Origin of the sequence: Stenotrophomonas sp. TWI1149, from assembly GCF_039673155.1 — a bacterium.
GTDB classification, from domain to species: Bacteria; Pseudomonadota; Gammaproteobacteria; order Xanthomonadales; family Xanthomonadaceae; genus Stenotrophomonas; species Stenotrophomonas maltophilia_AA.
Map to the genome: position 1 here is coordinate 1 of NZ_JBDJLB010000005.1, position 56,174 is coordinate 56,174.

A 56,174-nucleotide genomic window follows, 5' to 3' on the forward strand; every position below is an offset into this window, starting at 1 on the left:
GGCCGGCTCCTCACGATGCCTGGATTTCATGAGGAGCCGGCCAGCGGCCGGCACTACCGGTGTGATGCGCCGCACGGCCACCGGTGCCTTCGTCACGCACCGCGCAGCCACCCATGGGGTGGCTCTACCGTGAAGCGGATCAGCGCTTCGCCATGTCTTCTTCGATCTCATCGGCACTGCGTGCCAACGCAGCGGTCAGCACCTGATGGCCGTCCTCGGTGATCAGCACGTCGTCTTCGGTGCGGATGCCGATGCCACGCCAGCGCGCTTCCACGCTGCGGTCGTCCGGTGAGACATAGAGGCCCGGCTCGATGGTGAACACCATGCCGGGCTCCAGCATCCGCGAATCCCCGGCCAGCCGGTAATCGCCGACGTCGTGCACGTCCAGGCCGAGCCAGTGCCCGGTCTTGTGCCGGTAGAACCGCTGGTAATGCGCTTCGGCGATGTTCTCTTCCAGCGTGCCCTTGAGCAGGCCCAGCCGCAGCAGGCCTTCGGTCAGGGTCTCCACCGCGGCCAGGTGGCCGGCTTCATAGGCGTTGCCCGGGCGGGCCTGGGCCAGCGCCGCCGCCTGCGCCGCACCGACCAGGTCATGCAGCGCGCGTTGCTCGGCGGTGAAGCGGCCGTTGACCGGGAAGGTACGGGTGATGTCACTGGCGTAGCCGCGGTACTCGGCACCGGCATCGATCAGGACCAGATCGCCATCGTGCGAGCGCGCATTGTTGTCGCGGTAATGCAGGATGCAGCCGTTGGCACCGGCACCGACGATGCTGCTGTAGGCCGCGCACGCATCATTGGCACGGAACACACGCTCCAGGTCGGCCTGCAGTTCGTACTCGTGGATGCCCGGCCGCGCCACATGCATCGCGGCACGGTGGGCCTGCACGCTGATGTCGGCGGCGCGCTGCATCACCGCGATTTCCGCGGTCGATTTGAACAGCCGCTGCTCGTGCAGCAGGTGGCCCAGCTCGAGGAATTCATGCGGCGGCTGCGCGCCATGGCGCACCTGCGAGCGCACCCGGTTGACCCAGCCGATCAGCTTGAGATCGAACTCGGCATCGCGACCGAAGTGGTAGTACACCCGCGAGCGCCCTTCCAGCAGGCCGGGCAGGATGTCGTCCAGATCGTCGATCGGGTAGGCGTCGTCCATGCCGTACTGCGACACCGCACCTTCCTGGCCGGCACGCGCGCCATCCCAGGCTTCGCGGTCGGCGTCGCGCTCGCGGCAGAACAGGATCACCTCGCCATGGCGGCGGCCCGGAATCAGGACCAGCACGGCCTCCGGTTCCGGGAAGCCGCTCAGGTACCAGAAGTCCGAGTCCTGGCGGAACGGATAATGCGTATCCAGGCTGCGCACCCGCTCGGACGCGGCCGGCAGCACCAGGATCGCGTCATCGCCGGCCATTTCCATCAACTGCTGGCGACGACGCGTGTATTCGGCGGCGGAGATGCCGGTCAGCTGCCGGATATCCATCTCAGTTCAGGCGCTGCCGATGGCGCGCGGCCATGACGCAGTCACCGTGCAGCAGCAGCACCGCCACGCGGATGAACTCCTCGATCTCGGCCAGTGCGTCTTCGTCATCGTCGTTGCCGCTTTCGAAGTCTTCGCTGGAGGCCTGGGCCAGCTTGGCCAGATCGGTCAGGGCCTCGTCGCCCTCTTCCGACAGCGCCGGGCGGTTCTGGCCCGAGCCGAGCCCGAAGCCCCCGAGGAACGCGCGCGCCCAGGTGAACAGCGCATCGGCCTGCGCCGCGGTGTCGCTGGCATCGCTCAGCAGCAGCTCGAACGCGAAGTCGCGGTCTTCCAGCTGCGCCACGCTGGCATCGAGCAGCCGCGACAGCGCGTCGCCTTCGGCCGGGGTCGGCAGGTTGTCATCGGCCAGCACGCGGGCCGGCCATTCACGCACCGGCGCACCGCCGGCGGACAGCCAGCCGCACAGGCCGCCGTGCAGTTCAGCGGCGCTGGCGCCCAGGCCCAGGGCCTGGCTGGCCTGGTTTACGTCGTCGACACTCGGGAGTTCGGTCATCTTGGGGCTACGGTTTGTGAGCGCCACAGTGTAGCAATCCACCCGTGTCCACCGGGTTGCGGTGGCTGCCACCGGGCCCTGCCCCGGTGCCCCGGAGCCGACCGCCCGCAGGCCCCGTCAATATTCGCTTGACCGCCCCATCCGCCCTTGCCTATCGTGCCGGACATGGAACCCGCCGATGCCATCGCCCAACTGCAGGCCTTCGCCGCCCGGGTGGAGGCGTTGCTGGAGCGCAACCAGCGCCTGGCCGACGAGAACCGCAGCCTGCGCCACCAGCAGGAACAGCTGGTCGCCGAACGCTCCCAGCTGCTGGCCAAGAACGAACAGGCCCGCTCCCGGGTCGAAGCGATGATCACCCGCCTCAAATCCCTGGAGCAGCACACATGAGCCAGACCGAACCGGTCAGTGTCCGCATCCTGGATCGTGAATACACAGTGGGCGTGGGCGCGGAGGAACGCGAGAGCCTGACCGCCGCCGCCCGACTGCTCGACGCCAAGATGCGCGAGATCCGCGGCAGCAACCGGATGGCCGCGGTCGACCGGGTCGCGGTGCTGGCCGCGCTGAACCTGGCCCACGAACTGCAGCAGCTGCGCGATGAGCACGCCCGCCAGGCGATCGCGCTGCAGCAGACCCTGGGCGATCTGAACCGCCGCCTGGATCGCGCCTTCGACGGCGCAGGGTGATCCACGATGGGTTCCACGCGATGGCCGATTGCACAAGTACATCGCGTGGCCTTCATCGATCTGAATTGACGTGCAATCCGACCGACGAACGGACTGGTCGAATCGCACAAGAGGGCTATAATCCTCGTCGCGTTCTCTGCTGTGAACGACGGCGTGTGCAAACATTCGCCTTGTCCCTTAATTACGACCACGGGTGCGCGACGGCGCCGGGAGTGCAAGTCCGCCTTGTAGCGGGAAGCCCGATGGAACCCCAGCGTACCCACTTGAACCCCGGGTTCAAGGTCGTTTCGCATGCATCGTCACGGCGGAGAATGCAATATTCCAGCAAGAGCGGCGTTCCCTTGGGACGTCGCTCTTGTTTTATCCGCTTCCCCCGCACGCTCCGGACCCAGGCATGACCGACCCGCGCTCCGCACTGCGCCAGCAGCTGCGCCAACGCCGCCGTGATCTCCCCGCCGCCGTGCGCCTGGCCGCCGCCGAACATCTGGCTGATGGCCTGCTCTCCCTTCCTTTCGCGCCCACGCAGGGCCACGTCGCCGGCTACTGGGCGATGGATGGCGAAATCGCACTGCACCGCTGGCAGATGCAGTTGCCCGCCGGGCTCACCTACTGCCTGCCGGTGCTGCATGAGAAAACGCTGCGCTTCGCGCCGTGGCGCCCGGGGCAGGCGCTGACTACCAACCGCTTCGGCATCCCCGAACCCGAGGTTGCGCTGGACGACACGCTCGCGCCGGAACAGATGGCCCTGGTCGTGGCGCCGCTGGTCGGTTTCGACGCACAGGGCCGCCGGCTCGGCATGGGAGGCGGCTGGTATGATCGCAGCTTCGCATTCCGCCACCAGCGCCCGGCGCCGCCGTGGCTGGTCGGGGTCGGCTTCTCGGTCCAGCAGGTCGATGACCTGCCGGTGCAACCGTGGGACGTCGCGGTGGATGCGATCTGCACCGACGTCTCCACCCTTGTCTGCGTACCGACCAATGGTCGGCACCTACAGTAATCAAAGACTCCGCATGACCGCACGCAAGCGCTACTGGCTGATGAAGTCCGAACCGGACGCCTTTTCCATCGATGATCTGCAGCGCGTAGGCCGCGAGCCCTGGAACGGCGTGCGCAACTACCAGGCGCGCAACTTCATGCGCGACGGCATGAAGGTCGGCGACGGGGTGATGTTCTACCACTCCAACACCAAGGTGCCGGGCATTGTCGGGCTGGCCACGGTGGCCAGCGAGGCCTACCCGGACGACACCCAGTTCGATCCCAAATCCGATTACTACGATCCCAAGGCGACCCGCGAAGAACCGCGCTGGATGCTGGTGGACGTCGCCTTCGAACGCAAACTGCGCGACACCATTTCGCTGGACGAGATCAAGCTGCACGCCGATGCGCTGGGCGAAGGGTTCCCGTTGACCGCGCGCGGCAACCGCCTCTCCATCCTCCCGGTGACCGCCGCGCAGTGGAAGCTGCTGCTGTCGCTGGAAAAGCACTGACCCCCTTTCCTCCAAGAGTTGCCCGCCATGTCCGAAGCCAAGCGCCTGGCCGCTGAAAAAGCCATTGAATACGTCGAAGACGGCATGATCGTCGGGGTCGGTACCGGCTCCACCGTCGCCTACTTCATCGACGCCCTGGCCAGGATCCAGCACCGCATCAAGGGCGCCGTGTCCAGCTCGGACCAGAGCACCGCACGCCTGAAGCAGCACGGCATCGAGGTGTTCGAGCTCAACCACACCGGCACCCTGTCGCTGTACGTGGATGGCGCCGACGAGTGCGACGGCAACAAGAACCTGATCAAGGGCGGCGGCGCCGCGCTGACCCGCGAGAAGATCATCGCCGAGGCCAGCGAGCGCTTCGTGTGCATCATCGATCCGAGCAAGCAGGTGAAGGTGCTGGGCAAGTTCCCGCTGCCGGTGGAAGTGATCCCGATGGCGCGCAGCCTGGTCGCCCGCCGCATCATGGACATGACCGGCGGCCAGCCGGCGTGGCGTGAGGGCGTGGTCACCGACAACGGCAACGTGATCCTGGACATCCACCATCTGGAAATCACCGATCCGGTGAAGCTGGAGCGCGAGCTCAACCAGCTGCCGGGCGTGGTCAGCGTCGGCCTGTTCGCACGCCGTCCGGCCGATGTGGTGATCGTGGGCGGTGAACCGCCGATCGTGATCTGATCCCGTGGCCGTCGCCCGCGACGGCCGCCCCAACGAGGCACTCCCATGTCCCTGCTGCGCCTGCTGCCCCTGCTCCTGTTGCTGACCCTCGCCGGCTGCGCCAGCACCAACGCCCGTCACTGGGTGGAACTGGACGGCAACCGTTACCACGTTGAACTGGCCACCAACGATGACACCCGCGCCCGCGGCCTCATGTTCCGCGACCAGATGCCGGACGACCACGGCATGCTGTTCATCCACGAACGCGAAGAGCTGCAGGCGTACTGGATGAAGAACACCAAGATCGCCCTGGACATCCTGTACTTCGATGCGCAGCGTCGCCTGGTCAGCCAGCAGCGCGACGTGCCGCCGTGCTCGGCCGGCGATCGTTGCCCGCCCTACCCCAGCAGCGAGCCGGCCCGTTACGTGCTGGAACTCAACGCCGGGCAGGCCGAGAAGATGGCGCTGAAAGACGGCACCGAACTGAAGTTCGGCCCCGGCATCGCCGACGACAAGTAAAACGGCCCCGATAAACGCGCCGCGCCCTTGAATCGCGGCGCGTTTGTCGCCAGTCTTGTCCCATGCAGGGGCAGATCACATTGCCGACGTGGGAATCACTGGCCGAGCTGGACGACGAGGCGCTGCCTCTGTTGCCGACCGCCCTGCTGATCGCCCGGGACGAATACCCGGACCTGGACCCTGCCGTCTACGACGCGGTCCTGCAGAGCCACGCCGACCACCTGCGCACCGAGATCGCCACGATCGACATGTGGCCGCTGAAGATCGCAGCGGTCAATCGCCACCTGTTTGACGAGCTGGGCTACAGCGGCGACCACGGCGAGTACTACGACCCGCGCAACAGCTATCTGAACCAGGTCTTCGAACGCCGCCTGGGCAACCCGATCTCGCTGGCACTGGTGCAGATGGAAGTCTCCCGACGGCTCGGCATCCCGCTGGACGGGGTGTCCTTCCCCGGCCACTTCCTGGTGCGCCTGCCGCTCAACGACGGCGTGCTGGTGATGGATCCGTTCAACGGCGGCCGCCCCCTGGGCGTGGAGGAACTGCGCGAACGCGCGCGCTCGCACCTGGGCGGTGAAGTGCCCGACGACGACGTGCTGGCGCAGATCCTGGACCCGGCCCCGGCACGCGCGATCCTGATGCGGATGCTGCGCAACCTGCATGGCGTGTACGTCGAACGGGGGGAATGGGACCGCGCCGCGCGCAGTGCCGACCGCCTGCTGAAGCTGGCGCCCGAGCAGGACGACGCCCTGCGCGATCGCGGCATGGCCTACCTGCAGCTGGACTACGAGGCCGGCGCGCGCAGCGACCTGGGGCTGTACCTCAAGCGCAATGCCAAGGCCAGCGACGCCCAGTTCGTGCGCGAGAAGCTGGTCGGGCTCGGTGGCGCGGTGCCGCGCCTGCACTGAGGGCGCCGTGATGCTCGCCGGGCGCCCGGTCGTGCTTTAGTCGACTTCGACCATCTCGAAATCATCCTTGGTCACGCCGCAGTCCGGGCAGGTCCAGGTATCGGGAATGTCCTCCCAGCGCGTGCCGGGGGCGATGCCCTCTTCCGGCAGCCCGTCTTCTTCCCGGTACAGGAAGCCGCAGACAACGCACATCCAGGTGCGGAAGGTGGTGGCGGTAGCGTCGGTCATCGGATAATCACGGCGGGACAGGAGCTGACAGTGGTCATTGTCCCACTCCCGTTGCGCTACCGGTAGCCATTGATGAATCACGCTTCAGCCCCCACGCCGCCCCGCGGCGTCTACCTCATCACCCCCGACGAGCCCGATACCGCGCGGCTGCTGGCGCGCACCGCGCCGCTGCTGGCGGCCGGCGCGACCTGGCTGCAGTACCGCAACAAGACCGCCGATGCCGCCCTGCGCCTGCAGCAGGCGACCGCGCTGCAGGCGCTGTGCGGGCAGCACGGCGTGCCATTGATCATCAATGACGACCCGGCGCTGGCCCATGCCGTGGGCGCCGCTGGCGTGCACCTGGGCGGCACCGACGGCGACATCGGCGCGGCGCGTGCCCTGCTGGGGTCCGACGCCATCATCGGCGCGTCCTGCTACGACCAGCTGGCCAATGCCGCGCGTGCCGTGGCCGAAGGCGCCAGTTATGTGGCCTTCGGCGCGTTCTTCCCCACCACCACCAAGGTCACCGCCAGCCGTGCCACGCCGGACCTGCTGCGGCAAAGCGCCGCACTGGGCGTGCCGCGGGTGGCGATCGGAGGGCTCAGCCCGGACAATGTGGGTCCCATCATCGCGGCCGGTGCCGACCTGGTGGCCGTGGTCAGCGGCATTTTCGCCGCCCCCGACCCGGTTGCCGCCCAGCGCGCCTTCCTCGCCCAGTTTCCGTAAGACCCAGGACACTCCATGAACCACGACCAGTCCCACGCCCTGTTCACCCGCGCCCAGAAGCTGCTGCCGGGTGGCGTCAACTCGCCGGTGCGCGCGTTCAAGTCGGTCGGCGGCGAGCCGTTCTTCGTCAAGCGCGCCGATGGCCCCTATCTGTATGACGTGGACGACAACCGCTACATCGATTACGTCGGCTCCTGGGGCCCGATGATCGTCGGCCACAACCACACCGCCGTGCGCCAGGCGGTCAAGCAGGCGATCGGCAACGGCCTGTCGTTCGGCGCGCCCTGCGAAGCCGAAGTGACCATGGCCGAGACCCTGACCCGGCTGGTACCGTCCTGCGAGATGGTGCGCATGGTCAACTCCGGGACCGAGGCCACGCTGTCGGCGATCCGTCTGGCGCGCGGCGCCACCGGCCGCAGCCGCATCGTCAAGTTCGAAGGCTGCTACCACGGCCACGGCGACTCGTTCCTGGTCAAGGCCGGCAGCGGCATGCTGACCCTGGGCGTGCCCACCTCGCCGGGCGTTCCCGCAGGCCTGAGCGAACTCACCCTGACCCTGCCGTACAACGATTTCGATGCGGCCACGGCGCTGTTCGCCGAACAGGGCGAGCACATCGCCGGCCTGATCATCGAACCGGTGGTCGGCAACGCCAACTGCATTCCGCCGCGCGAGGGCTACCTGCAGCACCTGCGCGCGCTGTGCACGCAGTACGGCACGGTGCTGATCTTCGATGAAGTGATGACCGGCTTCCGCGTGGCCCTCGGCGGTGCGCAGGCGCATTACGGCGTGACCCCGGACCTGACCACCTTCGGCAAGATCATCGGCGGCGGCATGCCGGTGGGCGCTTACGGCGGTCGCCGCGAGCTGATGTCGCAGATTTCCCCGGCGGGCCCGATCTATCAGGCCGGCACCCTGAGTGGCAATCCGGTGGCGATGGCCGCCGGCCTGGCGATGCTGGAGCTGGTGCAGGAACCGGGCTTCCATGACCGCCTGGGCGCCGCGGCGGCACGCCTGTGCACCGGGCTGGAAGCCGCCGCCGCCGAGGCCGGGGTTGCCGTGACCACGACCCAGGTCGGCGCGATGTTCGGCCTGTTCTTCACCGATCAGAAGGTGGAGACCTACGCCCAGGCGACCGCCTGCGACATCGCCGCGTTCAACACCTTCTTCCACGCGATGCTGGAGCGCGGCGTGTTCCTGGCGCCGTCGGCCTATGAGGCCGGGTTCCTGTCCAGCGCCCACGACGACGCGATCATCGATGCGACGCTCGAGGCAGCGCGCGAAGCCTTCAAGGTCGTGAAAGGCTGACAAAAACGGTGACAAAAACGGGGACGGAGGTAATTAATAACCACCTCCGTCCCTGTTATTCAACCGAACACGAAGCGGCCCTTCATCATCGCGAAGTGGCCCGGGAACGAGCAGAAGAACGTGTAGTCGCCGCCCTTGGTCAGCTTGGCGGTGGAGAAGGTGACGCTGGTGGTCTGCCCACCGCCGATCACCGCCGTATGCGCCAGCACGCGTGCATCGCCCTTGGGCAGGTAGCTGTCGGCCAACGTCGCGCGCATGCCGGCCATCGCCACCGGCTGATAATCGGCCGTGCGGGTCAGCACCCAGTTGTGGCCCATCGCGGTCGCGGCGAGCTTGCCGGTGTGGCGCAGCGTCAGCTTCACCTGGGTGCAGTCCGCCGCAACCTTGAGTTCCTTCTGGCTGAAGCTCATCTGGTCGGTGCTGTCGAGGGCGATCGCGCAGACACGCGCATGGGCGGCCGGGGCCAGCATCAGGCCGGCGAGCAACACGGGGGCAAGCAGTTTCAAGGCGATCTCCATCGAACAGTCCCCGCGATTCTAGTGACCGCCCGTGCAGGCGACGTGCGACGCGATGTCGCAGCGCAGCCCCCGGCTGGGTTACGGTCAGCCTTGGACCTGGACGAGACTTCTCCGATGCCCCCTGCGATCGAGTGCCTGCTGCTGGATTTCGATGGCGTGCTGGTGCGCTATGCCCGGCATCTGCGCGTGCGCCATCTCGCCGCGGGCATCGGCTGCAGTGCGGCGCAGGTGCAGGCGGCGCTGTTCGACAGTGGACTGGAGCGCGCCTACGACAGCGGCATGGCGACGGACGCGTACCTTGAGCAACTGGGTGAAGCGCTGCGGACCACGATCAGCATCGCGCAGTGGCAGGCGGCGCGCATCGCGGCGTGCGCACCGGAAGCAGGGGTCATCGAACGCGTGGCACGGATCGCCCGGACGTTGCCGATCGCGATCCTGACCAACAACGGCGAATTGATGGCACGGACGATTCCGCTGCTGCTGCCGACCCTGGCCGATGCCCTGCACGGCCGCATCCTGTGCAGCGGTGCACTGGGCGGGCGCAAGCCGGACCCGGCGATATTCACCCGCGCAGTGGAACGGCTGGGCGCGCGCGCCGAGCGCACGCTGTTCGTCGATGACCTGTTCGTCAACGTGCGCGGTGCGCGGCAGGCAGGCCTGCAGGCCGAGACCGCGACCGACAGCCGCGCGTTCGGCAAGGTCATGAAACGGTCGGCTCTACCGCCATTGGCTAGCGCGACGCGATGAACGAGGCGACCGCTGCGCGAAGCCGCTTCAGGCCTTCGGCGATTTCTTCATCGGTGATGTTCAGCGACGGCACGAAGCGCAGCACGTCCGGGCCGGCCTGCAGGGTCAGCAGGCCGTGGTCGGCGGCGTGGTCCAGGATGGGCCCGGCCTGGCCGGCGAAGTCCTTGTCCAGCACCGCGCCCAGCATCAGTCCGCGGCCGCGGACCTGGCTGAACACCTTGAACTCGTCGTTGATCCTGCCCAGGCCATCGCGCAGCGCCTGCGACTGGCGGCTGACGTTGTGCGCGATCTCGGGCGAGGACAGCTTGCGCAGTGCCACGCGGGCCACCGCAGCCGCCAGCGGGTTGCCGCCGAAGGTGGTGCCGTGCGCGCCGAACTGCATCACCTCGGCGACCTTCGGGCCGGCCAGCATCGCGCCGATCGGGAAGCCGCCGCCCAGCGCCTTGGCCAGGGTGACGATGTCGGGGGTGATGTTGTCCTGCCAGTGCGCGAACAGGGTGCCGGTGCGGCCCATGCCGACCTGGATCTCATCGAGCACGACAAGGGCATTGTGCTGGTCGCACAGCTCGCGCACGCGCTTCAGGAAGCCCGGCTTGGCCGGCATCACACCGCCCTCGCCCTGGATCGGCTCGAGCATCACCGCGGCGACATCGCCGGCGGCCATCGCGGTCTCCAGCTGCACCTCATCGTTGAAATCGACATAGCGGAAGCCACCGGGCAGCGGCTCGTAGCCCTCCTGGTACTTCGGCTGGGCGGTGGCGGTCACCGCGGCCAGGGTGCGCCCGTGGAAGCTGCCGCGGAAGGTCACGATCACGCGCTGGTGCGCCGGGCGGCCCAGCGAGGAGGCCCACTTGCGGACCAGCTTGATCGCCACTTCGTTCGCTTCGGCGCCGGAATTGCACAGGAACACGCGCTCGGCGAAGCGCGAGGCGGTGACCAGTTCTTCGGCCAGGCGCAGCGGCGGTTCGCTGTAGAACACGTTGCTGGTGTGCCAGAGCTTGCCGGCCTGCTCGATCAGGGCCGCGGTCAGGTCCGGATCGTGGTGGCCCAGGCCGCACACGGCGATGCCGGCGGCCAGGTCGATGAACTCGCGGCCCTGGGTGTCCCAGACGCGGGCGCCCTGGCCGCGCTCGAGCACCACCTGGCGCGGTTTGTAGACCGGCAGGTAGTAATGCGACAGGGACAACAGCGGATCGGTGGCAGCGGCGGTCATGGCGGTCGGGGGCTCGGGAAAGATCCCATTCTCGCGCTTTGGGCCGGTGGGGCACAATGCGGGCCATGCGACCGTTCACCGCCCCCCAGCTCAACCCCGCCACCGAGTCCGGCTGGCGCCGCCAGTGGTTCGACATCATCTACCGCCACGACACCCGGCCCTCGCGCAATTTCGACCTGCTGCTGGTCTACGCGATCATCGCCAGCGTGGTGGTGGTCATGTTCGACAGCGTGCAGCGCTTCCACGCGGCCTACGCGGACTGGCTGTATGTGCTCGAATGGGGCTTCACGCTCCTGTTCACTGCCGAATACCTGCTGCGGCTGGTGGTGGTCAAACGCCCGCTGCGCTACGCGTTCAGCATCTGGGGCATCATCGATCTGGCCTCGATCCTGCCGACCTACCTGTCGCTGTTCATCCCCGGCGCGCAGAGCCTGCTGGTGGTGCGCGCGCTGCGCATCCTGCGGGTGTTCCGGATCCTCAAGCTGACCCGCTACATCGAAGAAAGCGGCGTGCTGATGGAGTCGCTGTGGCGCAGCCGCCGCAAAGTGCTGCTGTTCCTGTTCACGGTGATCACCATCACCATCATCGCCGGGACGATGATGTACGTGATCGAAGGGCCCAACCACGGCTTCACCAGCATCCCCAGCAGCATGTACTGGGCGGTGGTGACGATGGCCACGGTGGGCTTCGGCGACATCGTGCCGCAGACCGTGCTCGGCCGCTTCGTGACCTCGGTGCTGATCCTGATCGGCTACAGCATCATCGCGGTGCCGACCGGCATCTACACCGCCGAACTGGCCAACACCATGCGCGATGCCGAGCATGCCGCGCGCCGGGATGCACGCGGCTGCCCGCACTGTGGCCTGGAAGGCCACGAACCCGACGCGCGCCATTGTCGCCGGTGCGGCAGTGCCCTGCCGGATACGTTCAATACGTAGATCCACGCCATGCGTGGGTGAGAACCTGCGCAGTGCGGACCAATGGTCCGCACCCCCCCCACCCGACCGTCAATGCATGCGGTTGCTGGTGGCCACCAGGTCGTTGTACGCGTCCAGGATGTCCGACTGCGCGCCTTCCGGGGCCGAGGTGAGCCAGCTGCCCGAAGCCTTGCGCTCCGCAGCCAGGCCTTCCGCGCTGATCGGTTTGCCCTGCTCAATGCGTTCGATGCCACGGCCGGCCTTGCGGATAAGCGTGTCGGCCGAGCGCTGCACAGGGCCCCACATCGGGTCGTCCTTGCCGATGCCGGCGGTCTGCATCTCCTTCACCAGTGCTTCGTAATCCGCCAGGCGCGTGCGCAGCGCGGCGACGTCCGGCTTTTCATCCTGGAAGGCCACCGCAAGCTGCTTGCCGTCACCGACCAGGCGCAGGTGGTAGTACGCCGGCGAACGGCCCTCGCTCTCTTCGATCTCCTTCAGCTGCGCGGCACGGCGGTCTTCCTCGTTCTTTTCCAGCGCCACGTCCAGTGCGTCGCTGGCCTTGAAGAAGGCCGCATAGGCCTGCATCAGCGGTGCGTGCTGGCTGCGCATGCCTTCGCCACCATCGCGGCGGAATTCCTCGCGGCTGAAGTAGCCATCGGCCTGCTCGATCTTCGCATACAAGGCCTGGAATGCCTGCTGGTAATCGCGCGCTGACGCATCCATCGGCGTCGCCGGCGTCATCGCCAGCGCGTCGGTCAGCGGCTGGCCGCAATATTCCACGCGGTGCGACAACACCGTGCCCGGCGAGCGCGGCTGCGCTTCCTTGCCGGTCGGGCCGGCCTCGACATCCTTGATCCAGCCGGTATAGGTCTCGAAGCCCTCGTGGATGGGCTGCTCGACGCCGTTGTAGCACTCGATATAGGCATTGACCTTGGCAAGGCTGGGATCGGCCGGCGACAGGCCGGTGGACTTGTTGCAGCCAGCCAGGCCGGCCACGGCGCCCAGCAACAGCACCGGCAGTACACGTATAGAAGCGTTCAATTCAGTTCCTTGCACACAAAAAACAGTAGGGCGCCTTACTGGCGGTTGCTCTGGAAGACCAGCGCGTTGTATTCCTGCATCAGCTTGGCCGGCGAGCCCTGCGGCGCCATCGACGGCGAATCGAGCATGCCGCGCTCGAACCTGCTGTACGCCCTTTTTTCGCTGACACGCTGCAGCCGTTCCTTGCCCTGGCGGCGGAAGTTCTCCGCTTCGCGTTCGAAACCCTCCCAATCGGACTTGCCGGGCTCCTGATCAGCCACCTTGGCATGTGCTTCGTCCGAAATGCGGTTGAATGCGTCCAGACGCTCCTGCGCCTTGGTCGTGTCGAACGCATCCTGCGTCATCAGCTCCACGATAGCCTTGGCTTCCAGCATCATCGCCAGGCGGTAGTACTCGCGAGTGCGGCCCTCGGCCTGCTCCAGCACCTTGAGCTGCTCACGCTGCGCCGCATCGTTCTGGCGTTCCAGTTCAGCATTGAACTGCTCGCTCGCTGCCACAAACTGCTTGAACGCGGCCATCAGCGGGCCATGCATCTGCTTGCCCTTGGCAAACTGGTCGTCTTCGTAATCCTGCCGCTCGTAGTAGTCGTGAGCCTCCTTGCTGACCGGCGCCAGCGCCTTCAGCGCCTGCTGATAGCGGCCGGCAGCGTCATCGAGCTCGGCCAGTGCGGGCTTGGCCGCGATCGCTTCCGTCACCGGTGCATCGCACTGCTTCATGTCGTAATCGCTGATCTCGAAGGGCCCGTAGATGCTCGACTCGCGGCCGGTCGGGCCTGCGTCGACATCCTTGATCCAACGCGTATACGACTGGATGCTGTCATGCGTTTTTGAATCAAGTGCGTTGAAACAGCCGATGTAGGCGTTGAGCTTGGCGGTCAGCTGCTGCTGCGCGTCGACGGCGGCGGTCGCACCGCGCTGCTCGGCCGAGCCCGTCGTGGCCGGGTCGCCAGCAGGTGTGTTGCCGCAGGCAGACAGGACAAGCGCAAGCGCAGCAGCCAGCGCGGTGGAAGAAAGAACACGGGGCATGCAGACCATCCTTGAAAACGATTACAGCCGCGCATTCTAGCCGAGCCCGCCGTGATGGTCGGCTCAATCCCGCTGCGTTTCCTGGCGCAGTCAGTCCAGAAACAGATCCGGCAGCAGCGGGCGCGACACGTCCATGGCGTACCCGGACAGATCGGTCACCCCGGCTTCGGCCAGCACCTCGTCGTCGATCAGGAAGCGGCCGTGGAAACCGGCAGCCTCGCGCACCAGCACCGCGTGCGCGGCATCGGCCAGGATCTGCGGCGTGCGGCAGCCGGCGGGATCGACGCCGGGAATCATGTTGATCGCGTCGGTAGCGATGATGGTGCGCGGCCACAGCGCATTGACCGCGACGCCCTGCGGACCGAACTCGGCGGCCAGCCCGAGGGTGACGAAGCTCATGCCCATCTTCGCCAGCGTGTAGCCGGTGTGCGGGGCCCACCACTTCGGGTCCAGGCTCGGCGGCGGCGCGAGGGTCAGAATGTGCGGGTTGGGCGCCTGCAGCAGGTGCGGCAGGCAGGCCTGTGCGCACAGGAAGCTGCCGCGCGCGTTGACCTGCTGCATCAGGTCGAAGCGTTTCATCGGCGTATCCAGCGTGCCGCGCAGCCAGATCGCACTGGCGTTGTTGACCAGGATGTCGATGCCGCCAAACGTATCCACCGTGGCAGCCACCGCCGCACGCACCTGGTCCTCTTCGCGGATGTCGCACTTCAGCGCCAGCCCCTGCCCGCCCGCGGCGGTCACCGCCTCTGCAGCGCTGTGGATGGTGCCCGGCAGCTTGGGATTGGGCACCGAGGACTTGGCCGCGATCGCGACGTTGGCGCCGTCGCGCGCCGCACGCAGCGCGATGGCCAGGCCGATGCCGCGCGAGCCGCCGGTGATGAACAGGGTTTTGCCTTGCAGACTGGCCATGTGCGGGTTCCTTCAGTGCGATTGCAATGGACCCGCATTATGCCGCCCCGGCGCACACGCCGGATTCATGCGCCACGTCGATACTGGGCGCTCACGTTCTGCATGGAATGAGCGACATGACGGCGATCCGCCTTCCCCTGACTGCGCTTGCGCTGGTGCTCGGCGTTGCCGCCTGCCAGCCGGCGGGCGCTCCGACAAGCACCGAGCCGCAGGCGGCCGCCACCGTTCCCGGCACCGCGGGCGGCGCGTCCCCCTTCAGCGAAGCCGCGATCTGGGACGGCGAGGTCGATGCCTGCCGTGGCCAGGCACCGGTCGCCGATGATTGCTTGGCCCGCGCGATGCAGGCCGCCAAGGCCAGCCCGCAGGCGATCGCCGCCGCCCATCAACTGGGCGCGCAGGGCAATCCCGGCTATGTGAGCGCATGGCGCGAACAGGACGGCGTGGGCATCGCCACCATCGAGTATCCGTTCCGCGCCAATACCAATGAAAGCACGCTGCTGGTCGACAGCGCCGGTCACACGGTGGATGTGGATGCGGACGTGCTGCCGGAAATGTCGCGCGCCGATGCCACGGTCAAGCCGTTCCTGGATGCGCACCCGGAGGCCACGCCCTTCGCACCGGCCGAGGCCAGCGGCAGTGAAGCGCGGCCCGACGGGGGCGTGCGCCTGATCTACAGCACGCCGATGCGTACCTGTCATGCCTGCGCGGATGTCGGGAAGCTGCGGGTCGCCTACGATTTCGATGCGCAACGCCGCTTCAGCGGCAAGCAGATCCTCGAGCTGCGCTGAGCACCATCGCCTGGTCCCGGTCAGCCGGGCGCGCGCCCGGTCACTGCGGCGCGTGCGTGCTTCGCCCGCTCAGGGCTTCGGCCCCTGCCCTTCGTTGTCTTCCCAGTGCAGGATCCTGCGGGTGACGAAGCGGTAGACCGGCTTGCCGGTGCGGAACCACAGATCGCGCACCCACGAGGTGCGCTTGAGCAGCCGCTTCTCCACCGGCGTCAGGTACTGCCGGCAGTACATGCGCTTGTGCTTGAGCAGATGGCGCAGGTCTTCGCGGGCCAGCAAGCGCATCCAGCGCGAGCGTGGGTTGCCGATCACCGCCAGCTGGAAATCGATCAGCGCCGGCGAACCATCGTCGCGTACCAGCCAGTTGGCTTCCTTGGCCAGATCGTTGTGCGCGATGCCATGGCGATGCACCTGCTGCAGCAATCGGCGGGCGGCACGGAAGTACGCCAGGTCGCCCTGCGGCGGACGCTGGTACATGGCATCACCGGCCATGAAGCTGCGGTCCAGCCAGCGCCCGTTCCAGGCCAGCAGGCGCGGGGTGTCGGGCATGCCATCCAGGTGCGCCAGCGCGCGTGCCTCGCGCCGGGCCAGCCACCATGCCGGCAGCCGCAGCCACCACGGGGTCGCTTCCAGATCGCGGCGCACGAAGCGCTGGCCGTCCTGCTCCATCAGCAGGATGCGGCCGAAGCTGTCGGCTTTGAGGGCGGTCGGGGCGGCGTCGGCGGGGCGTGTCATGCCGCCATTCTAGGCGGGTGATCGCGTTCATTCACTGCAGATGCCGCACTTCCCCGCCGCCGGCCGGCAGTCAGTCACTTTGCCCCCTCTATAATCCCCCGATGGACTCGTCATGGATCGATGCCACGCTTGCGTGGATCTCAGCTCACCCCGTGCTTGCCGGTGCGGTCATCTTCCTCATCGCGTTCTGCGATGCGGTCATCGTGCTGGGCGCGATCGTGCCCGCGTTGCCGCTGCTGTTCGCGGTCGGTGTGTTCATCGGCCTGGGCCAGATCTCCGGACCGTATGCGGTGGCCTGCGCAGCCCTCGGCGCGTTTGCCGGCGATGGCATCAGCTACTGGATCGGGCGGCGCTGGGGCGATCGCCTGCGGGGTTTCTGGCCCTTCAGCAAATACCCGCAGCTGCTCGACCGTGGCGAAACGATGTTCCGCCGCAATGCGTTCAAGAGCATCCTGGTGGCGCGCTATGTCGGCGCGATCCGGCCGTTCGTGCCCGCCATCGCCGGCATGATGAAGATGCCGCTGTCGCGCTACATCCAGGCCAGCGGCATCGCCAGCCTGTCGTGGGCGGTGCTGTTCCTCGCGCCCGGCTGGGTGCTCGGCGAGGCCTATGACGCAGTGGCTGCGGTCGCCGGTCGGCTGGTGATGGTGCTGGCCCTGCTCGGCGTGATCATGGGCCTGGTCTGGGCGATCGTGCTGTATGGCTACCGCTGGTCGGCCTCGCGCATGGACAGCTGGCTCGCCAGCCTGCTGGCCTGGTCGCAGCGGCACCCGACCCTGGGCCGCTATTCGGTGGCGGTGTTCGATCCGCAGCGACGGGAGTCGGTGCCGTTGGCGATGCTGGCGGTGATGCTGCTGCTGCTCGGCTGGGGCTGGTTCGCGTTGTTGATGGCCGTGGTCGCCCACGGCGAACCGCTGATGGTCGATCTGGCCGTGCACCACGCGATGCTGGCGCTGCGCAATCCGCTGGCCGATTACCCGATGGCCGCACTGGCTTCGCTGGGCGCGTGGCAGGTCCTGCTGCCCGCCACCGCCGCCGGCATGGGCTACCTGGTCTGGCGCCGGCGCTGGATGGCGGCGGCCCACTGGCTGGCCGCGCTCGCCTTCGGCCTTGCACTGTGCAAGCTGCTCGGCGCGACGGTGGACGTGGTCCGCCCGCCGGATGCAAGCAGCGGCTTCGGCTTCCCGTCGGTCTCGGTGACGATGGCCACGATCACCTTCGGCTTCTTCGCCGTGCTGATCGCGCGCGAGCTGCCGGGCCGCACGCGCGTCTGGCCTTACCTGCTCTCGGGCATCATCGTCAGCCTGATCGGCTTCGCGCGCATCTACCTCGGCGCGCATTGGCTGAGCGATGTGATCGGCGGCATGCTGTTCGGTCTGTTCTGGCTGCTGGTGCTGGGCATCGCCTACCGTCGCCGCTTCAACCGCTCGTTCTGGGTCAAGCCGGTGGCGTGGCTGTTCTACGGCACCTTCGCCATCGCGGCGCTCTGGTATGCCCCGCGCAACATACCGGTCAAGCTGGCCCGCTTCGAGCCGGCCCAGCCGACCCCGGCGCCGCTGGATGCCCAGGCCTGGTGGACAACCGAATGGCAGCACCTGCCCTCGCGCCGCAATGAGTTCGATGACGATCAGCGCTGGCCGCTGGATGTGCAGGTGGCCGGTCCGTTGGCGCCGCTGCAGCGGCGGCTGGAAAGCCAGGGCTGGCGCGTGCAGCCGCAGGCCGGTTGGGAGCAGGCGCTGTTGATGCTCGACAAGTCCGGCGACAAGGACACCGTGCCGGTGCTGCCGGCCACCCTGGACACCCAGGTCGAGTCGCTGCTGATGCTGCGCGCGGGCAATGCGCCCAACGAGATCTTCGCGCTGCGCCTGTGGCCGGCACCCGCACGTCTGTCGGCGCCGGACAACGAACCGCTGTGGCTGGGCAGTGCGCAGACCCTGCACTACCAGCAGCACTTCAAGCTGATCGGGATGTGGCGGCCGATGCGTGGCATCGACCCGTCGCTCAATGCGGTCCGCCAGGCCCTGGAGGGCCTGCCGCAGCAGGTCGATACCCATCCGGACACGGAGATGCCGGTACTGCGCGTGCGCATGCCCCCGGCGGAATGAGGCAGCGCCGGGGCATCCCCGGCCGATCGTGCAGCGGGGCCACGCCCCGCGTTACGGCATCCAGTCCAGCAGCGCCTGCAGGCGCTGGTGCGGATCATCGCGCTGCAGCAGTTGCAGGCGCTGAGCATCCTGGAGCGGCAGCAGTTCGGCCAGGCGCCAGCCGACCCAGCTGGCCTGCTCCATCTGCGCCGGGCTGACCGGGGCGAACGCGGCGCCCGCCTGCTCGATGATGTGCTCGAGCACGGTCGCCATGAGCGCGTGCTCGGGCTGCAGCTCGTCGTCGCTGTCGGGCGCGCACCAGGTCGCCTCGGCGATGATCAGGCCGTTGTCGCGCACCCGGGTCCGTTCGACATGGAAGCGGCGCTGGCCGCGCAGGCGCAGCACCAGCACGCCATCGGCACCCACGTCGAAATCCTCGATCCGCGCCTCGACCCCGTAGGCGGCGGGCAAGGCCGGCGCGCCGACCTCCTCGCCCTCCAGGATCAGGCAGACACCAAACGCGGTGCCCGCCCGGCTGCATTCGCGCAGCATGTCCAGATAGCGGCGCTCGAACACCCGCAGGCCCAGCGCCGCACCGGGCAGCAGCACGGTGTGCAGCGGGAACAGGGGCAGCGAAGCGGTCTCGGTCATGGCCAGCGGCACTCAGTGATCCTGAAGCTGCGCCAGGAAACGACGCGGGGCGCCGTCGAACCCGCCGTTGGACATGAACACCACATGGTCGCCCGGCGCGGCGATCGCGCCCAGTTGGGCCAGCAGCGCATCGGTGTCCGCCACCGCATGCGCCTCACCCCGCACGGCGGCGATCACGGCGGCGGCATCCCAGGCCAGCTCGGGGCGATGCAGGAACACCACTGCGTCGGCCCCGTCCAGCGACGGCGCCAGGGCCTGCGCGTGGGCGCCCAGCCGCATCGAATTGCTGCGCGGCTCCATCGCCACCACGATGCGGGCATTACCGACCCTGGCACGCAGGCCGTCCAGCGTGGTGCGGATCGCGGTCGGGTGGTGCGCGAAATCGTCGTAAAGGGTGATGTCGCGCGCCTGGCCGATCACTTCCAGCCGGCGCTTGACGCTGCGGAACGCGGCCAGCGCCGGGATCACCGTGGCCAGCTCGACGCCGACCGCATGCGCGGCGGCCAGGGCGGCCAGGCCGTTGAGGACATTGTGGCGGCCGAGCAGCGACCAGCGCACTTCACCGACCCGTGCGCCGCGATGGTGCACGACGAACACGCTGCCATCGGCCTCCACCAGTTCGGCGTGCCATTCCAGCGACGGATCGAATCCGAAGCGCTCCACCGGGGTCCAGCAGCCCATCGCCAGCACCTCGGCGAGATAGGCATCTTCGCCGTTGACGATCAGGCGCCCGCGCGCGGGCACGGTACGGATCAGGTGGTGGAACTGGCGCTGGATCGCGGCCACGTCGGGGAAGATGTCGGCGTGGTCGTATTCGAGATTGTTGAGGATCGCCACCAGCGGGCGGTAGTGCACGAACTTGCTGCGCTTGTCGAAGAACGCGGTGTCGTACTCGTCGGCCTCGACCACGAACTCGCGGCCGCTGCCCACGCGCGCGGACACGCCGAAATCCTCGGCCACGCCGCCGATCAGAAAGCCCGGTTCGCGCCCGGCGCTGTGCAGCAGCCAGGTCAGGATGGTGGTGGTGGTGGTCTTGCCGTGGGTGCCGGCCACGGCCAGCGTGTCGCGGCCCGGCAGCACCTGCTCGGACAGCCACTGGGCGCCGGAGATGTAGCGCTGACCAGCGTCCAGCACCGCTTCCACGGCGGGATTGCCACGCGACAGGGCATTGCCGATCACCACCTCGTCGCAGTCGGGCGCCACGCTGTCGGCGCGGTAGCCGGGATCCAGCGCGATGCCCAGGCGCTCGAGCTGGGTGGACATCGGCGGATAGATCGCCTGGTCGCTGCCGCGGACCGTATGGCCCTTCTCGCGTGCCAGCGCGGCGACGCCGCCCATGAAAGTGCCTGCAATGCCAAGAATATGGATCGTGCTCATGCGTACGATTGTCGCCGATCACCAGCGTCGATGGAGATCGCCGTCAGACAACTCCTAGTCGACTATCAGAAAAATCCAGCAGGGTGTCGGGGAATTCCCGATAGCGCCGTACTGTGAAGACGGACACAATTCGCGTGGCCAGCCGCAGTACCCCATTGGTCCTACTCCCCAAGAGGCCATCCCCAGGGGGGCTCATGCTGCGGGGCTCTGAGCAAGCCCGCTCGCTGGCACCTTCACACCACGCGCCTGGTCCCTTCGGGGGCCGGGCGCGTGTGTTTTACGGATCCTGCACACGCGGCGCGGGTGCGGTGCCGCCGCAGCGGCACCGACCGGCTCAGGCCTGGATCGCGGCGCGGATGCGCGCTTCCACATCGTTCAGTTCGCCCACGCCATCCACGCGTGCGAGCGTGCCGCGGCCGGCATAGAAATCCACCACCGGCGCGGTCTGGTCGTTGTAGACCTGCAGGCGCTGGCGCACGGATTCGGGGTTGTCATCGGCGCGGCCCTGTTCGGCGGCGCGGCCGGCGATGCGCTCGACCAGCAGTTCGGTCGGCACGTCCAGCTGCACGACGGCATCCAGCGGCTGGCCGATCTTGGCCAGCAGGGCGTCCAGCGCGTTGGCCTGGGCCACGTTGCGCGGGTAACCGTCGAGGATGAAGCCCTTGGCCACGTCGTCCTGGCCCAGGCGCGACTCGAGCATGCCCAGCAGGATGTCATCGGACACCAGGTTGCCGGCATCCATCACGGCCTTGGCCTGCTTGCCCAGCTCGGTGCCGGCGGCCACTTCGGCACGCAGCAGGTCGCCGGTGGAAATGTGCGCAATCGACAGGTGTTCCTTCAGGCGCGTCGCCTGTGTCCCCTTGCCCGAACCGGGCGGTCCCAACAGAACCAATCGCATCAACCTGACTCCAACTTGGTAAGAAAATGGAAGGGCGCGCGCCCCGGGATTGTCCACAATCACGCTGCACCGCAATACGCGCACTTTACCCCATACCGGTAATGTCTCTGCAATGTCCTTCCCCCAGACCAAGGTCGCACCATGCCCAACGGTACCCTGCTCTACGCCCAGTCAGGCGGCGTCACCGCCGTCATCAATGCCACCGCCTCGGCGGTCATCAGCACGGCCAGGGCCAAAGGAATCAAGGTCTTGGCCGCGCGCAACGGCATCCTCGGTGCGCTCCGCGAAGACCTGATCGACACCTCCCGGGAGACCGCCGCCGCCATCGCCGCCCTCGCCCACACCCCGGGCGGTGCGTTCGGCTCGTGCCGCTACAAGCTCAAGTCGCTGGAGGCCGACCGCGGCAAGTACGAGCGCCTGCTCGAGGTGCTGCGCGCCCATGACGTGCGCTGGTTCCTCTACAACGGCGGCAACGATTCGGCCGATACCGCCTGGAAGGTCTCCCAGCTGGCCAAGGCCTTCGACTACGACCTGACCTGCATCGGCGTGCCCAAGACGATCGACAACGATCTGGCCGTGACCGACACCTGCCCGGGCTTCGGCTCGGCGGCCAAATACACCGCCGTCTCCGTGCGCGAAGCCGCGCTGGACGTGGCCGCGATGGCCGAGACCTCGACCAAGGTGTTCGTCTACGAGGCCATGGGCCGCCACACCGGCTGGCTCGCCGCCGCCGCAGGCCTGGCCGGCCAGGGCGTCGACGACGCCCCGCACCTCATCCTGCTGCCCGAGCGCGCCTATGACGAGGCCGCGTTCCTGGCCAAGGTGAAACAGGTGGTCGAGCGCGTGGGCTACTGCGTGGTGGTGGCTTCCGAAGGCATCCAGACCGCCGATGGGCGCTTCGTCGCCGATGCGGGCGGCGGCACCGATTCGTTCGGGCATACCCAGCTGGGCGGCGTCGCTTCGCAGCTGGCGGCGCGGGTCAAGGATGCGCTGGGCTACAAGGTCCACTGGACCCTGCCCGACTACCTGCAGCGCTCGGCGCGGCACATCGCCTCGAAGACCGACTGGGAGCAGGCGCAGGCGGTTGGCAAGGCCGCGGTGCAGTTCGCGCTGAAAGGCCAGAACGCCGTGATGCCGGTGATCGTGCGCACCAGCGATACACCGTATCGCTGGAAGATCGAGGCCGCGCCGCTGCACAAGGTGGCCAATCACGAGAAGAAGATGCCGGCCGGCTTCATCCGGCGCGATGGCTTCGGCATCACCGAGAAGGCCCGCGCCTACCTCGCCCCGCTGATCAAGGGGGAAGCGCCGTTGCCGTACGGGCCCGATGGACTGCCGAAGTACGTGACGCTGAAGAACGTGGCGGTCAAGAAGAAGCTGCCTGCTTTCGAGGCATGAACGACCCCGGTGGTGCCGGCCGCTGGCCTGCACCTTCGGGCTGTCTGACAGTCGGGTAGTGCCGGCCGCTGGCCGGCATCGCGGTGTGCGGCAGCGTCCTGGGAGCCGGCCAGCGGCCGGTCTCATCGGGCATCTGACGGTCCGCGTGGAGCCGGCCAGCGGCCGGCACTACCGGGGTGTGGTCAAGTCAGTTGCAGGCCTTGCCTTCGACCTTCATCTGCGCGGCGAACATCGGCACCTGGGCGATCTTGCCGGCCGCCGCCTGCTTCTTGGCGTCTTCCAGGTAGATGCGCGACTGGCCCTGGCCATCCAGCTCGGGCTTGGTGGTGACCGGCATGCGCCACACACGGACGACGGCCTGCTGCGCCGGGCACGACGCATTCGGCACGCGGATCACATCGTTGAGTTTCCAGCCCTTGGCTTCGCTGGGCTGCGCCTTGTCGTAGTCGACGAAGCGGGCCCGCGGCTGGCACTGCTCGCTGGTGCGCACCACGGCGAATTTGTACGGCTGGGCCGCTTCGCCGGTGAACACGCCTTCCAACCGCGCGCAGGCTTCGGGAATCTGGCGCAGGGTGTGGGCCGCGCCCACCGCCTGCGGGGTGCCCGCGGCGCGCTGCAGTTCGGGGGTCTCGGCGGCGAAAGAGGACACGGCGGGCAACAGGGCCAGCCACAACAGATGACGGGGGGACATGGCAGGGCTCCAACGGCTGGGGATGGGCCGAGGCTGCCAGTGGGTGGCTGAACGGCGTGGCAAAGGCGGCCGGTCGTCCGGATCTGCTTGGCTGCCGGCCAGCGGCCGGCACTACCGATGCCAGCGGCCGGCCCTACCTCCGTCGTTGGCGATCCGGGCACGCGCATGCGGTTTGTAATCCTTGCTGGCATGCATCGAGGATTTGCCCGCATACTCGGATCACCAGGGATTGCTGAACACCGCCACACGCTTGAAGACCGGGCACGGTCTGAACGGGTTGGTTCATGGTTGCAGCCCGTTGTGCCCCCGCGTGGAGAAGTTCATCCGTTCACTGGATGTCATTCCATCACCCGGGAGGGGACATGCTGGAACGTTACGGGCTTTCTCTGGCGCTGTTCTGCGCCATTCTCGCGATTCTCTACGGCATCGTGTCGGCACGCTGGATCCTCCGGCAACCGGCTGGCAATGCCCGCATGCAGGAAATCGCCGCCGCCATCCAGGAAGGCGCGCGCGCCTATCTCAACCGTCAATACCTGACCATCGCCATCGCCGGTGCCGTGCTGTTCGTGCTGGTCGGCTTCTTCCTCAGCTGGTACACCGCGATCGGCTTCGCGATCGGGGCCGTGCTCTCCGGCGCGGCCGGCTACATCGGCATGAACGTGTCCGTGCGTGCCAACGTGCGCACGGCCGAAGCCGCCCGCAACGGCCTGAGCGCGGCCATGGACGTCGCCTTCCGCGGCGGTGCGATCACCGGCATGCTGGTGGTCGGCCTGGGCCTGCTGGGCGTGGCCGGGTATTACGCACTGCTGCTGAAGCTGGGCCTGGATGTCGCGCAGACGCTGCATGCGCTGGTCGGGCTGGCGTTCGGCTCATCGCTGATTTCCATCTTCGCGCGACTGGGCGGTGGCATCTTCACCAAGGGCGCCGACGTCGGCGCGGACCTGGTGGGCAAGGTCGAGGCCGGCATTCCCGAGGATGATCCGCGCAACCCGGCGGTGATCGCCGACAACGTGGGCGACAACGTCGGCGACTGCGCCGGCATGGCCGCCGACCTGTTCGAAACCTATGCGGTCACGGTGATCGCGACGATGCTGCTCGGCAACCTGATGATCGCCGAGGCCGGTGCCAACGCTGTGCTGTATCCGCTGGTGCTGGGCGGGGTGTCGATCATCGCCTCGATCATCGGCGCGCTGTTCGTCAAGGTGAAGCCCGGCGGCTCGATCATGGGCGCGCTGTACAAGGGCGTGATCGTGTCCGGCGTGCTGGCGGCGATCGCGTTCTACCCGATCACCACGCAGTTGATGCCGGACAACGCGCACGGTGCGCTGAACCTGTACTTCTGCGCCTTGATCGGGCTGGTGCTGACCGGGCTGATCGTGTGGATCACCGAGTACTACACCGGCACCCAGTACAAGCCGGTGCAGCACGTGGCGCAGGCCTCCACCACCGGCCACGGCACCAACATCATCGCCGGCCTCGGCGTCTCGATGAAGTCCACTGCCCTGCCGGTGATCGCGGTGTGCGTGGCGATCTGGCTGGCGCACTACTTCGGTGGCCTGTACGGCATCGCCATCGCCGCGACCGCGATGCTCTCGATGGCCGGCATGATCGTGGCGCTGGATGCCTACGGCCCGATCACCGACAACGCCGGCGGTATCGCCGAGATGGCCGAACTGCCGCCGGAAATCCGCGACATCACCGATCCGCTGGATGCGGTCGGCAACACCACCAAGGCGGTGACCAAGGGCTATGCGATCGGCTCGGCCGCCCTGGCCGCCCTGGTGCTGTTCGCCGATTACACGCACAACCTGCAGGCCGCCAATCCCGGCGAGGTCTTCGCCTTCGACCTGTCCAACCATGAGGTGATCATCGGCCTGCTGATCGGCGGCCTGATTCCCTATCTGTTCGGCGCGATGGCGATGGAAGCGGTGGGTCGCGCGGCGGGTGCGGTGGTGGAGGAAGTACGCCGCCAGTTCCGCGAGATTCCCGGGATCATGGATGGCACCGGCAAGCCGCAGTACGACCGTGCGGTGGACCTGCTGACCCGCTCGGCGATCCGCGAAATGATCATCCCGTCATTGCTGCCGGTCGCGGTACCGGTGGTGGTCGGCCTGCTGCTCGGGCCGCGTGCACTCGGCGGCCTGCTGATCGGCACCATCGTCACCGGCCTGTTCGTGGCGATCTCGATGACCACCGGCGGCGGCGCGTGGGACAACGCCAAGAAGTACATCGAGGATGGCCACTTCGGCGGCAAGGGCAGCGAGGCGCACAAGGCCGCGGTGACCGGCGATACCGTCGGCGATCCCTACAAGGACACCGCCGGCCCGGCGATCAATCCGCTGATCAAGATCATCAACATCGTGGCCCTGCTGCTGGTGCCGCTGCTCTGAGGAATGACGGACGCGCTGGCCTCATGCCAGCGCGTCCGTGCAGCGCGTGCGGTTCGCCACGCCTCAACGCCGCCGGAGGAAGAACGTCACCGGCACCATCACCTCCACCGGGTCGCCGGTGATCTCCGCGGGCGGCGGTGGCAACGGGCTGCCGCGGCGCACCGTGGCCAGGGTTTCCTCATCCAGCAGCGCATGGCCGCTGCTCTGTCCCAGCCGGATGTTGGAGGCGTTGCCCTGCCGGTCCACCGAGAAGCGCACATAGGCCACGCCCTGCTGGCGCAGCCGCTCGGCCTGGCGCGGATAGCGGCGGTACTGTTCCAGATGGCCCAGCAGCAGGCCCTGCCAGGTGACGGCCGCAGGGCCCTGGCGGCCGGCAACGGTCTGCGTGGCGGCGTAGCGCTCGGACGGGCGCGCCGACACATCCGGTGGTGCGAGCGTCTGCGCCACGTTGTTTTGGTCGGTCAGTTCTTCTTCGCGGGGTGTCTCGCGACGCAGGACGTCCTGCGCGTCCGGCGTGTCGTCCGGCGGGAGATCGACCTTGGGCACCGGCGTGGGCTCGGGTCGATGCTGCTCCTGCTGCAACGGCCCGGGCGGCATCTCCTTCGGTGGCGCGGTCGGCGCTTCCGGGACCGGCGCCAGCTCCACCATCACCGCTTCCACCGGCATATCACTGACCAGCACTGGCGCACGCTGCTGCCACCACACCGCGCCGCCGATCAGCAGCGCATGCGTGGCCAGCACCAGCGCCAGGCTGCCCGCCCAACGCAGCGATGCGGGAGTGTCGCGGCTCATTCGCTGCGCTGCTCCACGCCAACCAGTGCGATCCGGCGATACCCGGCGGCGCGCAGCGCGTTCATGGTCTGCATCAGCTCGCCATAAGGCACCGTCTGGTCGGCGCGCAGGTAGATGCGCTGCTCGTGATCACCGGCGGTCAGCCGCTCCAGCGTGGCGTTCAGCCCGTCCGTGCCGACCGGCACGTCATTGATGCTCAGCGACAGATCGGCCTGCACCGAGAGGAACACCGGTTCCCCATCGCGCGGCTGCGGCTTTGCAGTGCTGGCCGGCAGGTCCACCGGCGTATCCACCGTGGCCAGCGGCGCGGCGACCATGAAGATGATCAGCAGCACCAGCATCACATCGATGAAGGGGGTGACGTTGATCTCGTGGCTTTCTTCCAGCGCGTCGTCGTCGTGGCGGGCGGTCTTGATGGCCATGGCCGCTCCTCAGCGCGCGTCGCGCACGGCAGGGGCGTTGCCGCGCCGGTCCAGATCGCGCGAGACCAGTTGCTGCACCCCGGCGGACAGATCGCCCAGCAGGCCGCGGAGGCCGCCCAGCACGCGGGTGAAGTGGTTGTAGATCACCACGGCGGGAATCGCCGCGACCAGGCCCAGGGCGGTCGCGAGCAGCGCCTCGGCGATGCCCGGGGCGACCACGGCCAGGTTGGTGGTGTTGGCGTGGGCGATGCCGATGAAACTGTTCATGATCCCCCACACCGTGCCGAACAGGCCGACGAACGGCGCGATCGCGCCGATGCTGGCGAGCAGGCCGACCCCGGTGCGCAGCTGCCGCGCATGCGCCAGTTCGATGCGTTCCAGCCGCGAGGCGACGCGCTCCTTGATGCCGACCGGATCGTGCGCGTCTTCCGACAGGCGCAGCTCGGTGCGGGCCGCGTCGATCAGCGTGTGAGCCACGCCCTCGTCGAGCAGCGCATGCGTCCGGGGCGCCGGCAGGTGCGCCGACTGCAGCAGCAGCGCGCAGGCCTGGCGCAGCCGCGTGCGCTGCCGGCCCAGCTCCCAGGTCTTGGCGACCAGCACCGTCCAGGTGGCGATCGAGGCGAGTGCCAGCCCGATCATCACGGCCTGCACCACGCCATCGGCGGCCTGGTACATGCCCCACGGGGTCAGGTCATGCGGCAATGCCGCCACGGCGGCAGGAACATCGATCGGGAGGGTCATCAGCAGGGTCGTCTGTCAGGGGCGTCGCGGCGCGGGGCGGCGCCGGAGGCAAGAGGAGGCAATAGGGAGGCGGAGAAGTATCGGGGTGATGCGGTGCGGATCCGCGCAGGCGGGGCACCGCGTTCAGCGCTCCGACGGGGGAACCGGCACGCCGGGCGGCCGCGGTGCGGGCCGCGACAGCACATACGCCGCGCTGGCCGCGAAGAACACCCCGACGCCAAGCAGCAGCGGCCAGGACGGATGCGCGCCCCAGCAGAACATGACGAAGCCGAACGCCATGCCGGCCCCGGCGAAGGCCTTGCCCTTGCGGCTGATCGCGCCCTGCTCGCGCCACAGGCGCAGCGGGGGCCCGTAACGGGGATGCTCGAGCAGCCGGCGTTCGAACTTCGGCGAGCTGCGCGCGAAACAGCCGACAGCCAGGATCAGGAAGATCGTGGTCGGCATCACCGGCAGCAGGGCGCCGATGACGCCCAGCGCCACCATGATCCAGCCCAGGCCGAACCAGAGCCAGCGCATCACGGGCGGCCGTGGGGGTCCGGCACCGCGGGCGTGGCGCGGGCGGCGATCATGCGAATTCTTCCTCGACATGACCGTGCACGCTGCGGAAGGCGGCATCGGCCGCATCGATCACCTGCTGCTCCTGCGCGGCGGTCAGCGCCACACCATCCAGTGCGGTGGTGAACTCGCGCCAGTGGCGGGCCGCGCCATCCGGATGCGCGGCCAGATGGCGCGCGCCAAAGTCGCTGTCCAGACCGAGCCTGGCCGCCATCTTGTACAGCACGGTGCCACCGAGGTTGGAGCCTTCGGCGACGTACAGCCAGCCCAGCGCGGCCGGCAGCGGCAGATCGCCATCCAGGCGCGTCGACGCCGGCAGCGGCAGGGTCTGTTCCAGGTCGGCCAGATCGCGGGCGATCAGCGGCAGACGGCGGCGCTCGTCCAGATCGGGCAGCAGCGCGTCCAGCGCGGGGTTGCCGTAGAGCGCATCGATATCGCGGTGGAAGCGGTACTGCACGCGCAGGAATTTTGCGAACAGGTCGCGGCTGGCGAAGATGTCGCCGGCCATGATGCGCTTGTCCAGCGCGCCATGGCTGTCGCGGGTGGCGGCCTTGAGGCGTTGGCTGCGGGTGGCTTCGGGAGTATCGATGACGATCATGGCAGTGCTTGCAGGGGAAGTGGGCGCGGTTCTCTGTTGAAGACGTCTGGCACGGGTGCAACCCCAAGCCCGTGTCGCGTGGACCCGTGTTGCGTCCGTCACATGCCACCGTCACGGCGTTGCCCCGATAATACGGACCACGCCCTGCCACTGGAATGACACGATGATCACGACCGAACCGCGCATGACCAACCTGTTCCTGCAGCTCGGGCTGGACGCCAGCGAGGCGGCGATCGCGGCCTTCATCCGCGACCACCAGCTCTCCAACGACATCCGCCTGATCGAAGCGCCGTACTGGAACGACGGTCAGCGCCAGTTCCTGACCGAGCAGCTGCGCTCGGATGCGGAGTGGGCGATCGTGGTCGATGAGCTCAGCGAAGCCCTGCACGCCGATGCGACCCAGCAGGCCAACGCCGGCTGATCGGTCGCGCGATGCTGACAGCGGCCGGGCACGGTGTGTGCCGGTCGGATGCACGCAGGGGCCGGCAATGCCGGCCCCTGTCGTGTCCGGGCATCAGTAGCGGTAGGTCAGCGCCAGCCGCACGGTCCGGCCCGGTGCGGGCATCACGCCCAGCGCCAGCGGATCGAGATAGTAGCGATCGGTCAGGTTGTCCACGTTGAGGTCCACCGCGAACTGCTCGCTGGCCTGCCAGCTGGCGAACAGGTCGACGATGGTCGCCGGGCGGTACAGCTGCTGGATCGCCGAGAGGCCGACGTTCCATTCCTTGTCCAGCCTGCTGATCGGGCCAGCGTTGTGGATCACCCGGGTGCCAAAGCTCAGGCGCTGGTCGAACAGCCGCGAACCCAGGGTCAGGTTGACGTTGTAGCGCGGCGGGTTCTGGGTGTTGCTGTACGACCCTTCGAAGCCACCATCGACACAGTCCGGCGTGTTCTTCAGTTCCTCGATCTTCCGCTGGATACCGTAGGCGCGGCGCTCGGCGGCGATGTCCGGCGCACAGGTCTTGGCCTCGATGTAGTAATGCGCGGACAGATCGGCGAACACCGTGCCGCTGTCATAGCTGGACTGGAACTCCACGCCGGACACCTTGAAGCGATCCACGTTGCGGATCAGGCCGGCCGACAGGGTGCGGTAGTCGCGGGTGATCAGATCATCGATGCGCGTATTGAAGTAGGCCAGCTTGAACCCGGCCTGGTCGCCCTCGGTGAACAGGCCGTGCCGCACCGTGCTCGCGCCGATTTCCCAGGTCCCTGCCCGCTCCGGCTTGAGCTCACCGGTCGGCTTGGCCGCGGTGAACAGGCCCAGCGTGGTTTCGAACAGGCTGGGCAGCTTCACGCCTTCGGCGTACTTCACATACACCATCGTGTCTTCGTCGAAGCGGTAGGCAACACTCGCGCTGGGCATGAAGGCACTGTCGCGGCGACGGACCGGCTGCGACCAGGTCCAGCTGACCGGCACGCGCAGATCTTCGGCGTCATCCGCATCGTAGAAGTTCCAGCCGGTGATGTCGCCGACCGTGCCCTTCTCGTATGGCGAGGCCAGCAGCGAGGCCTCGGTGAACTGGCCATTGGCATCCGGATACCAGTTCAGCATGGCGATGCGCTTGGCCCGCCATGCCGGCAGGTTCGGATTGCCATCCAGCAGCTGGGTGTAGCGGTACTGACCGATCACGCCGTAGCTATCCGGCGTGGCCAGGCGGTTGCGGTCATGCACGTTGACGCGGTTGTAGCGCCCGCCGAGCATCACTTCCCAATGCTCGTCCGGTTGCCATTTGACCGAGGCCACCGCGCTGTATTCCCTGCGCTCGGCATTGCGCAGGAAGCGGTTGTTGACCAGGTCGTCGTGCATCACCGGCGAGTGCGGGCCGGGTCCGACGTCCTCGTCGCTGAAGGACAGGCCGTAGTCCAGCGTGAACAGGCCGGCACCGGATTCCAGGTGCGTGGTGTTGCCCACGTCGAAGCCGAGCCGGGTCTGGGTCAGCTCGTTGCGGTACGCATCCTTGTAGCCCGGATCGGTGTTGAACGACGGACCGTCGTACCACTCGGTGCGGCGATCGAAGTACCACGGCGTGATCCCGGTCAGGCCGTTGTACATCAGGCTGTCGGCGTCGGTGTACCAGAGGTTGGCCTTCAGATCGATCAGCTCGTTGTCCGGGTTGAAGCGGTAGCGCAGGTTGTAGGCATCCATGTCGACATGGCCCGGATCCCACTGCGGCACGCGGTCGCGGTCCACGCGGATGATCTGCGAGGCCATGATCTCGCCGGCGGTGCCTTCATAGCGGCGATAACCGGCTTCCAGCGTCTGGTTGTTGTCGATGCGCCAGGTGCCCTTCAGCAGGAACGACTCCGAGCGCGAGGAGGTGTTGAACACCTCGGTGTCCGGCGGATTCAACGGCGCCAGGGTGCGCCGGGTCTGCGGGAAATCGTCGTAGCCGTGCTTGCCCGAGAAATAGTTGCCGTTCTCGCGCCATGCATAGGCCGCGACCAGGTCGAAGCGATCCCAGTGCCTGGCGGTGGCGGTGTTGAAGAACTGGCTGCCCAGCGCACTGCGGTCGGTACGCGGCGCGGCATCATAGGCGGGCACGTTGTTGGCGCTGGCATTGGCCATGCCGGTGCGCACGCGCAGCCCGGCATCGCGCCCCTCGCGGAGCACGTCCTCGATCTTCAGCGTCTCCATCTCGACCACGCCGCCGATGCCGCCGGAGGCGTTGACGCCCAGGCTCGGGCCCTTGGTGATGGTGACGTTGGAGATCAGGTCCGGATCGAGATACGTGCGCTGCGACTGGCCCGCGTAACCGCGGTAGGTGTCCATGGTCGACTGCCCGCCATCGATGATCACCGGGATGCGGCTCTGGCCCTGGATGCCGCGGATGTTCACGTCCAGCGCGTTGGCGGTACGCGGGTCACCCGCGGTGACGCCGGCCACGCCCTTGACGATGTCCGCAGTGGAGGTGCCGCGGAAGCGCTCGATGGTGGCGCGCGCGATGTAGGCGCTGGAGCCAGCGGTGCGGTACACATCCAGCGCGCGTTCGGCATCGCTGCCGCCGTCGATGCGGTCACCGGCCACGCTCAGCGCGTCGGTGACGATCAGGCCATCGTCACTGGCCGCCACCGCCGCGCGCTCCAGGGTCACCGCGTCGGGGCCCACCGGGCGCATGCTCAGCCCACTGCCCTGCAGCAGGCGCAGCAACGCCGCCGGCGCGTCCATCTGCCCGGTCACCGGGCTGGAGATCACCCCCTGGGCCAGCGCGGCCGGATAGGCGACCTGCACCCCGGACTGGCGCATGTAGGTGCGCAGCGCATCGGACAGCGGCTGGGCGGGAATGTCGAAACGCAGGGTCGCCGCAGCGGACGTCGGACCGGACTGGGCCAGTGCCGGCAGTGCGGGCGCGGCCGCCAGGCCGGCAGTGAGCAGGGCGATGCAGAGACGTGACGGGCGCGGACGATGGCCCGCGCGGGTGGAAATGCGCATGGAAAAACCTGTCAGAGGATCAGTGCCGCAGAGGCGGGTCACCCGCACGCAGGTGCGGATGCAGCGGACGTACGTGGCGGCGGCGGGTACGTTATGCCGATAAGACGAACGAACGGGGCGCAGCCCCAAGACCAATGCGCGTGCGTGACCTGCCTGGCGCGCGGATGCCATGACGGCACCGCGTGCGGTATTACTCCGTCGTAGTCGTGGTCGTGGTCGTGGCCGGTGCGACGATCGCCACGCCCATCGGCAGCCGGGTGACGGTCAGTCCAGCGCTCACCGCCAGCGCGTCCAGGGCCTGCTCTGGCCGGTCGATGCGGAAGGCCGCATTGACCGACGGCAGGGTCGACAGATCCCCGCGCACGAACGTAGCGCCGGGCCGATAGCGCGCGATGCGCCGGACCGCATCCTCGACTCCGGCCGCCTCGATCAGCAGTTCACCCTCACGCCAGGCCGCGATCCGGTCCAGCGCCACGTCCTCCTGCCGCGTCACCCGCTCGCCCGCGGCGAAACGCGCGCGCTGGCCGGCATCCAGGTAGGTCCAGCCAGTGCGGTCGGCCGCCGCGACGCGAACCCGTCCCTGCTCGACGATCGTCTCCACGTGATCGTCTTCGCGCGCAACCGCGAACGCCGTGGAGATGTCTTCGATCACGCCGCCCTGCGCATCCACCTGGAACGGACGCGCCGGATCAGGCGTCACCTGGAACCAGGCCTGCCCGCGCAGCAGCGCGATGCGGCGCACCTGGCCGTCGTAGCGGACCGCGATCGCGCTGTCGGCATCGAGCACGGCGCGGCTGCCATCGGGCAGCGCCACGGACTGGATGCCCGTCCCGCTTCGGTGATCCGCCTGCAGCCGCAGCCACGCCTCCGGTGCCACCCAGGTCAGTGCGAGCAGCGCCGCGGTGGCCACCGCCGCGACGGGCCAGCGCGCACGACGCCGCGACCGTGTCCCGGCCGGGGCCGATGCCGGGCGCGGCCCGAGGCTGCGCCACAGCTGGCGCTCGTATTCGAAGGTGCGGCGGTTGTCCGGCTCGGCCAGCCACTGCTCGAATGCCTGCATCTGGGTCGGCTCGACCGCCCCGGAGGCCAGCCATGCAATCCAGGCACGGGCCTGGACGGCAGCAGGATCGGACGGCGGCAAGGGTCGGGACATCGGAGGTGGTTCTTGCGGGCTCATGGCTGGCGGGGGTCGCGCGGTCGCGCGCGGACGACGAAGATGCCGGAAGGGACGGCATTATGATCAAGACGGATGGGAAACGGGCTTCCCCAAGCCCGCGTGCATGACGCTCAGCGCCCGCTGCGTGCCCAGGCCAGCCGCTGCAGCGCGCTGCGCACGTGGTTTTCGACGGTTGTCACCGACACGCCCTGGCGTCTGGCGACCTCCACCTGGGTCATGCCCTGCAACCGGTTGAGACGGAAGATGGTACGGGTGGGCTCGGGAAGATGCTCGGCCGCCTCCAGCACGCGCTGCAGTTCGTCCTGCGCCATCGCCTGCTCTTCGGTCGAGAGCACTTCGTCCGGCCCCCACAGATAATGGTCGGCCAGCAGCCGCGAGCGCCGGGTGCGTTCACGGCCATGATCGGTCGCCAGGTTCGCCGCCAACCGATACAGGTAGGCCCGGGGATTGCTGATCGACTGGCCGCCGTCCACGCTGCGGGCCTTGAACCAGATCGACTGGATCACATCCTCTGCGCCGCCGTCACTGCCCAGGATGCGCTGGACCAGTCGCAGCAGCGCCGGGCGCTCGCGGATCAACAGCTCGGTAAGGGTGGAGGCGTTGGAGGACATGAGGCCGATGCACGAAGCGGGACCGCCGGAGGGCGGCCATCCGTAAGGCGCGGCATGTTACTCCCCAAATGAGAATGAGTCACGTTTGAGCGCGTGGCGCTACAGGCACTCGGTCAGCCCGTCATAGATGCTGTCCGAGGTTCCCGGCAACGCGACATGCAGTGCGTCGCCCGCCTCCAGGGTCTGCAGCAACACCGGGAGCAGCGTGTCGTCCTGCAGCGGTGCCCGGCAGGCCCAGGTCCTTGCGTCGACCGCGATGCGGCCGGTGGCGGTGTCCACGCGTGCGGTGCTGCCGGTAAACGTCCACAGGCATTCCCCCACCCGCCCCGTGGCGGCCTCCACCGAACAGCGGAAACGCAACGCCTGCAGGTTGTGGTATTCGCCTTCGCAGAAGGTGTCGCCACAGATGGCATCGAAGCCGCGCACCAGCTGCGCTTCCACTGCACGGAAGCGTTCCCAGCCTTCGGACTGGGTCGGGTACACCCGGGCATCGACGTAGGGCCCGGCAGCGTGGCCGGTGGCGACGGCAGTACAGCAGGCAAGCACCAGCAGCACGCGCGGAATGAAGTTCTTCATCGGCAGTCTTCCTGTACGGAGTGAGAGGGACGCCCAACCGGTCAGTTGAGGCAGTCGATCAGGGCGTCGTGCATGGATCGGCCCGACCCGGGCAGCGGTCTGCGCAACGGGTCGCCCAGCGCCAGGACCGCATGCAGCGTCTCCACCGGCGTGTTGGCCCCCAATGGCGTGGCGCAGGCCCAGGTCCGGCTGTCGGGGACCACCTGGCCGGTGCCGCCGTCCACCTCGAGGTTGCCGGCGCCGATCACCAGGCTGCAGGCGTGGACCGTGCCGCTGGCCGCATGGACCGAGCAGCGGAACTGCAGCGCGATGTGGTTGCTGTACGCGCCCTCGCAGTAGGTGTCGCCACAGATATCGTGGAAGGCGCGGATCAGGTGGTCTTCGAGGGCGTAGAAGCGATCCCAGTTGGCCTCCTGGTGCGGGAAGTCGACCAGGTCGACATAGGGCTCCTGCCGACCGGAGGCGCCACTGGCGCCGGTTGTCAGCAGCAGTCCCAGGGCCAGCGATACGGTCGCCAGCGGGTTCATCAGCATCATCACCAGGCTCCAGACGGGTTGGCTGCCATGATCGGCGGCCGCGCCGGTCGGAGACATCGGCGCCAACCGCACCGCTGGGTGGGGATTTCCGGCAGCCGTAACGGCTCTCCCGCCTGCGGCAGGGTCGGTGAAACACCCTTTGCGCCCCCGGCCGCTGCACGGCGGCCGGCAAAGGCATAAAATGGCGGACTTTGCGCCCTACCCCCTCTCAGCTGGAGCACACCCATGGGTCTGGAACTCGTTTCGCCGGGCAAGAACCCGCCGGAAGAAATCAACGTCATCATCGAGATCCCGAAGGATTCCGAGCCGGTGAAGTACGAAGTGGACAAGGAAACCGGCGCGATCTTCGTCGACCGCATCCTCTCCACCCCGATGCGCTACCCGTGCAACTACGGCTACGTGCCGAGCACCCTGTGTGGCGACGGCGATCCGGCCGACGTGCTGGTGGTGCTGCCGCTGCCGCTGGTCCCGGGCTCGGTGGTGCGTTGCCGTCCGGTCGGCGTGCTCAAGATGAGCGATGAAGCCGGCAGCGACGAGAAGATCCTGGCCGTGCCGATCTCCAAGGTGTTCAGTGGCTACGCCCACGTCGAGGACATCGAGCAGGTGTCCAGCCACTGGCTGGAGCGCATCGGCCACTTCTTCGAGCACTACAAGGACCTGGAAAAGGGCAAGTGGGTCAAGCTCGACGGCTGGGGCGGCGCCGCCGAAGCCAAGAAGATCCTGGTCGAAGCGCACCAGCGCTACCTCGGCAACATCGCCTGAGAGTGACCCCGTCGCTCCGGCACAGCGCTGCCGGAGCGATGCGCATCACGTTTTTTCAATGCGGCACATCACTATTCGTGCCGGATTGGGTACATTGCGTCTCTTCACACCGTCCACGGTGCGTTTCACCGTGGTCAGCCAGGGGACCGTGTCGTGCGCATTCTGCTTGTTGGGGACGAAGCCAGCCTGTCGGCTGAGCTGTTGGAATTCATTGCCGATCTTGGGGAAGAGTGGCAACCACTGACCGCTGCCGATGGCCAGAGCGCCATGGGCATCGTCGCCGGTTCGCCGGTGGATGCGGTGATCGTGTGCCCGCAGTTGCCCGATCTCAACGCCACCACGCTGCTCGGCCAGATCCGCACGCTGCGGCCTGAGACCATCCGCATCGCACTGGTGGATGCCGAGCACGGCAACCGCCCGCCGCCGGCACGCCTGATCGGCGTGGCCCATCGCTTCCTCCCGATGCCGCTGGCCCCGGAAGTGCTGCTCGAGGCCCTGACCAGCCTGGAAGAGCTGCGCGAGCTGCTCGACAGCGCGCGCCTGCGCAGCGCCATCGGCCGGATCGAGAAGCTGCCCTCCCCGCCGCATCTGTACCTGACCCTCACCCAGGCGCTGGAACACGACGACGACACCAACACCGCCGACGTGGCCAAGCTGGTCGCGGCCGACCCGGCCATCGCGGCCAAGGTGCTGCAGCTCTCCAACTCTGCCTTCTTCAACAATGGCCGGATCATCTCCGACCTGCGCACGGCGGTGACCCGCCTGGGGCTGTCGACGCTGCGCGACCTGGTACTGGCCAGCGAAGTGTTTTCCGCCCAGCCGCTGTCCGGGGCCGAGCGCAACTCACTGCAGCAGCGCGCGCTGCTGGCTTCGCGCCTGGCCGCCAAGCTGCTGCCCGACTCCAGCGCGGAACTCGGCGCCACCGCCGCCCTGCTGGCGGACATCGGCCTGCTGCTGCCGGGCGTGCGCAACGAGCGCACGCCGGACGACACGGCCGACGATCGCCCGGGCCACGCCGAGGCGGGTGCCTATCTGCTGGGACTGTGGGGCCTGCCGATGCCGATCATCGAGGCCGTCGCCTTCCACCTGCAGCCGCAGCGCTCGAACACCCGCAGTTTCTGGGTGACCGGCGCGGTGCACGTGGCACTGGCGCTGATCAATGGCGATCCGGTCGACGAGGAGTACCTGCAGCGCGCTGGCGTTCTGAACAAGCTGCCGCAGTGGCGCGATCACGCCAATGGACTGATGGGGTTGGTGGCCAGCGACGCCTGAGTGTGGGGTAAAGCGTTCAAAGGATGGCGCGCCCTGTGGCGCGCCATCGTCGTTTCAGCGCTGCGGACAGGCGTCCAGCACGCAGTCGCGCCACAGTGCCTCGCAATACGCCGGCAGATGCTGGCCCGACGCGATGCACTCCAGGCGCAGCTGTTCACAGTAGCGACCGCCCTGGCACACGATGAGGCCGGCCGATGCGCTGCCGGAAAGGGCGATGGTGCCGAGGAACACGGCGGCGAGCTTCTGAGCGAGCGTCATTTTCATATCGATCTCTCAATCGTCCACGATTGGACCAATTGACGGTATCAACTGCATTTCCGCTCGAAACGTGAGGCGGATCACCCTTCGCTGAAACTCAGATTTTCCTTACCCCACAATGCAAAGAGGGCGGACCTTGCGGTCCGCCCTCCTTTTTTTTGCACCAATGCTTCGATGGATCAGAAGCGCTGGGTGTACTTCATGTACAGGAAGCGACCGATGTCGAAGCCGCCGTAGTAGGCGAAGCTCGAGTTCGGCTGCGTGAACATGATCGGGCCCTGCTTGTCGAACAGGTTGTTCGCACCCAGCGCGATCGTGGCATCCCACGGCGCGTTGTAGCTGACCTGCAGGTCGTGGAACGTGTTCGAACCCGTCTTGCGCACCGGCATTGCATCGCCGTTGACGTAACGGTCCGGCAGGGTGCACGGACGTGCAGCGACGCAGTCTTCCTTCATGCCCGAGTAGTAACGGGCCATGTAGGAGACGCCGAAGTCGCCACGCGACCAGGTGATGCCGACGTTGGAACGGACGCGGAACAGGCCGGCGTCGCCAACCTTGCCTTCCATGACCGTGTTGCCTTCACCGTTCTGGGTTTCTTCGTCGTACTTGGACAGGTAGCTGGTCTGCCAATCGATGGCGAACTGACCGATCGACAGTTCCGGCAGGCGGTACTTGATGCCCAGGTCGTAGCCTTCGGTTTCCATGCGGCCCAGGTTGGCCAGGCCGTAGTTCATCGAGTTGATGTGACCATCGGCTGCACGGGTATGGCTGGCGCAACGCGATGCGTCACCGGCCACGTAGCACTCGCGCAGGATACGGTCGACGCTGTCAGCGATGATCATGTCGCTGATTTCGTACTTGTACCAATCCAGCGAGATGTCCAGGCCCTGCACCCAACGCGGGCTCCAGACCATGCCGAAGGTGGTGCTCTTCGAGGTTTCCGGCTTCAGGTTTTCGTTGGAGCCGGAGATGAACTGGTCCGGCGTCGCGCACGGGGTCGCGGTGCACGGGGTCAGGCCCTGGCCCACCTGGGTGTAACCCACCGGCACGCCAGCAGCAGAGCACGAAGCGTTGCCGTTGACGCTGCCCGGCGCGGTGATGCCGCACGGATCGGTGTACGACTCGAAGCTGCTGTTCAGGCCGCCGTACAGATCGTTGATCGACGGAGCACGGAAGCCCTGGGCGTAGGTACCACGCACCAGCAGTTCATCCAGCGGACGCCAGGTGAAGCCGAACTTGGAGTTGATGGTGTCGCCGAAGTTGCTGTAGTCCGAGTAACGGCTTGCAGCGTTCAACGTCAGTTCCTTGGCGAACGGCATATCCGACAGGATCGGCACGTTCAGTTCCAGATAGACCTCGTCCAGCTCGTACTTGCCCTGGGTGGTCTGAGCGCCCAGGCCGGTCGACTGACCCGACTGCGCGAACGCGTCCGGCGAGAAACGGCCTTCTTCTTCACGGTGCTCCACGCCCATCGCGATACCCACTTCGCCGGCCGGCAGCTCGAACAGCGAGCCGGACAGGTTGGCGGTGTAGCTGGTGGTCTTGGTGTAGCCGGTGTCGGTGAAGTACGGGAACAGGAAGGCCTGCGTGGCCGGATCGGCCAGCGAGCCCTGACCGGCCACGCCGTACGGCAGCAGCGGGTTCCACGGGCGGCAGCCGGAGACTGCATCACCCGGCGAGCCGCACTGCGCAACACCATTGCCGTCGATGTAGGAAGCACCCAGCGCCTGGCGAGCCGCGATCAGGCTCATGTCGCCATGGCCGGTCTTGGTCGATTCGTTGCGGTTCCACAGCGCGCCAACGTCCCAATCCCAGGTCTTGCCGCCGAACTCGAAGAAGCCGCTGACGGTCGGCGCAAAGCGCAGGGTCTTCAGCTGGCTTTCGGTGGTACGCGGCATTTCCCACAGGCGACGACGGAAGTCCAGGTCGGTGCCGGTCGGGTTGAACGCACTGTCAGCCGACAGCTGGGTGCCGAAGGCCTGCGACTGGTACGGGTAGCCGGCGATCTGCTGGTCCGTGGTGCGCTCGTTGTAGAGCACGTCCGCGTTGAAGGTGATCGAATCGGTCAGGTCGTAGTTGCCGTTGACGTACACGGACTTACGCTCGATACCGGTCTGAACCATCATCTGCTGGTTGGCATTGACGCGATCAGCAGAGGTTTCGGCGCGGTAGTCGGCACGATTGGTCGGGTCGCCACCTTCGCGCAGGGTGAACCAGCGCTGGTCGGCCGAACCGACGTAGCCCGGCTGGCCTTCTTCCAGGTCCGGCGTCAGGCAGGGCTCGCAGAACGCGCCGTTCTGGTTGATCGGGCTGTTGCCCGAGCCCGGGTAGTTCGGACCGGCATTGCCGTCACGGCTGAAGAAGCGATCGTTCGCCCAGACCGGATCGGCCTTGTAGTACTCGGCGGCCATGGTGATGCCACCACGCTCGCCTTCCGAACCCAGGGTGAAGGAGTACTGCTTGGTCGAACCGTCGCCCTTGCCGTACTGGCCGAAGTAGACGCTGGCTTCGCCGCCTTCCACGCGCTTGCGGGTGATCACGTTGACCACGCCGGCGATGGCGTCGGAGCCGTAGATCGACGAGGCGCCGTCCTTCAGGATCTCGATGCGCTCGATGGCGGCCATCGGGATCTGGCTCAGGTCCTGCAGACCCGAGGTGGATGCGCCCAGGCGCTTGCCATTCATCAGCACCAGCGTACGCTGCGCGCCGAGGTTGCGGATGTCGACGTAGTAGCCGCCCACGTCCTCGCCCGAGGCCAGCGATTCCGAACGCGAGATGGCCGGGGAACCGGCCGACGTCATGTTCTGCAGCACGTCGGCGACGGAGGTGTAACCCTGCTTTTCCAGGGCTTCACGGGTCATCGTCAGGATCGGCTGCTGGGTCTCCATGTTGGCGCCGCGGATGCGCGAGCCGGTGACCGAAATACGGTCCAGGTCAGTGGTGCCGGCAGCAGCTTCCTGCGCCGAGGCAAAGCTCGGCACGAGCGCGAGCGCAATGCCGGCGGGCAGAAGGCCCAGCCGCACTGCAGGAGTACGAAAATTCATTTATCTCTCCGAGGTACGTTAGTAGCGTGTTAAACCGCCTCGGAAAGTTACGATTGCGTTGCAGCTAATTATTTGCGTGATGCAACCAAAGACTTTGCCGACTCTGGCGACAGGTTCGCACCTGCCTCACGGTAGCGTGACGCGGACAACCCGAAACGGGCCCGAAACGCCCGTGCGAAGCTGCAACAGTTGTCAAACCCGCTGGCTGCGGCCACCTCGCCCACCATCATGTCGGTATCACGCAGGAGATCGGCTGCACGCTCCAGGCGCAGGCGCGCCGAGAGCGACTGCGGGCTCTCCGCGTACAGGCTCTGGAAGGTCTTGGACAGGTACCAGCTGGAGAAGTTGGTGAGCTCGGCCAGTTCACCGATGCGCACCACGCGGTGGCTGTTGCCCTCCAGATAGAGGCGCGCACGCTGCATGCGCCCGAACACCTGGCGCTTGCGGCTGCGCGAACGGCCCGGGCAACGCTGCACGCCGGTGGCCATGCCCTGCTGCAGCGCCGCCAGGTGCAGCAACGCCGGGCGCAGGCCCTGCATCGGCCGGTCGCTGGTCAGTGCGTCACGCCACAGGCGCATCGCCACGCGCATTTCGCCACGCGTCATCGTGCCGCGGCCCGCGTAGAGATTGCAGTCGGCCAGTTCGCCCAGCGCGCGCAGCGCATCCGGCGACAGGCTCAACCCGATGCACAGGCCATCACGCCCGGCCTGCACCATCGGTTTGGAGTCCTTCTCGAAGGCGATCCACTCACGTTGGCGCAGACGGAACTTGCCCTCCTTGGATTCCACCCATGCGCTGCCACGCACCTGCATCCAGACCGTGAACGTCGTGCCGGCGGTCTGCAGGCTGCCCAGCCGGGCAACGCCCAGGCAGTTCGGCAACGCGCCATCGTCGACGGCCTTGTCCAGGGAAAGAGATTGACCGCGATCGGCCAGGGAGAGCTGACGCATGACTGCACCGTGAGTTTGCCTTTGCTGGCGTGCAGTTTTGCCAAATCAGGCCACTCCCCTCAGGACGTCTTGGCGAGATTGATCCGAATTCGCCACGACAACCTCACGAAGAACTTACGAAGGATCTTTTCCCTTCATAAACAGCAGGTTGGAGAAGGCCGGGAAGAACGACGAGGTCGCTTCAGGCAGGCTCATGACCCCGATATCGGACCCATCGGCCACGGCAAGGGCCACATAGACCGCACTGCCGTCCGGACTTGCGCTGAATCCATTGCCGGTGCCCAGCCGATCCGCGTCCAGACAATGCGCGCCATCGCCGGAGGTCGCGCTGAGGCGGGCGAACACGGTGGCGCAGTCGGCGCGGTTGGAGAGGTAATCGATCTGCCCGGTGCCGGAGACCGTCCACGCGCGGTACCGCCACCGCGAGGGCTGGTCGCTGCGCACCTGGCGGATGCTCTGCGGCGTCAGCGCGGCATCGGCGGACCACAGGCCACTGGCCGACAGGCGGGTGAACAGCACGCGTTCGCCCGCCACGTCATAGCGCGCCTGGGAGACGCCCTCGATACTGCCGAGCAGGCGCCAGGGCGTGGCGGTGCGATCGAACAGCGACAGACGCATGCGTTCGTCGCGATCGCGCTCGACCACCAGCAGCTGTTCCGGCCGCTGCCCGTACAGGGCCTGCAGCGGCTGCGCCACCGGCACCGCCAGGCGCACGGTCTGCTCGTCGCGCGGGGAAACCTCGAAGATGGCCGGATTGGCGTGTTCATCACGCCCCAGCACCAGCAGATGGCGGGCATCGCGCGACCAGTCCGGAATCTGGCGGGTTTCCGGGCGCAGGCCTTCGATCGGCCGCAGCGATTCAGGCCGCTGCAGGTCCGCCCACCACAGCGCATAGCTGCCGGAGCGGTTGGAGCTGAAGACCAGCTGCCGGCCGTCCGGCGCGATCATCGGCTGTGCATCGCGCCCGCCCGAGGCGAACAGGCGTTCGGGCGCGCCCGGGCCGTCGGCGTTGATCGGCACTTTGAACAGCCCGAACTGCGCACGGCGGTGCATGAAGGCCAGCATGTTGTTGCTGCGCGACAACGCCGGCGCCTGCGCATCGTCGAGCCCCAGGTCGCGCAGCGTGCGCGTGCGCGTGTCCAGTTCATACAGGCGCGCTTCGCTGTCCACGCGGCGGCCGAACACGATGTGGCGGCTGTCGCTGCGCCAGGCCCAGCCGCGGATTTCGGCGGAATCATTGGTGAGCTGTTCCGGCGTTCCGCCCTCTGCCGGGATCCGCCACAGATCGCCGACCTGCGGATTGCGCACGAACACGATCCAGCGCCCGTCGGGCGAATAGCGCGGCGCGTATTCGAAGCTGTCCGCATCGATCGTGTAGTCGAGCGCGGTCCAGCTGCCGCTGGCGATGTTCAGCGTACGGATGCCGCGATGCGCGTACTTGCCCGATAGTGAGCCGAACAGCAGGCCGCGACCGTCCGGGGTCCAGTCGAAGCTGAGCAGCTCCGTGCCATCGCAGCGGGTGACATGACGCAGGGCACCGCCGGTGGCGCTGGCGATGATGACCTCGCAGCTGCCGTCCGGACCGAACCGCGCGAAGGCGATGTCGCGCCCGTTGGGCGACCAGTTCGGGAACCGGTCTGAATATGTGGCCGGCGTGTCCATCAGGACGCGTGCCGGCGCGTTCCCGGAGGTCTGCACCTTGATGACACTGCCCTGGCGTGCCGGCGTATCGGCCTCGTAGGCGACCTGCGAACCATCCGGGGACAGCGTGGGATACGTCTCGAAGCCCGAGGTGGCGGTGATCAGCCGGTACGGCCGCTGCGGGCTGCCGATCACCCGGGTGCCGTCCTCGATCGCGGCGTCCACGGCCGTCGTGGGCCGCTCGCGCTGTACCAGCAGGGCCGCCATGACCAGCAGCGCGATCAACATCGCCACGCCGATGGCGAGCAGGATGTAGCGCCGGGTGCGGCGCCACTGCCGACGCAGCGGGCCGTCAATGCGACGGCGCGACGGCGCGGTAGCCGGAGGCAGCAGCGTGGCGTCATCCAGCGCATCGGGGTCGACGCCGTCCACCGCCGCCAGGCCCCGCACTTCCTCGACCGCACTCACGGGGACGAGCAGGCGATAGCCGGTCTTGGCGATGGTTTCGATATAGGCCGTACCGGCCTCTTCGTCGGTGGCAAAGGCCTTGCGCAACTGGGTGACGGCCTGGGTCAGCACGTCGTTGGTGGGCAGCGTATCCGGCCAGACCTCGGCGAACAGTTCGTCGCGGGTCACCACGGCGCCCGGTGAGCGCATCAATGCCTTCAATACGCCGAGCGCCTTGGGCGTCAACCGGCGCGGGCGACGCACGCCCACCACCATCACTTCCCGCGAGGAAAGAATGACGGTGCAATCGCCGATTCGGACTACATCGGCTGACGTTCGCTCACTGTCGTTGATGATCATTCCGGTGACACGAGTGAATGCAGGACTACGGGAACGCAGCATTCATCACAATCGACAACGACCGAACGAACCGCCAGATTCCGCACAAGGCATCAGCGCAAAGCGCAAAAACACTGAAGCGCGCGAATACTAGCCTATGTGGGTTAACCGCACCTGTGCGTGCGGCCAACACCAGGCTCTCTCTCGCCGACGAATCCACATAAATTGATTCAGCATTCGCGCCTTCGGGCGCGAATTTTTTATGCGCGATTCAGCTTTGTATGCGGCGGATCATCGTGAGTCCGACCAGGCGCGAGACCACCAGCGCTACATACATCACGCCCGCGAACTGTTCCAGCATCACCAGCGCCCGTGCCTGCGCGTGAATCGGCACCACGTCGCTCAGTCCGACGCCGGACAGCAAGCTGAAGCTCAGATAAAGCAACTCCATCCAGGTGCGCAGTTCGCTCTCGCTGGTGGCCACGAAACTGCCCGGGTACCACTGCTGGCAGACCGCGAAAGCAAAGGCGAATGCCCAGGCCAGCAGCGTGAAGGTAGCCCCTGCGGCGAACAGCTCGTCACGGGTAACCTTGTGGTCCTGCAGCATGTAGGCGATCAGGCTGCCGGCGGTATAGAAGTACAGCAGGCATTCGAGCAGCTGGGCGGTAGTGACCAGCGCCGGGCGTCCCAACAGCGCGCCCGAGATCGAGAACACCACCGAGGGGATCGCCAGCACCAGCGCCACCCACATTCCCAACGGGCTGCGGCGTACCACCCACAGGGCCAGGCCGAGCACCGCGATCCCGAACGCACCGAACAGCGCGCGGCTTGCGCCGGCCTCGTCCATCGCCGGGTACAGCAGCACGCCCAGCAGCTGCACCGCCAGCAGCCACGCCGAGGGGTGCCGGCGCGCGATCGCCAACCATTTGGTGCTGCGTGCTATCGCCATCGTTGTCCCCACCCCTGCCTGGTCGCGCCGAGCTTAGCCGGAATCGCTGGGGCGCTGGATGATGGCCGGGGCAGCGCGCACCGCCCCGGCCGCCGCCTCACTCCTGGCGATACACCTCGGCGCCCAGATCGCGGAACTGGGCGGACTTCTCCGCCATGCCGGCTTCCAGCGCCTGGTGCGTATCCAACCCCTGCCCCGCCGCATAGTCGCGCACGTCCTGGGTGATCTTCATCGAGCAGAAGTGCGGGCCGCACATCGAGCAGAAATGGGCGAGCTTGTGCGCATCCTTGGGCAGCGTCTCGTCGTGGAATTCCTTGGCCTTCTCCGGATCCAGCCCAAGGTGGAACTGGTCCTCCCAGCGGAACTCGAAACGCGCCTTGCTCAATGCGTTGTCGCGCACCTGCGCGCCGGGATGGCCCTTGGCCAGATCCGAGGCGTGCGCGGCAATGCGGTAGGCCATGATGCCGTCGCGCACGTCCTGGCGGTTGGGCAGGCCGAGGTGTTCCTTCGGCGTCACGTAGCAGAGCATGGCGGTGCCGTACCAGCCGATCATCGCCGCGCCGATCGCGCTGGTGATGTGGTCGTAGCCCGGCGCGATATCCGTGGTCAGCGGGCCGAGGGTGTAGAACGGCGCTTCACCGCACTCGCGCAGCTGTTTGTCCATGTTCTCCTTGATCAGCTGCATCGGCACGTGGCCGGGCCCCTCGATCATGGTCTGCACATCATGCTTCCACGCGATCCTGGTCAGCTCGCCCAGGGTTTCCAGTTCGCCGAACTGCGCGGCATCGTTGGCATCGGCGATGCAGCCCGGGCGCAGCCCGTCGCCCAGCGAGAAGGTCACGTCGTAGGCCTTCATGATCTCGCAGATGTCCTCGAAGTGCGTGTAGAGGAAGTTCTCCTTGTGATGCGCCAGGCACCACTTGGCCATGATCGAGCCACCGCGCGAGACGATGCCGGTCACGCGCTTGGCGGTCAGCGGCACGTAGCGCAGCAGCACGCCGGCGTGGATGGTGAAGTAATCCACGCCCTGCTCGGCCTGCTCGATCAGGGTGTCGCGGAAGATCGCCCAGTTCAGTTCTTCGGCGCGGCCATCGACCTTCTCCAGGGCCTGGTAGATCGGCACGGTACCGATCGCCACCGGCGAGTTGCGCAGGATCCATTCGCGCGTTTCATGGATGTGCTTGCCGGTGGACAGGTCCATCACGGTGTCGCCGCCCCAGCGGATCGCCCAGACCAGCTTCTCCACTTCCTCGGCGATGCCGGAGGACACCGCGCTGTTGCCGATGTTGGCGTTGATCTTGGTGAGGAAGTTGCGGCCGATGATCATCGGCTCGCTTTCCGGGTGGTTGATGTTGTTGGGCAGCACCGCGCGGCCGCGGGCGATCTCGTCACGGACGAATTCGGGCGTGATGATCCTCGGGATCGAGGCGCCGAAGGACTCGCCGGGGTGCTGCTTCAGCAGCGCGGCATCGCGGATCGCCTCCAGGCGCTGGTTCTCGCGGATCGCCACGAACTCCATCTCCGGCGTGATGATGCCGCGGCGTGCGTAGTGCATCTGGGTGACGTTGGCGCCGGCCAACGCGCGTCGCGGTTGCAGGCGCGACGGGAACCGCACCGCATCGAGCCGGGCATCGGTTTCGCGCGAGCGGCCGAACGCGGAGCTCGGGCCCTCCAGCACTTCGGTATCGCCACGCTCGGCCACCCAGGCGGCGCGCAGTGCGGGCAGACCGACCGAAAGGTCGATGGCAACCGCCGGATCGGTATACGGGCCGGAGGTGTCGTAGACGGTGACCGGCGCATTCTCTTCGCCGCCGAACAAGGTGGGCGTGCGGGTCAGCGTGATCTCGCGCATCGGCACCTGCAGATCGCTGCGCGAGCCCTGCACGTGGATCTTGTGCGAGCCGGGGATCGGCCGGGTGACCGATTCGGAGAGTTGCTGGGCCTGTTGCTGCAGGGCGGAGAGCAGTGCGTTCATCGAGGCATCGTCCTAGGTTCAATCCCCGCACAGGGACTGTGCGGTTCTATGCGAGGGACTCGCATGGGAGGGACGAAACGGCGGCGCTCGACGGACGGATTGCGGGCGGTCTCCGGGCGCGGTGGCCCTACGGCGCAATGCATCTGCTGATGCGAAGCTTCCCTACGCCGGTATCAACCGGATCAGGTTCGAAGGGACTGTCTCAACCTTGGCCACTGGGCCGCGGTACCCCCGCTTCGGGGCGAATTAGACCACAAAGGCAAGCGCGAGGGGCACACGGGCGAAGACGCACGCTGGCGGGTATGGGTTTGATGTGAACAAAGCGCCGACACCCGATGCACTACCATGCTGCGGCGCGGTATGCGGTGCGATACCGGGGTGAAAAACCCCGGATCGTGCGCGTACCACGCACTGCTCGACGCCATTGACGTCCGTACTGACCGGCCTCGACCGGCTTGATCCGCCCCAGTCGTTGCCGCTGTGCCGCTGGAGATTGCAAGCCTCGGCTCGCCCCTACTGATCGGAGACACGCCTTCATGGTGTTCCGCATTTCCATCGCACTGGTTGCACTGCTGGTGCTGATCGCCGGCCTCGCGCCGGGCCCCTTCAACGAGGTCGTCCAGAGCGGCCTGTCCACCATCATCCGCAGCACCGGCTGGTTGTACCTGCTGGTGGTGTTCATCACCCTGTCGTTCCTGATGTACCTGGCCTTCGGCCGCTTCGGTTCACTGCGCATCGGCGGCGAAGATGCCGAACCCGATTTTTCCAATGCGAGCTGGATGTCGATGCTGTTCGCCGCGGGCATGGGCATCGGCCTGGTGTTCTGGGGCGCGGCCGAACCGATCTCGCACTTCGTGAAACCGCCGGAAGGGTTGGCGCCGCAGAGCATGGAGGCGGCACGCGCATCGATGCGCTATGCGTTCTTCCATTGGGGCCTGCATCCGTGGGCGATCTATGCCCTGATCGGCCTGGCGATGGCGTGGTTCCAGTTCAACCGCAATGGCCGCGGGCTGATCAGCGATCTGCTGCAGCCGATCATCGGCGCGCATCACCGTGGCTGGATGGGCACGGTCGTCAACGTCGCTGCGGTCGTCGCCACGGCGATCGGTGTGGCAACGACGCTGGGCTTCGGCACGATCCAGATCGCCGCCGGCCTCGAGCGCGTGTTCGGCATCCAGGCCTCGGTGCCGGTGCAGCTGACCATCATCGCGGTGGCGTTCGTGCTGTACATGGCCTCCACCACCAGCGGTGTCCACCGCGGCATCAAGTGGCTGTCCAACTTCAATCTCGGCCTGGCGGCATTGCTGCTGGCGCTGATCCTGGTGCTGGGACCGACCGGCTTCATCTTCGACACCTTCACCACGACGATCGGTTCGTACCTCAATTCGCTGGTGACGATGAGCCTGCGGATGTCACCGTTCTCGGGCAGTACCTGGGTGGCGGACTGGACGATCTTCTACTGGGCCTGGTGGATCGCGTGGGCGCCGTTCGTGGGCTCGTTCATCGCGCGCGTGTCGCGAGGGCGCAGCATCCGCGAGTTCGTGCTGGGCGTGGTGATCGCACCGAGCGTGCTGGGCTTCCTGTGGTTCTCGGTATTCGGCGGCACGGCGCTGTGGTCGCAGATCTTCGGCCACGTGGACCTGGCGCAGGCGCTGGGCAATGGCTATGAGACGGTGTTGTTCACGATGTTCGACAGCCTGCCGATGCCGACGGTGTTGTCGGTGATCGCGCTGGTACTGCTGATGATCTTCTTCGTGACCTCGGCCGATTCGGCGGTGCTGGTGCTGGCGACGATGTCGACGGAGGAGGCCGGCGATCCGCCGTTGGCGCGCCGGATGGTGTGGGGCGTGGCGATTGCGTTGATCGCGGGCGTGCTGTTGTTGGCCGGCGGACTCAATGCGCTGCAGGGGATGATCACGATCGCGGCGTTGCCGTTCGCGTTGTTGATGCTGGCGGTGATGTGGTCGTTGTACCGGGTGCTGGACATGGAGCATGCGTTGCAGCGGCGCCGCGCGCAGCGTGCGCGGCGGTTGATGGACGAGTGGATCGAGCGGGAGATCGCGGCGCAGGAAGAGACGCGCGATGAGGCGGCTCGGGCGCCTTAGGGTGTTCGGGTTGGTCGCTTGGAGCGGCGCGCTTCCCGGGCTATCGGTGGGCGGGCCGGGACGGGTGGGTTGGCGGGACACTCCGTGAATCCGTCCATGGAGGCTCATGTCGCGCCATCCATGGCGCTCATGGTCCCGACAACCCACCCGCCCCGTCCCGCTCACGGTTTCAAGGTGGTGTCGGGGAGAGCCGCCGGGCGAAGCTCGGCGCAGCAGCGTGCATCTGACGCCTTGGATCCTGGTTGAGGCAAAGCAGCCACGCATGGCGTGGCCCTACGTCGGATCATTTGTCCGGGAAGAGCAGCCACGCATGGCGTGGCTCTACGTCGGATCATTGCCTGGGAAGAGCAGCCACGCATGGCGTGGCTCTACGCCGGATCATTGCCTGGGAAGAGCAGCCACGCATGGCGTGGCTCTACCGCTTCGGCCGTGTGCGCTTTTGCCATGCGCACCGACCCACTTTGGGTGGGTCGGCCTGGGTGGGTTGGCGGGACCATGAGCCGCATGGATGCGGCGACATGAGCCTCCATGGATGGATTCACGGCGTGTCCCGCAAACCCACCCAGGCCGGCCCACTACCCGCACCCCCGAACGCGCCCTGCTCTACGCTTCTGCCCTGCGCACTGCTCTACGCTTCTGCCCTGCGCACTGCCCTGCGCACTGCCCTGCGCTTCTGCCGACCGACCAGCGGCCGGCGCTACGGAGCACTAGATGAATCAGTACCCCGCCGCCTGCCCATCCTTCCGGCTCTCCGAAGCGCCGTAGTACACCCCGGTCTCCGGATCACGCAGGATCGCCTGATACCCACCGTACGGACCATCCGCGAACACCACCCGGTGGCCCTTGCGCATCAGCGCGCGCACCGTCTCATACGGGAAGCCCGTTTCCAGATTCACCTCGCCCCCGTCGCTCATCGCCGTCGCCTGCCCGGTCGGCTCCGTCGACCCCTCGTGCTGGATGCGCGGCGCATCACCCGCTTCCTGCAGATTCATCCCGAAATCGACCATGTTCATCACGATCTGCGCATGCCCCTGCGGCTGCATCGCACCACCCATCACCCCGAAGCTCATCCACGGCTTGCCCTCCTTGGTGACGAAACCCGGGATGATCGTCTGGAACGGCCGCTTGCCCGGAGCGTACCCATTCGGGTGATCCTTCTGCAGCACGAACATCTCGCCGCGGTCCTGCAGGATGAAGCCCAGGCCCGGGGGCGCCATGCCGCTGCCCATGCCGCGGTAATTGGACTGGATCAGCGAGACCATCATGCCGTCCGCATCGGCGACCGTCAGGTAGATCGTATCGCCCTCCTTCAGCTGCTTCGGCGTGCCCGGCTGCACTTCGCTCAGGGCCTTGTCCATCGAAATCAGTTTGCGGCGCTCGGCGGCGTAACCCTTGGAAATCAGTCTGTCGACCGGCGCCGGATGGAAGGCCGGGTCGGTGTAGAAGCGCGCGCGGTCGGCGAAGGCCAGCTTCTTGGCCTCCACGAACAGATGCACATGTTCGGGTGAACCGAAGGGAATCGTCGAGAAGTCGTAGCCTTCCAGCACGTTGAGGATCTGCAGCGCGGCGATGCCCTGGCTGTTCGGCGGCAGCTCCCACACATCGTAGCCGCGGTAATTGCTGCTCACCGGCTCGACCCACTCGCCGTGATGGCTGGCCAGGTCGTCGTAGCTCAGGTAACCGCCGTTGGCCTTGAAGTAGGTACCGATGGTGCGGGCGATGTCACCCTTGTAGAAGGCGTCGCGGCCGCCCTGGGCAATCTGCTCGAGGGTGTGCGCCAGGTTCGGGTTCTTCCACAGCTCGCCCTTGCGCGGGGCATGGCCATCGATCGTGAACTGCTCGGTGAAGCCGGGATACCTGGACAGCCGCGGGACCGAGCGGTCCCAGTAGTAGGCGATGACCTCGGCGACCGGATGGCCTTCGCGGGCGTAGCGGATCGCCGGGGCGAGGTTGTCGGCCATCGGCTTGCGGCCGAAGCGTTCGTGCAGGGCGAACCAGCCGTCGACCGCGCCGGGCACCGAGACCGGCAGCGGACCCGTGGCCGGGATCTCCTTGAGCCCGCGGCGCTGGAACTCGGCCAGGGTCAGCGACTTCGGCGAGCGGCCCGAGCCGTTGTAACCGTAGAGTTTCTGCGTCCTGGGGTCCCACACGATCGCGAACAGGTCGCCGCCGACGCCGTTGCCGGTCGGCTCCATCAAGCCGAGCGCGGCATTGGCGGCGATCGCGGCATCGACCGCCGAGCCGCCGGACTTCATCACGTCCAGCGCGATCTGGGTGGCCAGCGGCTGGGAGGTGGCGGCCATCGCGTGCGGGGCGATCACCTCCGAGCGGGTGGCGAAGGTGTGGCCGGTGATCCGGTCGGCGGCGAACGCGGCGGCGGCGGGCAACGTACACAGGACGGCGGCGGCGAGCAGGCCGCGGGCAAGGCGTGAGGACACGGGGTGGTTCCTGATGGGTGGTAGCCCCCCGATGGTGGCGGCAGATGCCTCCGGATGACATCCCACCATGGTCATGCACCGAGGAAACCAGGCCCCGAATCCGCGCAGTACGGCGCGCCAAAATGCTGAATTCCGGTTCACCCGAACGCTTTCAACCGCAACCATCCTTGCAGGGCACGGCCTTGCGGTGGATGCAGGCGAAACCGATGGAAATTGCGTTCCCAGGGTTGACACCGCCAAAACACGTGTGGTTTTCTCGATCTCATGTTGCAGCGCACAGCCACCCGCGAATCCACCGAGCACGCCGACCACGGCGCGACCTCCGTCCATTCGCTTCTCGTCCTCGTACTTATTACCCAACCAACAGGTGCGGGACGGACCGGCGTGTAAGCAAGACTGCCAGGTATCCATCAAAACCCGCACCCGACCAGGTGCGGGTTTTTTCGTTTCAGAACCCTTCGATTTCCATCCTCCCCCCGAGTTGCCTTCCACCATGACCCGCCAGCCCACCTCGAGCCAGCCGATGTCCACCGCCCCCACGGCGGGTGCGTTCGCGTGTGGTCGCGGCCAGGCCGGCGCCACCCCTTCCCCTGATGGGCCGACGCGTCGCTGACCGTCGGCCCTCTTTTTTCTTGCCTCCAAAGGACCTCCCCCATGAGCACCAACGACCTGCCCCAGATCAAGATCGCTGTTGTCGGCTACGGCAGCCAGGGCCGCGCGCACGCGCTGAATCTGCGTGAATCCGGCTTCGATGTCGTTGTCGGGCTGCGCCCGGGCGGTCCGACCGAGGTCAAGGCCCAGGCCGACGGCTTCACCGTCAAAGCCCCGGCCGAAGCGGTCAAGGACGCCGACCTGGTCGCCGTGCTGACCCCGGACATGGTGCAGAAGAAGCTCTACGAAGACGTGCTCGCGCCGAACATGAAACAGGGCGCTGTGCTGCTGTTCGCGCATGGCCTGAACGTGCATTTCGACATGATCAAACCGCGCGAGGATCTGGACGTGGTGCTGGTCGCGCCGAAGGGCCCGGGCGCGCTGGTCCGTCGCGAGTACGAGATCGGCCGCGGCGTGCCGTGCATCTGGGCGGTCTACCAGGACAAGAGCGGCAAGGCCGCCGAGTTCGCCCTGGCCTACGCCGGTGGCCTGGGCGGCGCCCGCGCCAACCTGATCCAGACCACCTTCAAGGAAGAGACCGAAACCGATCTGTTCGGCGAACAGGCGGTGTTGTGCGGCGGTGCCTCGGCCCTGGTGCAGGCCGGTTTCGAAACCCTGGTCGAAGCGGGCTACCAGCCGGAGATCGCGTACTACGAAGTGCTGCACGAACTGAAGCTGATCGTGGACCTGTTCTACGAAGGCGGCATCACCCGCATGCTGGAATTCATCTCCGAGACCGCGCAGTACGGCGACTACGTCAGCGGCCCGCGCGTGATCGACGCCGGCACCAAGGCGCGCATGAAGGACGTGCTGACCGATATCCAGAACGGCACCTTCACCAAGAACTGGGTAGCGGAGTACGAAGCGGGCCTGCCGAACTACAACAAATTCAAGCAGGCCGACCTGGAGCACCCGATCGAGAAGGTAGGCAAGGAACTGCGCGCCAAGATGGTCTGGTTGCAAAGTCAAGCCGCGTAAAACGCGCGGCTCCCCCACCCGCTTTCGTAAAGGTCACCGCATGAATACCTCCGCCCACAGCACCGCGCCCCGCAACGGCGCACGCTGGTTGACGCAGGCCCTGGAAGCCGAGGGCGTGCATACGCTGTTCGGCTATCCGGGCGGCACCATCATGCCGTTCTATGACGCCCTGGTGGATTCCGGGCTGAAGCACATCCTGGTCCGCCACGAGCAGGGCGCGGCCCTGGCCGCCAACGGCTTCGCCCGCGCCAGTGGCCGGGTCGGCGTCTGCGTCGCCACCTCCGGCCCGGGCGCCTCCAACCTGGTCACCGGCATCGCCGACGCGATGCTGGATTCGGTGCCGATGGTCTGCATCACCGGCCAGGTCGCCACCCCGCTGCTGGGCACCGACGCGTTCCAGGAACTGGACGTGTTCGGGCTGACCCTGCCGATCGTCAAGCACAGCTGGCTGGTGCGCCGCGTCGAAGACCTGCCGCAGGTGGTCGCCGATGCGTTCCGGATCGCCCGTGAGGGCCGTCCCGGTCCGGTGCTGATCGATCTGCCCAAGGACGTGCAGGTGGCCGATGCTTCGCATCTGCCCGACCACGTGCCGTCCACCGTGGTCGCACCGCCGGCGCCGCAGGACGAGGCCATCGCGCAGACCATCGCCGCGATCGCCGAGGCAGAGAAGCCGGTGATCTATGCCGGTGGTGGGGTGGCGCTGGGCGATGCGGTGGAGGACTTCCGTGCCTTCGTCGAGGCGACCCGTATTCCGACCGTGCTGACCCTGCGTGGGCTGGGCGCGCTGCCGCCGCAGCATCCGCATTACCTGGGCATGCTGGGCATGCACGGCACCCGCGCGGCCAACATGGCCGTGCAGGAAAGCGATCTGCTGGTCGTGGTCGGCGCGCGGTTCGATGACCGCGCCACCGGCAAGTTGAACGAGTTCGCCCCGTTCGCGCGCGTCGTGCACATCGATGCCGATGCGTACGAGATCTCCAAGCTGCGTACTGCCGACATCGCGGTGCCGGGCAACGTCGGCACGGCATTGCGTGCGCTGACCGCGGCCGCCACGGTGCCGGCCGCGCAGGATGCGTGGCGCCAACGCTGCCAGGGCCATCGTGAACGCTTCGCCCCCCGCTACGACGCACCGGGCAAGCACATCTACGCCCCGGCGCTGCTGAAGCGCCTGAGCGAGCTGGCGCCGAGCGACGCCATCATCGCCTGCGATGTCGGCCAGCATCAGATGTGGGTCGCCCAGCATTGCCGCTTCAACCACCCGCGCAACCACCTGACCAGCGGCGCGCTGGGCACCATGGGCTTCGGCCTGCCGGCGGCGATGGGCGCGCAGTTCGCCTGCCCCGACCGCACCGTGGTGCTGGTCTCCGGCGACGGCAGTTTCATGATGAACGTGCAGGAGCTGGTCACCATCGCCCGCTGCCGCCTGCCGGTGAAAATCGTGCTGCTGGACAACAGCTCGCTGGGCATGGTCCGCCAGTGGCAGGAGCTGTTCTTCGCCGAGCGGTACAGCGAGATCGATCTGTCCGACAACCCGGACTTCGCCGCGCTGGCCCAGGTGTTTGGCATTCCGGCCACGCGCATCGAAGCGCGTGACGATGTCGAAGGTGGCCTGGCCGCGATGCTGGCCCAGCCCGGCCCGGCGCTGCTGCATGTCGCCATCGATGCACGTGCCAACGTGTGGCCACTGGTGCCACCCAACAACGCCAACAGCACGATGCTGGAAAGCAACCCCGCCCATCAGTCCCAGGAGTTCCCCAATGCAATACCGGCTTGACCTGGTGCTGACCCCCGCCGAAGGCGCGCTGCTGCGCGTGATCGGCATGGCCGAACGCCGCGGCTTCGCGCCGCGCGCGATCGCCGGTGCGCCCAATGCCGCCGATGATGGCCGCTGGCACCTGCAGCTGGTGGTGGACAGCACGCGTCCGCCAGAAACGCTGCGCCGCCAGATCGAGAAGATCTACGACTGTGTTTCGGTGCGCATCAGCGCGCTGGAACCCGGAGTATCCGCATGAACGCCCGCATCGTTGCATCGGTGCCGGTACGGAGGTGTCTTCTCGGTCGTGCGTCGCAGCGTGCGCCGTGGCAGCGCGCGCCGCTCCGCGACGATCACCATGGCCGGGTGCGTGATGCCGGCTAGCCGTACCCCGCAGGAACCGGATGTAGGCGACGTAAGCGTCGCCGATGTGCTGGCCGCGCAGGCGCGGCTGCGCCGCTTCCTGCCGCCGACGCCGCTGCATTACGCCGAGCGCTTCGGCGTCTGGCTGAAGCTGGAGAACCTGCAGCGCACCGGCTCCTACAAGGTACGCGGCGCACTGAACGCCCTGCTGGCCGGCCGTGAACGCGGCGATGACCGCCCGGTCATCTGCGCCTCGGCCGGCAACCACGCCCAGGGCGTGGCCTGGGCCGCCTACCGCCTGAACATTCCGGCGATCACGGTGATGCCGCACGGCGCACCGGCCACCAAGATCGCCGGCGTGGCGCATTGGGGCGCGACTGTCCGCCAGCACGGGGAGAGCTACGACGAGGCCTACGCCTTCGCCCGCGCGCTGGCCGACCAGCACGGTTACCGCTTCCTGTCCGCCTTCGACGACCCCGACGTGATCGCCGGCCAGGGCACCCTGGGCATCGAGCTGGCGCCGCACGCACCGGACGTGGTGATCGTGCCGATCGGCGGCGGTGGATTGGCGTCCGGCGTGGCGCTGGCGCTGAAATCGCAGGGCGTGCGCATCGTCGGTGCGCAGGTCGAGGGCGTCGATTCGATGGCCCGCGCCATGCGCGGCGACGTACGCGAGATCGCCCCGGTCGCCACCCTGGCCGACGGCGTCAAGGTAAAGATCCCCGGCTTCCTGACCCGCCGGCTGTGCAGCGCGCTGCTGGACGACGTGGTGATCGTGCGTGAAGCCGAGCTGCGCGAAACCCTGGTGCGGCTGGCGCTGGAAGAACACGTGATCGCCGAAGGGGCAGGTGCGCTGGCGCTGGCTGCCGGCCGCCGTGTCGCCGGCAAGCGCAAATGCGCCGTGGTCTCCGGCGGCAACATCGAT

At 67.4% G+C, this 56,174-nt stretch carries 53 protein-coding genes, 1 other RNA gene and 1 riboswitch (1 of these 55 running past the window's edge); of the genes, 24 read left to right on the top strand and 30 right to left on the bottom strand.

All coding sequences use genetic code 11. The features are described 5' to 3' along the window. Positions 1-139 precede the first annotated feature (139 nt). Both ABE424_RS06990 and ABE424_RS06995 read right to left on the bottom strand, forming a co-directional pair. On the bottom strand, positions 140-1,465 hold the full coding sequence (locus tag ABE424_RS06990) for an aminopeptidase P N-terminal domain-containing protein (RefSeq protein WP_346489439.1): 1,326 nt from the start codon (positions 1,463-1,465) through the stop codon (positions 140-142). A gap of 7 nt (positions 1,466-1,472) precedes the next feature. Continuing rightward, on the bottom strand, positions 1,473-2,021 hold the full coding sequence (locus ABE424_RS06995; RefSeq protein ID WP_346491662.1) for a UPF0149 family protein: 549 nt from the start codon (positions 2,019-2,021) through the stop codon (positions 1,473-1,475). A gap of 165 nt (positions 2,022-2,186) precedes the next feature. Here ABE424_RS06995 and ABE424_RS07000 point away from each other — a divergent pair, with 165 nt between their 5' ends. From ABE424_RS07000 to ABE424_RS07035, 8 genes are all read left to right on the top strand, one after another. Next, on the top strand, positions 2,187-2,408 hold the full coding sequence (locus tag ABE424_RS07000) for a TIGR02449 family protein (RefSeq protein ID WP_019183857.1): 222 nt from the start codon (positions 2,187-2,189) through the stop codon (positions 2,406-2,408). Next, on the top strand, positions 2,405-2,704 hold the full coding sequence (locus tag ABE424_RS07005) for a cell division protein ZapA (protein ID WP_176988315.1): 300 nt from the start codon (positions 2,405-2,407) through the stop codon (positions 2,702-2,704). Before ABE424_RS07000 ends, ABE424_RS07005 begins: the two co-directional genes overlap by 4 nt. A 130-nt stretch (positions 2,705-2,834) precedes the next feature. Beyond that, a non-coding RNA gene (gene ssrS, locus ABE424_RS07010) (6S RNA) lies at positions 2,835-3,019 on the top strand. 79 nt (positions 3,020-3,098) lie between these two features. Further along, positions 3,099-3,698 (top strand): 5-formyltetrahydrofolate cyclo-ligase, encoded by a 600-nt coding sequence (locus ABE424_RS07015; RefSeq protein WP_346491661.1) that lies wholly within the window; start codon positions 3,099-3,101, stop codon positions 3,696-3,698. 13 nt (positions 3,699-3,711) lie between these two features. Further along, positions 3,712-4,188 carry an EVE domain-containing protein gene (locus tag ABE424_RS07020; protein WP_346478935.1) on the top strand — a complete coding sequence of 159 codons (477 nt, stop codon included), beginning with the start codon at positions 3,712-3,714 and terminating at the stop codon, positions 4,186-4,188. Between the two features lie 27 nt (positions 4,189-4,215). Continuing rightward, positions 4,216-4,863, top strand: coding sequence for a ribose-5-phosphate isomerase RpiA (gene rpiA / locus ABE424_RS07025; protein WP_346491660.1), 648 nt, complete (start codon positions 4,216-4,218; stop codon positions 4,861-4,863). Positions 4,864-4,908: 45 nt separating this feature from the next. After that, on the top strand, positions 4,909-5,361 hold the full coding sequence (locus tag ABE424_RS07030; protein WP_176988311.1) for a DUF192 domain-containing protein: 453 nt from the start codon (positions 4,909-4,911) through the stop codon (positions 5,359-5,361). Between the two features lie 62 nt (positions 5,362-5,423). Further along, complete coding sequence (locus ABE424_RS07035; protein ID WP_176988310.1) at positions 5,424-6,269, top strand: tetratricopeptide repeat protein; 846 nt, start codon at positions 5,424-5,426, stop codon at positions 6,267-6,269. Positions 6,270-6,305: 36 nt separating this feature from the next. Here ABE424_RS07035 and ABE424_RS07040 read toward each other — a convergent pair whose 3' ends face one another. Beyond that, on the bottom strand, positions 6,306-6,497 hold the full coding sequence (locus ABE424_RS07040) for a rubredoxin (protein ID WP_037553342.1): 192 nt from the start codon (positions 6,495-6,497) through the stop codon (positions 6,306-6,308). 72 nt (positions 6,498-6,569) lie between these two features. Between ABE424_RS07040 and thiE the strand changes: the two genes are divergently transcribed. Next, complete coding sequence (gene thiE, locus ABE424_RS07045) at positions 6,570-7,202, top strand: thiamine phosphate synthase (protein ID WP_319208488.1); 633 nt, start codon at positions 6,570-6,572, stop codon at positions 7,200-7,202. 15 nt (positions 7,203-7,217) lie between these two features. Continuing rightward, positions 7,218-8,507, top strand: coding sequence for a glutamate-1-semialdehyde 2,1-aminomutase (hemL, locus tag ABE424_RS07050; protein ID WP_346478930.1), 1,290 nt, complete (start codon positions 7,218-7,220; stop codon positions 8,505-8,507). A gap of 59 nt (positions 8,508-8,566) precedes the next feature. Here hemL and azu read toward each other — a convergent pair whose 3' ends face one another. Beyond that, positions 8,567-9,025, bottom strand: a complete 459-nt coding sequence (gene azu / locus ABE424_RS07055; protein ID WP_346491659.1) for an azurin — start codon at positions 9,023-9,025, stop codon at positions 8,567-8,569. A 114-nt stretch (positions 9,026-9,139) separates the two neighbouring features. On the opposite strand from azu, the gene ABE424_RS07060 reads away from it, so the two are divergent. After that, a complete protein-coding gene (locus tag ABE424_RS07060; RefSeq protein WP_346491658.1) occupies positions 9,140-9,772 on the top strand; it encodes an HAD-IA family hydrolase in 633 nt (210 codons plus the stop codon). Here ABE424_RS07060 and ABE424_RS07065 read toward each other — a convergent pair. Next, on the bottom strand, positions 9,756-10,985 hold the full coding sequence (locus tag ABE424_RS07065) for an acetylornithine transaminase (RefSeq protein WP_319208477.1): 1,230 nt from the start codon (positions 10,983-10,985) through the stop codon (positions 9,756-9,758). The two genes, ABE424_RS07060 and ABE424_RS07065, sit on opposite strands and share 17 nt — an antisense overlap. 65 nt (positions 10,986-11,050) lie before the next feature. Between ABE424_RS07065 and ABE424_RS07070 the strand changes: the two genes are divergently transcribed. Then, positions 11,051-11,923: an ion transporter gene (locus tag ABE424_RS07070; RefSeq protein WP_319208475.1), complete on the top strand. Its 873-nt coding sequence runs from the start codon at positions 11,051-11,053 to the stop codon at positions 11,921-11,923. 69 nt (positions 11,924-11,992) lie between these two features. Here ABE424_RS07070 and ABE424_RS07075 read toward each other — a convergent pair whose 3' ends face one another. The 3 genes from ABE424_RS07075 to ABE424_RS07085 form a co-directional block, all read right to left on the bottom strand. Continuing rightward, complete coding sequence (locus ABE424_RS07075; protein ID WP_346491657.1) at positions 11,993-12,943, bottom strand: YiiG family protein; 951 nt, start codon at positions 12,941-12,943, stop codon at positions 11,993-11,995. A 35-nt stretch (positions 12,944-12,978) separates the two neighbouring features. Beyond that, a complete protein-coding gene (locus ABE424_RS07080) occupies positions 12,979-13,968 on the bottom strand; it encodes a YiiG family protein (RefSeq protein ID WP_346491656.1) in 990 nt (329 codons plus the stop codon). A 90-nt stretch (positions 13,969-14,058) separates the two neighbouring features. Then, positions 14,059-14,877, bottom strand: a complete 819-nt coding sequence (locus tag ABE424_RS07085) for an NAD(P)-dependent oxidoreductase (protein ID WP_346491655.1) — start codon at positions 14,875-14,877, stop codon at positions 14,059-14,061. Positions 14,878-14,993: 116 nt separating this feature from the next. Here ABE424_RS07085 and ABE424_RS07090 point away from each other — a divergent pair, with 116 nt between their 5' ends. Next, complete coding sequence (locus ABE424_RS07090) at positions 14,994-15,665, top strand: hypothetical protein (RefSeq protein WP_346491654.1); 672 nt, start codon at positions 14,994-14,996, stop codon at positions 15,663-15,665. Between the two features lie 69 nt (positions 15,666-15,734). Here ABE424_RS07090 and ABE424_RS07095 read toward each other — a convergent pair whose 3' ends face one another. Continuing rightward, on the bottom strand, positions 15,735-16,397 hold the full coding sequence (locus ABE424_RS07095; RefSeq protein ID WP_179460156.1) for a phosphotransferase: 663 nt from the start codon (positions 16,395-16,397) through the stop codon (positions 15,735-15,737). A gap of 101 nt (positions 16,398-16,498) precedes the next feature. Between ABE424_RS07095 and ABE424_RS07100 the strand changes: the two genes are divergently transcribed. Beyond that, positions 16,499-18,502: a bifunctional DedA family/phosphatase PAP2 family protein gene (locus tag ABE424_RS07100; RefSeq protein WP_346491653.1), complete on the top strand. Its 2,004-nt coding sequence runs from the start codon at positions 16,499-16,501 to the stop codon at positions 18,500-18,502. 51 nt (positions 18,503-18,553) lie between these two features. Here the strand turns inward: ABE424_RS07100 and ABE424_RS07105 are convergent, their stop codons facing one another. From ABE424_RS07105 to ABE424_RS07115, 3 genes are all read right to left on the bottom strand, one after another. After that, a complete protein-coding gene (locus ABE424_RS07105) occupies positions 18,554-19,132 on the bottom strand; it encodes an LON peptidase substrate-binding domain-containing protein (RefSeq protein ID WP_346491652.1) in 579 nt (192 codons plus the stop codon). 12 nt (positions 19,133-19,144) lie between these two features. Next, on the bottom strand, positions 19,145-20,509 hold the full coding sequence (gene mpl / locus ABE424_RS07110; RefSeq protein WP_346491651.1) for a UDP-N-acetylmuramate:L-alanyl-gamma-D-glutamyl-meso-diaminopimelate ligase: 1,365 nt from the start codon (positions 20,507-20,509) through the stop codon (positions 19,145-19,147). A 334-nt stretch (positions 20,510-20,843) separates the two neighbouring features. Next, the gene (locus ABE424_RS07115; protein WP_176988293.1) at positions 20,844-21,407 is read right to left on the bottom strand and encodes an adenylate kinase; all 564 of its coding nucleotides are present in this window, start codon (positions 21,405-21,407) and stop codon (positions 20,844-20,846) included. 141 nt (positions 21,408-21,548) lie between these two features. Between ABE424_RS07115 and ABE424_RS07120 the strand changes: the two genes are divergently transcribed. Continuing rightward, a complete protein-coding gene (locus tag ABE424_RS07120) occupies positions 21,549-22,805 on the top strand; it encodes a 6-phosphofructokinase (protein ID WP_346491650.1) in 1,257 nt (418 codons plus the stop codon). Positions 22,806-22,992: 187 nt separating this feature from the next. Here ABE424_RS07120 and ABE424_RS07125 read toward each other — a convergent pair whose 3' ends face one another. After that, positions 22,993-23,496, bottom strand: a complete 504-nt coding sequence (locus tag ABE424_RS07125) for a hypothetical protein (RefSeq protein ID WP_346478921.1) — start codon at positions 23,494-23,496, stop codon at positions 22,993-22,995. A 362-nt stretch (positions 23,497-23,858) separates the two neighbouring features. On the opposite strand from ABE424_RS07125, the gene ABE424_RS07130 reads away from it, so the two are divergent. Next, entirely contained in the window at positions 23,859-25,886 is a 2,028-nt protein-coding gene (locus ABE424_RS07130) for a sodium-translocating pyrophosphatase (protein WP_346478920.1), read from the top strand. A gap of 63 nt (positions 25,887-25,949) precedes the next feature. Here ABE424_RS07130 and ABE424_RS07135 read toward each other — a convergent pair whose 3' ends face one another. From ABE424_RS07135 to ABE424_RS07155, 5 genes are all read right to left on the bottom strand, one after another. Further along, on the bottom strand, positions 25,950-26,678 hold the full coding sequence (locus ABE424_RS07135; RefSeq protein WP_346491649.1) for an energy transducer TonB: 729 nt from the start codon (positions 26,676-26,678) through the stop codon (positions 25,950-25,952). Beyond that, positions 26,675-27,100, bottom strand: coding sequence for a TonB system transport protein ExbD (exbD, locus tag ABE424_RS07140; RefSeq protein ID WP_346491648.1), 426 nt, complete (start codon positions 27,098-27,100; stop codon positions 26,675-26,677). The genes ABE424_RS07135 and exbD overlap by 4 nt, the downstream gene beginning before the upstream one ends. A 9-nt stretch (positions 27,101-27,109) precedes the next feature. After that, positions 27,110-27,841, bottom strand: coding sequence for a tonB-system energizer ExbB (gene exbB / locus ABE424_RS07145; RefSeq protein WP_346491647.1), 732 nt, complete (start codon positions 27,839-27,841; stop codon positions 27,110-27,112). 123 nt (positions 27,842-27,964) lie between these two features. Next, positions 27,965-28,357 (bottom strand): YbaN family protein, encoded by a 393-nt coding sequence (locus tag ABE424_RS07150; RefSeq protein ID WP_319208444.1) that lies wholly within the window; start codon positions 28,355-28,357, stop codon positions 27,965-27,967. A 49-nt stretch (positions 28,358-28,406) separates the two neighbouring features. After that, positions 28,407-28,994 (bottom strand): biliverdin-producing heme oxygenase, encoded by a 588-nt coding sequence (locus ABE424_RS07155; protein ID WP_346491646.1) that lies wholly within the window; start codon positions 28,992-28,994, stop codon positions 28,407-28,409. A 163-nt stretch (positions 28,995-29,157) separates the two neighbouring features. On the opposite strand from ABE424_RS07155, the gene ABE424_RS07160 reads away from it, so the two are divergent. Beyond that, the gene (locus ABE424_RS07160) at positions 29,158-29,415 is read left to right on the top strand and encodes a DUF2789 domain-containing protein (protein ID WP_176988283.1); all 258 of its coding nucleotides are present in this window, start codon (positions 29,158-29,160) and stop codon (positions 29,413-29,415) included. Positions 29,416-29,508: 93 nt separating this feature from the next. On the opposite strand, the gene ABE424_RS07165 is transcribed toward ABE424_RS07160, so the two are convergent. The 5 genes from ABE424_RS07165 to ABE424_RS07185 form a co-directional block, all read right to left on the bottom strand. Next, positions 29,509-32,424 (bottom strand): TonB-dependent receptor, encoded by a 2,916-nt coding sequence (locus ABE424_RS07165; RefSeq protein WP_346491645.1) that lies wholly within the window; start codon positions 32,422-32,424, stop codon positions 29,509-29,511. A gap of 190 nt (positions 32,425-32,614) precedes the next feature. Further along, positions 32,615-33,577 (bottom strand): FecR domain-containing protein, encoded by a 963-nt coding sequence (locus tag ABE424_RS07170; RefSeq protein WP_346478914.1) that lies wholly within the window; start codon positions 33,575-33,577, stop codon positions 32,615-32,617. A 134-nt stretch (positions 33,578-33,711) separates the two neighbouring features. Further along, positions 33,712-34,212, bottom strand: a complete 501-nt coding sequence (locus ABE424_RS07175; RefSeq protein ID WP_346491644.1) for an RNA polymerase sigma factor — start codon at positions 34,210-34,212, stop codon at positions 33,712-33,714. A 99-nt stretch (positions 34,213-34,311) separates the two neighbouring features. Further along, entirely contained in the window at positions 34,312-34,788 is a 477-nt protein-coding gene (locus ABE424_RS07180) for a hypothetical protein (RefSeq protein ID WP_346491643.1), read from the bottom strand. A 41-nt stretch (positions 34,789-34,829) separates the two neighbouring features. Beyond that, complete coding sequence (locus tag ABE424_RS07185; protein ID WP_346491642.1) at positions 34,830-35,381, bottom strand: hypothetical protein; 552 nt, start codon at positions 35,379-35,381, stop codon at positions 34,830-34,832. Positions 35,382-35,549: 168 nt separating this feature from the next. Between ABE424_RS07185 and ppa the strand changes: the two genes are divergently transcribed. Beyond that, positions 35,550-36,086 (top strand): inorganic diphosphatase, encoded by a 537-nt coding sequence (ppa, locus tag ABE424_RS07190; RefSeq protein WP_019183821.1) that lies wholly within the window; start codon positions 35,550-35,552, stop codon positions 36,084-36,086. Positions 36,087-36,239: 153 nt separating this feature from the next. After that, positions 36,240-37,358: an HDOD domain-containing protein gene (locus tag ABE424_RS07195; RefSeq protein ID WP_346491641.1), complete on the top strand. Its 1,119-nt coding sequence runs from the start codon at positions 36,240-36,242 to the stop codon at positions 37,356-37,358. 54 nt (positions 37,359-37,412) lie between these two features. On the opposite strand, the gene ABE424_RS07200 is transcribed toward ABE424_RS07195, so the two are convergent. The 6 genes from ABE424_RS07200 to thiC all read right to left on the bottom strand — a co-directional run bounded on the left by ABE424_RS07200 (position 37,413) and on the right by thiC (position 46,961). Continuing rightward, complete coding sequence (locus tag ABE424_RS07200) at positions 37,413-37,616, bottom strand: hypothetical protein (RefSeq protein ID WP_346478906.1); 204 nt, start codon at positions 37,614-37,616, stop codon at positions 37,413-37,415. A 179-nt stretch (positions 37,617-37,795) separates the two neighbouring features. Next, positions 37,796-40,660: a TonB-dependent receptor gene (locus ABE424_RS07205; protein WP_346478905.1), complete on the bottom strand. Its 2,865-nt coding sequence runs from the start codon at positions 40,658-40,660 to the stop codon at positions 37,796-37,798. Between the two features lie 68 nt (positions 40,661-40,728). Next, complete coding sequence (locus ABE424_RS07210) at positions 40,729-41,610, bottom strand: helix-turn-helix transcriptional regulator (RefSeq protein WP_346491640.1); 882 nt, start codon at positions 41,608-41,610, stop codon at positions 40,729-40,731. Between the two features lie 114 nt (positions 41,611-41,724). Then, positions 41,725-44,058: a winged helix-turn-helix domain-containing protein gene (locus ABE424_RS07215; RefSeq protein WP_346491639.1), complete on the bottom strand. Its 2,334-nt coding sequence runs from the start codon at positions 44,056-44,058 to the stop codon at positions 41,725-41,727. A gap of 250 nt (positions 44,059-44,308) precedes the next feature. After that, the gene (locus ABE424_RS07220) at positions 44,309-44,986 is read right to left on the bottom strand and encodes an ion channel (protein ID WP_176988273.1); all 678 of its coding nucleotides are present in this window, start codon (positions 44,984-44,986) and stop codon (positions 44,309-44,311) included. Positions 44,987-45,083: 97 nt separating this feature from the next. Continuing rightward, positions 45,084-46,961, bottom strand: coding sequence for a phosphomethylpyrimidine synthase ThiC (gene thiC, locus ABE424_RS07225; RefSeq protein WP_346491638.1), 1,878 nt, complete (start codon positions 46,959-46,961; stop codon positions 45,084-45,086). Between the two features lie 141 nt (positions 46,962-47,102). Continuing rightward, a riboswitch (TPP riboswitch) is annotated at positions 47,103-47,204 on the bottom strand. Positions 47,205-47,497: 293 nt separating this feature from the next. Here thiC and ABE424_RS07230 point away from each other — a divergent pair. Further along, positions 47,498-49,066 carry a BCCT family transporter gene (locus ABE424_RS07230; RefSeq protein WP_102788207.1) on the top strand — a complete coding sequence of 523 codons (1,569 nt, stop codon included), beginning with the start codon at positions 47,498-47,500 and terminating at the stop codon, positions 49,064-49,066. 716 nt (positions 49,067-49,782) lie between these two features. On the opposite strand, the gene ggt is transcribed toward ABE424_RS07230, so the two are convergent. Continuing rightward, positions 49,783-51,504, bottom strand: a complete 1,722-nt coding sequence (gene ggt, locus ABE424_RS07235) for a gamma-glutamyltransferase (protein WP_346491637.1) — start codon at positions 51,502-51,504, stop codon at positions 49,783-49,785. A gap of 654 nt (positions 51,505-52,158) precedes the next feature. On the opposite strand from ggt, the gene ilvC reads away from it, so the two are divergent. The 4 genes from ilvC to ABE424_RS07255 form a co-directional block, all read left to right on the top strand. Continuing rightward, positions 52,159-53,133 (top strand): ketol-acid reductoisomerase, encoded by a 975-nt coding sequence (gene ilvC, locus ABE424_RS07240; protein WP_070473592.1) that lies wholly within the window; start codon positions 52,159-52,161, stop codon positions 53,131-53,133. Positions 53,134-53,173: 40 nt separating this feature from the next. Then, complete coding sequence (gene ilvG, locus ABE424_RS07245) at positions 53,174-54,907, top strand: acetolactate synthase 2 catalytic subunit (protein WP_176988270.1); 1,734 nt, start codon at positions 53,174-53,176, stop codon at positions 54,905-54,907. Continuing rightward, complete coding sequence (locus tag ABE424_RS07250; RefSeq protein ID WP_019183810.1) at positions 54,891-55,145, top strand: ACT domain-containing protein; 255 nt, start codon at positions 54,891-54,893, stop codon at positions 55,143-55,145. The genes ilvG and ABE424_RS07250 overlap by 17 nt, the downstream gene beginning before the upstream one ends. A 114-nt stretch (positions 55,146-55,259) precedes the next feature. After that, a protein-coding gene (locus tag ABE424_RS07255; RefSeq protein ID WP_176988490.1) for a threonine dehydratase crosses the window boundary here: on the top strand, positions 55,260-56,174 show its 5' portion. 183 nt of this gene lie beyond the right edge of the window; the window shows 915 of its 1,098 coding nt (coding positions 1-915); the start codon lies at positions 55,260-55,262; its stop codon lies off the right edge, out of view.

Bases quoted from the DNA above. Each gene is read 5' to 3' on its own strand.
- ABE424_RS06995 (WP_346491662.1), bottom strand. From the start codon at position 2,021: ATGACCGAACTCCCGAGTGTCGACGACGTAAACCAGGCCAGCCAGGCC.
- ABE424_RS07000 (WP_019183857.1), top strand. From the start codon at position 2,187: ATGGAACCCGCCGATGCCATCGCCCAACTGCAGGCCTTCGCCGCCCGG.
- ABE424_RS07005 (WP_176988315.1), top strand. From the start codon at position 2,405: ATGAGCCAGACCGAACCGGTCAGTGTCCGCATCCTGGATCGTGAATAC.
- ABE424_RS07015 (WP_346491661.1), top strand. From the start codon at position 3,099: ATGACCGACCCGCGCTCCGCACTGCGCCAGCAGCTGCGCCAACGCCGC.
- ABE424_RS07020 (WP_346478935.1), top strand. From the start codon at position 3,712: ATGACCGCACGCAAGCGCTACTGGCTGATGAAGTCCGAACCGGACGCC.
- rpiA (WP_346491660.1), top strand. From the start codon at position 4,216: ATGTCCGAAGCCAAGCGCCTGGCCGCTGAAAAAGCCATTGAATACGTC.
- ABE424_RS07030 (WP_176988311.1), top strand. From the start codon at position 4,909: ATGTCCCTGCTGCGCCTGCTGCCCCTGCTCCTGTTGCTGACCCTCGCC.
- ABE424_RS07035 (WP_176988310.1), top strand. From the start codon at position 5,424: ATGCAGGGGCAGATCACATTGCCGACGTGGGAATCACTGGCCGAGCTG.
- ABE424_RS07040 (WP_037553342.1), bottom strand. From the start codon at position 6,497: ATGACCGACGCTACCGCCACCACCTTCCGCACCTGGATGTGCGTTGTC.
- thiE (WP_319208488.1), top strand. From the start codon at position 6,570: ATGAATCACGCTTCAGCCCCCACGCCGCCCCGCGGCGTCTACCTCATC.
- hemL (WP_346478930.1), top strand. From the start codon at position 7,218: ATGAACCACGACCAGTCCCACGCCCTGTTCACCCGCGCCCAGAAGCTG.
- azu (WP_346491659.1), bottom strand. From the start codon at position 9,025: ATGGAGATCGCCTTGAAACTGCTTGCCCCCGTGTTGCTCGCCGGCCTG.
- ABE424_RS07060 (WP_346491658.1), top strand. From the start codon at position 9,140: ATGCCCCCTGCGATCGAGTGCCTGCTGCTGGATTTCGATGGCGTGCTG.
- ABE424_RS07065 (WP_319208477.1), bottom strand. From the start codon at position 10,985: ATGACCGCCGCTGCCACCGATCCGCTGTTGTCCCTGTCGCATTACTAC.
- ABE424_RS07070 (WP_319208475.1), top strand. From the start codon at position 11,051: ATGCGACCGTTCACCGCCCCCCAGCTCAACCCCGCCACCGAGTCCGGC.
- ABE424_RS07080 (WP_346491656.1), bottom strand. From the start codon at position 13,968: ATGCCCCGTGTTCTTTCTTCCACCGCGCTGGCTGCTGCGCTTGCGCTT.
- ABE424_RS07085 (WP_346491655.1), bottom strand. From the start codon at position 14,877: ATGGCCAGTCTGCAAGGCAAAACCCTGTTCATCACCGGCGGCTCGCGC.
- ABE424_RS07090 (WP_346491654.1), top strand. From the start codon at position 14,994: ATGACGGCGATCCGCCTTCCCCTGACTGCGCTTGCGCTGGTGCTCGGC.
- ABE424_RS07095 (WP_179460156.1), bottom strand. From the start codon at position 16,397: ATGACACGCCCCGCCGACGCCGCCCCGACCGCCCTCAAAGCCGACAGC.
- ABE424_RS07100 (WP_346491653.1), top strand. From the start codon at position 16,499: ATGGACTCGTCATGGATCGATGCCACGCTTGCGTGGATCTCAGCTCAC.
- ABE424_RS07105 (WP_346491652.1), bottom strand. From the start codon at position 19,132: ATGACCGAGACCGCTTCGCTGCCCCTGTTCCCGCTGCACACCGTGCTG.
- mpl (WP_346491651.1), bottom strand. From the start codon at position 20,509: ATGAGCACGATCCATATTCTTGGCATTGCAGGCACTTTCATGGGCGGC.
- ABE424_RS07115 (WP_176988293.1), bottom strand. From the start codon at position 21,407: ATGCGATTGGTTCTGTTGGGACCGCCCGGTTCGGGCAAGGGGACACAG.
- ABE424_RS07120 (WP_346491650.1), top strand. From the start codon at position 21,549: ATGCCCAACGGTACCCTGCTCTACGCCCAGTCAGGCGGCGTCACCGCC.
- ABE424_RS07125 (WP_346478921.1), bottom strand. From the start codon at position 23,496: ATGTCCCCCCGTCATCTGTTGTGGCTGGCCCTGTTGCCCGCCGTGTCC.
- ABE424_RS07130 (WP_346478920.1), top strand. From the start codon at position 23,859: ATGCTGGAACGTTACGGGCTTTCTCTGGCGCTGTTCTGCGCCATTCTC.
- ABE424_RS07135 (WP_346491649.1), bottom strand. From the start codon at position 26,678: ATGAGCCGCGACACTCCCGCATCGCTGCGTTGGGCGGGCAGCCTGGCG.
- exbD (WP_346491648.1), bottom strand. From the start codon at position 27,100: ATGGCCATCAAGACCGCCCGCCACGACGACGACGCGCTGGAAGAAAGC.
- exbB (WP_346491647.1), bottom strand. From the start codon at position 27,841: ATGACCCTCCCGATCGATGTTCCTGCCGCCGTGGCGGCATTGCCGCAT.
- ABE424_RS07150 (WP_319208444.1), bottom strand. From the start codon at position 28,357: ATGCGCTGGCTCTGGTTCGGCCTGGGCTGGATCATGGTGGCGCTGGGC.
- ABE424_RS07155 (WP_346491646.1), bottom strand. From the start codon at position 28,994: ATGATCGTCATCGATACTCCCGAAGCCACCCGCAGCCAACGCCTCAAG.
- ABE424_RS07160 (WP_176988283.1), top strand. From the start codon at position 29,158: ATGATCACGACCGAACCGCGCATGACCAACCTGTTCCTGCAGCTCGGG.
- ABE424_RS07165 (WP_346491645.1), bottom strand. From the start codon at position 32,424: ATGCGCATTTCCACCCGCGCGGGCCATCGTCCGCGCCCGTCACGTCTC.
- ABE424_RS07170 (WP_346478914.1), bottom strand. From the start codon at position 33,577: ATGTCCCGACCCTTGCCGCCGTCCGATCCTGCTGCCGTCCAGGCCCGT.
- ABE424_RS07175 (WP_346491644.1), bottom strand. From the start codon at position 34,212: ATGTCCTCCAACGCCTCCACCCTTACCGAGCTGTTGATCCGCGAGCGC.
- ABE424_RS07180 (WP_346491643.1), bottom strand. From the start codon at position 34,788: ATGAAGAACTTCATTCCGCGCGTGCTGCTGGTGCTTGCCTGCTGTACT.
- ABE424_RS07185 (WP_346491642.1), bottom strand. From the start codon at position 35,381: ATGTCTCCGACCGGCGCGGCCGCCGATCATGGCAGCCAACCCGTCTGG.
- ppa (WP_019183821.1), top strand. From the start codon at position 35,550: ATGGGTCTGGAACTCGTTTCGCCGGGCAAGAACCCGCCGGAAGAAATC.
- ABE424_RS07200 (WP_346478906.1), bottom strand. From the start codon at position 37,616: ATGACGCTCGCTCAGAAGCTCGCCGCCGTGTTCCTCGGCACCATCGCC.
- ABE424_RS07205 (WP_346478905.1), bottom strand. From the start codon at position 40,660: ATGAATTTTCGTACTCCTGCAGTGCGGCTGGGCCTTCTGCCCGCCGGC.
- ABE424_RS07210 (WP_346491640.1), bottom strand. From the start codon at position 41,610: ATGCGTCAGCTCTCCCTGGCCGATCGCGGTCAATCTCTTTCCCTGGAC.
- ABE424_RS07215 (WP_346491639.1), bottom strand. From the start codon at position 44,058: ATGATCATCAACGACAGTGAGCGAACGTCAGCCGATGTAGTCCGAATC.
- ABE424_RS07220 (WP_176988273.1), bottom strand. From the start codon at position 44,986: ATGGCGATAGCACGCAGCACCAAATGGTTGGCGATCGCGCGCCGGCAC.
- thiC (WP_346491638.1), bottom strand. From the start codon at position 46,961: ATGAACGCACTGCTCTCCGCCCTGCAGCAACAGGCCCAGCAACTCTCC.
- ABE424_RS07230 (WP_102788207.1), top strand. From the start codon at position 47,498: ATGGTGTTCCGCATTTCCATCGCACTGGTTGCACTGCTGGTGCTGATC.
- ilvC (WP_070473592.1), top strand. From the start codon at position 52,159: ATGAGCACCAACGACCTGCCCCAGATCAAGATCGCTGTTGTCGGCTAC.
- ilvG (WP_176988270.1), top strand. From the start codon at position 53,174: ATGAATACCTCCGCCCACAGCACCGCGCCCCGCAACGGCGCACGCTGG.
- ABE424_RS07250 (WP_019183810.1), top strand. From the start codon at position 54,891: ATGCAATACCGGCTTGACCTGGTGCTGACCCCCGCCGAAGGCGCGCTG.